Consider the following 55,740-nt stretch of genomic DNA (forward strand, 5'->3'; position numbering starts at 1 on the left):
ATCGGCGGGAACAAGCTGGTCGAGTGTGACCATCTCAAGCGCTGTCTGATCCGGACCGGGTTTCTTCAACATCAAAACAGTGAATCAAAAACCCCCGGCTAACGCCAGGGGTTTGTCAGCAGTCTGAAGCCCCCACCAGGGGGCTTTTTGCGTTTTTGGGATCTATTCCGGGATCAGAGATTGGTCGCCAGAAGAATCTCCATCCTGATTTTTCCCGTGAAATCAATGTGCTGCGTTGATCGGTCATGGCTTTGAGCTTGCGGATGGCGCTTCGTGCCAGGTGACCGGGATCCTGCGTGATCAGCGCATCCAGCTGTCCGCTTTTCAACGAAGCCTCTGTGTAGGGCGTCCGCTCGTGGGCGATGGTCACGATAGGCTGCGGCAGCCGGATCTCGTTCAGGACCGTGAGCGGGACCCGTGCCTCAGAGGAGAGGATATAGGCCGCGACGATGTCCGGGCGCTTGAGGGCTTCGGACATGATCGTCCGGGCGCGATCCGGATCGCCGTAGGTCTCCAGCGACGGCAGCGCGTGGAGATGAGGAAACCGGGAATTGATGATCCGGTCGAACCCGAGCCGGCGTTCCAGGCTGTCTCGCGACTGCATGGTTTCCGAGACGATCAGGATGCTTCCCGTTTCCGCCCGGACGAAATCCGGCGACGGGGATACCGGGTCGACCCTGGCGAATGCGTCCCGTGCGCTGATCGGATCGATGGACAGCCTGCCGCTGGCCGATTTCACGCAGCTGTTCCGGGCGATTGGGCAGGAACTGAGCCAGACCATGGGCGGGTCCTCCGGCGTGCTCCTGGCGATCTTCTTTGCCGCGGCCGGCGATGCCTCCTCCTCCGGTCTGCAGATGCGGGACGCCCTGAAGGCGGGCCTGGAGCGGATGCAGCAGATCGGCGGCGCCAAGCCGGGCGACCGGACCATGATCGATGCCCTGCAGCCGGCACTCGAGGCCCTCGGTGACGGGTTCGGTGCAGCGGCGGCTGCCGCCCGCAAGGGCGCCGACCACACCGCTACGCTTTCCAAGGCGAACGCGGGGCGGGCGTCTTACCTGAATGCGGAGCAGCTGATGGGGCATAACGATCCGGGCGCCGAAGCCGTCGCGCTCCTGTTCGAACACCTCGCCCGGCTCTAGAAAAGCCCGAAAAGCCGCGCCTGCACTGATCCGCAGGTCCCCCGGATCCGTAAAAAAGACGGATCTCGAAATGTCCCGCGCGGGCTCGCCGCCCCGCGGGGAAAAGGGGGACTTGAATGGAGGATCGTCAAAAGCGGGCCTGGGTCGTCGGTGCAAGTTCGGGCATCGGCGCGGCGGTGGCGCTGAAACTCGCCGATGCCGGTTATCTTGTCGCGGCCAGCGCCCGGAACGAAAAGGCGCTGGATCTGCTCGCGACTGAGGCCGGTGGACCGGTTCAAGCGTTTCCGGTCGATATCCTTGACCGTGACGCGGTTGAACGGACGTTTGGCGAAATCGAAGAGACCATGGGGCCCGTTGATCTCGCCGTCTTTGCCGCGGGTATCTACCTCCGCGACGAACCGGGCCGGTTCGATGCGGAACTCGTCTCAAAGACGTTCGGCGTCAATCTGATGGGGACAAGCCATTGCCTTGAAGCCGTTCTGGCTAAGATGGTGCCGCGCCGCAGCGGGCACGTCGCCATCATCGCGTCGGTGTCCGGCTATGCGGGCCTTCCGGGCGGAGGCGTCTACGGGGCGAGCAAATCGGCGCTGATCACGCTTGCGGAAGCGATCTATCCGGAATTGAAGGAAAAGGGTATCGCCGTCAGCGTGATCAATCCGGGCTTCGTGCGCACGCCGCTGACCGCCCGGAACGACTTTCCCATGCCCTTCATGATTTCGGCGGAAGATGCGGCAGAGCGGATCGTGCGGGGACTGCAGTCCATGCGGTTCGAGATCGCCTTCCCGAAACGCATGGTCTTCCTGCTCAAGCTTCTTCGGCTGTTGCCTTATCCGCTGTTCTTCGCCGTCACGAAAAAGATGCTGCGCGCGGACCGCGGTTAAGGCTGACGGGCAAGCGTGAACTGGACGACGTCCAACCGTCCGGAACGGAAACCGGCGGCGCAATAGTGAAGATAATAGCGCCACATCCGGTAGAAGCGGTCGTCGAAACCGAGGGTGCGGATTTTCGACCAGTTGTCGGTGAAGGACCGGTCCCAGGCAAGCAGCGTACGCCCGTAGTCGGCGCCGAAGCGCAGGCTGCCGGTTACCTCAAGCCCGCCTTTCGCGGCACTTTCCTCAAATGCTGTCACCGACGGCAGAAAGCCGCCGGGAAAGACATAGGTCTGGATGAAATCCGCACGGCGCCGATAGTCCCGGAACCGGCTTTCATCGATGGTGATGACCTGGATCGAGGCCTTGCCGCCGTCCGCCAGCAGATCGCGAACCCGGTCAAAATAAACGGGCCAGTTTTCTTCGCCGACGGCTTCGAACATCTCGATCGACACGATCTTGCTGAAACGTCCCTCCACATCCCGGTAATCCTGCAGGCGGATGTCGGCCTGTGCAGACAGTCCCGCCAGCGCCAGGCGCCGGCGGGCGTAATCCGCCTGTTCCTTCGACAGGGTCAGGCCGGTCACCCGGCAACCGGTTTTTTTAATGGCATGTTCGGCGAAGCCGCCCCAGCCGCAACCGATCTCCAGCACATGGTCGTCGGGGCCGATATCGAGGGCTGCGATGATGCGATCGTATTTTGCAGCCTGTGCCTCTTCCAGCGACAGGTCCTCCCACTGGTAGAGCGCGGAGGAATAGGTCATCGTCCTGTCCAGCCACAGGCGATAGAACCCGTTGCCAAGATCGTAGTGGAAGGCGATGTTACGCCTGCTGCCGGCCCGCGTGTTGCTGTTCAGCAAATGGCGCAGGCGCGCGGTCCACCGGCCGAACGCCGAGGCGCGCATCGGGCCCTGAAGCCGGTCTTCGTTGGCAAGTGCCAGTTCCAGGAACGCCAGCATGTCCGGGCTGTCGATGTCGCCGTCCATATGGGCGCGGGCGAAACCGAGGCTGCCGTTGCCGACGACCTTCCAGAAGGCGCCCGCATTATTGAGTTTCAGCATGGCCGACGGCCCGGGTTCAGACCCCTCGACGTGAAACTCCCGTCCGTCCGCGAACACGAGGGTCAGCCGTCCGCGGGAAATCCGCTGCGCCCAGCGGCAGATCATGCGTTGCCACAGGGGAGGCCTTTGCTCGGCGATCAGGGCCGCGGACTGTTCAATCTCACTCATGTCAGTTTTCTCCGAGGCGGGGGTCGGCGACGATGGTGCTGTCGATGGGGTTTACTGCCGCCCGGTGACGGTGGACGGCGATCCCCTTGAGCCATAGCAGCAAGGCTTCGAAATGAATCGCGCCCATGATTTTCAGGGTCATGAGCGGATAGGCCGCGAGCGCCTTGAGGAGCGTACGGTCGCTCAAAGGTCGCCGGCGGCCTGCAAAGGATGCATGGAGGAGCGGGCCATCGGTGTCGGTTTCGTTGATCGCAATCAGGACTCGGTCCGACGGCGGCGCGATGCGGAACCGGTAGCGGCAGTCCATCGGAATGAAGGGGGAGACATACATCTCCTTGGCGCATTCGTGCCGGAACTGGCCGTCCTTTCCGGTGCCGGCGGGGATCACGTAGGTGTGTCGTTCCCTGAAGGTATTGCTGACTTCGTAGAGAACGGCGCGCAGCTCGCCCTCGGCCGTGCGGCAGAAATAGACGGTCAGCGGATTGAAGACGTAGCCGAAGACGCGCGGATAGCAGAGCACGGCAATACGCATTCCAGGGCTCCACAGCCCGGCGTTTTCCAGCTGCCCCTTCACCCAGTCCTTCAGGCCGTTCCGTTCTCCGGATCCGTGGTCGCGGTCATGAAAGCTGAAAACGGCCCGCCGGTTATGAGCAAACAGCCTCAGGTTCCCGTCGAGCAAGTCGAGCTCATCGAGATCGAGAAGCAGGGAAAAGACGCGGTAGCGCAGCTTGTGCGGCTTTGGACGGAGGCGGCTGTGGATCACCTCTCCGGCAAAAAGGGCGGAGGAAAAGGTCATTCTGCGGCCATCCTCGGTTCCGGCACGACGATGCGGTCCGACGGGTTGTCAAGGAACCAGGGTCGCTTCATGCCGCCAAGCTCTTCCGCGACGGCGAGGCCGGACTGCAAGCCATCCTCATGAAAGCCGCTGCCGAAATAGGCGCCGCAGAACCATGTCCGCCGGCGTCCCTGCAATTGCCATAGGTTCGACTGTGCCGCCAGGGCATTCCCGTCGAACAGCGGGTGGGTGTAGTGGAAGGTCCGATGGATGTTTCGGGTGTCGCGTTCCTGGCCCGGATTCAGCGTCACGAACACGGGCATGTCGGTCTTCAGGTTCTGGAGCCGGTTCATCCAGTAGGTCACGCAAAGCTGCTCTTTGCCGTCGCCGCGCTTTCCGCCGATGTAGTTCCAGCTCGCCCATGCGGCCCTGCGCTTCGGCATCAGTCGGGGATCGGAATGCAGAACGGCGGTGTTCTCCGTGTAGCCGAAGCTGCCCAACAGGTTTTGTTCCTCAGGGTCCGGGTCGGCAAGCAGGCGGAGCGCCTGGTCCGCATGGGTGGCGATCACGACATGGGCAAACCGGTCCGATTGTCCGTTGGCGCAGGTGATCGTGACGCCGAGATCGTCGCGGCGGATTTCGACAACGGGCGAGCCGAAACGCAAGGCTCCGTTAAATGCGCCGAGGAGGCGTTTGACGTAAGTGCGGCTCCCGCCCGTGACGGTGCGCCATTTCGGCCGGTCCTTGATGAGCAGAAGTCCGTGATTGGAGAAGAACCTTACAAATGCCTTGAGTGGATAGGCGCGCATCTCGCTTGCGGTGGTCGACCAGATGGCCGCCCCCATCGGCAACAGATGATCCTCGATGAAGGTGCGGCTGTAGCCCTCCCGTTCCAGAAATGCGCCGAGCGAAAGGTTTGCGACATCGGGGCGTTCCAGCGCCTCCGGTGCTTCGCGGTAGAACCGGAGGATACCGGTGAGCATCGACCAGAACCGCGGGCTGATCACGTTGGTTCGCTGGCTCAGCAGGCCTGCGAGGCCGGAGCCTGAATATTCGAACCGGCCACCGTCCAGAGAGGCGGAGAAGGACATGTCGGAAACTTCCGTCGGTACGCCGAGATGGGAAAACAGGGCAACGAGGTTGGGGTAGTTCCGGTCGTTGTAAACGATGAAGCCGGTGTCGACCGGGGTCTTGCCGGTAATGGTTTCGACATCGACCGTGTTGGAATGGCCGCCCGCGCGGGCCTCGGCCTCGAAGAGCGTGACGTCCCTGGTCTGCGAAAGAAGCCACGCGGCCGAAAGACCGGAGATGCCGGAGCCGATGACGGCGATCCGCGCATTGCCTTCGTTAAAACCTGTATTGCCCTGAATGCTCATCGCAAACCGACCGATCCTGTTGTTGGTTTGATGGAACTACGCGACAGGGCTGCCATCGGATCGGTGCAACAGATTTTTTTATGCGCGATGATCCGCCCTCCGGCACGGCGCGTATTAGCGGCATGACAATAACAGTTTCGCAGGCGGCCGAGCGATGCCACAATGGTTTTGCGCAAGCCACATGGTCCGCACGTCCGGTGCGGAAACCACGCGGCGTTGCGATCACCAAAGTGCGCGGAACCTCGATGACTGAAGACCCTGAAGACATGTCACGGCTGATCGGAGCTGTGGCGCGGGTGCAGGATGTTGCCGCCTTCGAGACGCTGTTCCGCCATTTCGGTCCGCGCGTGAAGGCGTACATGATGCGCCACACCCGGAACCTTCAGACAGCCGAAGAACTGATGCAGGAAACGATGATGCTGGTGTGGAACAAGGCCACACTGTTCGATCCCGAAAAAGGAAATGCCTCGACGTGGATCTTCACGATCGCGCGCAACACGTTCATTTCCGCGTATCGCAAGCAGAACCGGCCGGAATTCGATCCGAACGATCCGGCATTCGTCCCCGATGACGTCGAGCCCGCCGATGTCGAGTTCCAGAACAGACAGGAAGCGGAAATGGTTCGCACGGCCCTGCAGGACCTGCCCGCCGAGCAGCGCGAACTGGTGCAGCGTTCGTTCTTCGGCGACGTGTCGCACTCGGATCTCGCCGCGGAATACGGATTGCCGCTCGGAACGGTGAAGTCGCGCATCCGGATGGCGATCGACAAGCTTCGAAAAAGCCTGGGAGAGCGCCGATGAGCCCGCGCCACCACATCCGGGATGAACTGCTCGCGGCCTATGCGACGGGAGACCTGGCGGAAGGCTGGAGCCTGGCCGTCGCCACCCATCTTGCGCTGTGCCCCGGGTGCCGGGGGCGGCTTGCCAAATTCGAGGCGGCGGCCGGAGACATGCTTGAGAAGATCGAGCCGTCGGAACAGTCCGTGGACGCTTCGTGGCAGGACATCCGGCAACGGCTCTCCGGGCAGATATCCTCTGACCGGAAACCCTCTGGCTCCGTGCCGTCATTGAAGGCCGACAAGCCGCGGCACGACTATGTGTTGCCCGCACCGCTCAGGAATTATGTCGGTGCCGATGCGGATCAGTTGAAATGGAAATCGCTCGGACGGGGCGCGTACCAGGTTCTGGTGCCGACAGGGGACGAGGAGACCAGCGTGCGCCTGCTGCGCATCCCCGCCGGCAAGCCCGTGCCCGAGCACGGCCACGGCGGACGGGAACTCACCCTCGTTCTGTCGGGAAGTTTCAGCGACGTCACCGGGCGGTTTTCCCGGGGCGACCTGGAAGATGCCGACGAAACCCTGGAGCATAAGCCGGTCGCCGGTGACGAGGAAGACTGCATCTGTCTTGCCGTTACGGATGCGCCGCTTCGCTTCAAAAGCCGCCTGTTGAGGCTGGTCCAGCCGATGCTCGGCATCTGAGGAGAGACCAATGCGCGTGATTGTGCTCAGCTATGTGTCCGCGGCAGTGGTGTTTTTCGGTCTCGACTATCTGTGGCTCAGCCGGGTGGCGATCGGCTTTTACCGTTCCCATATCGGTCACCTTCTGCGAGACCGTCCCGACATGGGGGCGGCCGGGCTGTTCTATCTCGCCTATATCGCCGGTATCGTCTATTTCGCCGTCCTGCCCGGCCTGCAGAAAGAGAGTGTGGCCGTCGCGATCGTCAACGGCGCCGTACTCGGCCTGATCGCCTATGGCACCTACGACATGACCAACCTGGCAACGGTGAAGGGCTGGTCGTTGACCGTCAGCGTGGTCGACATGGTCTGGGGGGCCGTGCTGACCGCATCGGCGTCTGCTGCCGCCTTTGCCGTGGCCGGTTTGCTGAAAGCCTGATGACGGCAAAAATCAGGAACCTTGTCCTCGTCCTCGGGGATCAGCTCACCCTGTCGATGTCCAGCCTGCAGGATGCCGACCCGGGTCGGGATCGGGTGCTGATGTGCGAAGTCGCCGAAGAGGCGACCTATGTCCGCCATCACAAGAAGAAGATCACCCTGATCTTTTCCGCCATGCGGCATTTCGCGGACGAGCTCCGGGACCGGGGATTCGGGGTTCGCTACGTGAAACTGGACGACGACGGCAACAGCAACTCGTTTACGGGCGAAGTGAAACGGGCCATCGATGAGCTGAAGCCCCAAGCGGTCGTGGTCACCGAGCCCGGCGAATGGCGGGTGAGGCAGGCGATGGACCGCTGGTCTGACGACTTCGACATTCCGGTCGAGATTCGCGACGATACCCGCTTCCTGTGTTCCCGCGATGATTTCCGCAAATGGGCGGGCGACCGCCGCGCACTGACGATGGAGTTCTTTTACCGGGAGATGCGCCGGCGGACGGGCTTGCTGATGGACGGCGACAAGCCCTGCGGCGGGCGCTGGAATTTCGACGCCGAAAACCGCAAGCCCGCCGCCCCCGACCTTTTTCGTCCCGCGCATCCGACGTTTCCTCCGGATGCCATGACCCGGTCCGTCATGGACCTCGTCGAAGCCCGGTTTCCGGATCACATGGGCTCGGCGGACGGATTTACCTTTGCGGTGAGGCGGGAGGATTGCGAGCGGGCGGCGGACGATTTCATCGCGAACTTCCTGCCGGGCTTCGGCGAGACGCAGGATGCGATGCTCAAGGACGACCCGTTCCTCAATCATTCGCTGTTGTCGTTCTACCTGAACCTCGGTCTTCTCGATGCGATGGCGCTTTGCAGGGCGGCGGAACGGGCCTACCTGGAGGGTCATGCGCCGCTCAACGCGGTGGAAGGATTCATCCGTCAGATCATCGGCTGGCGGGAATACGTGCGCGGCGTCTACTGGCTGTTCATGCCCGACTACGTCGACAGCAATTTCTTCGAGGCCGAACGGCCGTTGCCGGCTTTCTTCTGGACGGGAAAGACGGATATGGCCTGTCTGGCGCAGGTGATCGGCGAGACGATCGAAAACGCCTATGCGCACCACATCCAGCGCCTGATGATAACGGGGAATTTCGCCCTTCTGGCCGGGCTCGATCCGCATGCGCTGCATGAATGGTATCTGGAAGTTTATGCCGATGCGTTCGAATGGGTGGAACTGCCGAACGTCATCGGCATGAGCCAGTTCGCCGACGGCGGGCTGCTCGGCACCAAACCCTATGCCGCGAGCGGCGCCTATATCTCGCGCATGTCGGATTACTGCAAAGGCTGCCGCTACGATGTCCGCGCCAAGACCGGAGAGGGAGCGTGTCCGTTCAATGCGCTCTACTGGGATTTTCTCGACCGGAACGCGGACAAGCTCTCGGCCAATCGGCGGCTGGCCCAGCCCTACGCCACTTGGCGGCGGATGGGGGAGGAGAAAAAGGAAACCTATCGGCAAAGCGCCCGGGCGTTTCTTGAAAGACTGGACGCCGGGCTTCCGGTTTAGGTTCTGGCCTCACTCAAAACGTCGGCGGCGTGCAGGCGCTGACGACGACGCAGCGTTTGTTTCTGAGCGCCTTGAACCGGTGCGGGGTCGTGCTCTTGAACATGTAGGCGTCGCCCGGCCCCAGCACCTTGCGCTGGTCGCCGACCGTGATCTCGATATGGCCTTCCATAACGATGCCGGCTTCCTCGCCCTCATGGCTGAGCATGACCCGGCCGGTATCGGCGCCCGGTTCATAGACCTCGTAGAGCATCTGCAGGTCGTGGCCGAAGAGGTTGTTGCCGACCTGTCTGTAAGAAATCTTTCCCTTGCCGATTTCCGTCAGCTCATCCGCCGCATAAAACACCTTGCCCTGGCGCTCGGGCTCGTAGGCGAAGAATTCCGACAGGCCGATCGGGATGCCGTCCAGCACCCGCTTCAGGGCGCTCAGCGACGTGTTGATCTTCGCCGCCTCGAGCTGGGAGATGAAACCGTTGGTGACGCCGGCCCGCTTGGCCAGTTCCCGCTGGGAATAGCCGTGCGCTTCGCGGATTGCGCGTAGCCGCAGGCCGACGTCTTTGGAGAAGTCATCGGTGTTTAGTGTGTTTACCATCATAAACACATACACATGAAAACCGATGAAAACCAGTCACTTGCCGGATTGAAGAAACAGACTTTTCTCCCGACTGAAATCGATGCTTTCTAACCGTGGTTGCTAAGGAGAAGTGCCATGGATGCCGTCGTCGATAGAAAAGAGCCCGGTTCCAACCAGGTCCTGGATGCCTACTGGATGCCGTTCACCGCGAACCGGCAGTTCAAGCAGAACCCGCGGATGCTGGTCTCCGCCAAAGGTATGCATTACCAGTCCGATGACGGCCGCACGATCCTCGACGGAACGGCCGGTCTGTGGTGCTGCAATGCCGGCCACGGCAACTCCGAGATCACCGATGCGGTCGCCCGGCAGCTTTCCAACCTGGACTACGCGCCGTCCTTCCAGATGGGCCATCCGATCGCGTTCGAATTCGCCGAGCGGCTGAAGCAGATCGCGCCTGACGGGTTCGATCATGTCTTCTTCACCGGCTCCGGATCGGAGTCGGTCGATACGGCGCTGAAGATCGCGCTGGCCTATCACCGCGCCCGCGGCGATGCGGGCCGGACCCGCCTGATCGGCCGGGAACGCGGCTATCACGGGGTCGGCTTCGGCGGCATTTCGGTCGGCGGCATCGTCAACAACCGGCGCCATTTCGGCACGCTTCTGACCGGCGTCGATCATCTGCAGCATACCCACGCTCCGGAGCACAACGCTAATTCCAAGGGCCAGCCGGAGTGGGGCGCGCATCTTGCCGACGATCTCGAGCGGATCGTCGCCCTGCACGGGGCGGAAACGATTGCAGCGGTGATCGTCGAGCCGGTCGCCGGATCGACCGGCGTGCTGGTGCCGCCCAAGGGCTACCTGGAACGTCTGCGCGCCATCTGCGACCGGCACGGCATCCTGTTGATCTTCGACGAGGTGATCACCGGTTTCGGCCGCCTGGGCACGCCCTTTGCCGTCGATTATTTCGGCGTCAAGCCGGACCTGTTCACGACGGCGAAGGCGCTGACCAACGGCGTGGTCCCCATGGGGGCGGTGTTCGCGCAGAATCATGTGCACGAAGCCTTCATGAACGGGCCGGAAGCGAGCATCGAGCTCTTCCACGGCTACACCTATTCCGGCCATCCGGTCGCCTGCGCGGCGGGACTCGCCACGCTGGACATCTACGAAAAGCACGGACTTCTGACCCGCGGCGCCGACATTGCCGGCCACTGGGAAGACACCGTCCACTCGCTGAAAGATGCGCGCCACGTCAAGGACGTGCGCAACCTCGGCATCATCGCGGGCATCGAACTAGCGTCCCGCGACGGGGCCGTCGGCCAGCGCGCCTACGAGGTGTTCGTCAAGTGCTTCGAGGCCGGTGTCCTGATCCGGGTGACGGGCGACATCATCGCGCTGTCGCCGCCGCTGATCGTCGAGGACGCCCAGGTTTCGGAAATGGTCGACACCCTGCGCGACATCCTTGCCGCGACCGAGTAACCGGGCGCTTCGGCCCACGCTCTGCCGTCATCCCGGAAAAGCCGTCAGGCTTTATCCGGGACCGGAGAGTCACGGTCTTTGTCACTTCAACCCTGCTGAATTCGTGAGGTTTCTGCCTCTCCGGCCCCGGGTCTCACTGCGTTCGCCCGGGGTGACGGCCGAGGGGCGGAGCGTTGCCTGCGGCCCGGTCCGCTTGTTCACGTATCATTGACACCTGACGGGTTTCGACTTATGTGTGACGAAATTCGAAAATCGTCACACGTCAGAGGCTGGCATGCAGGACGCCGATACGGTCGAGACCGATACACAAGTCGATACACAGGCCGATACAGCCAAACGCATCCTGGATGCGGGCGAAGCGCTGTTCCGGCACTACGGTTATTCCAAGACGACGGTTGCCGACATTGCCAAGGATCTCGGCATGTCGACGGCGAATATCTACCGCTTCTTCTCCTCCAAGATCGAAATCCACCAGGCCATCTGCAGCCGCATGCTGGGTGCGACCTACCAGAATGCCCTGAACATCGCGGCGCTTCCCCTGAGCGCGGAAGAGCGCCTGCGGCGCTACGCCCATGGGAATTACCAGTTCACCGTCGACACCATGCTCGATCAGGAAAAGGTCCACGAGATGGTGATTGTCGCCATCGAGCGTGACTGGCATGTCATCGAAAAACACATCGATCGGCTGAACGGTATCGTCGAGGGCATCATCATCCAGGGGATCGAAGCCGGCGAGTTCAAACCCCAGGACACGGCCAGTGCTGCGCGTTGTTTCGGCGCGAGCCTGGTTTCCCTTCACCATCCGCAGCTCGTTTCCCAGTGCATGGCCAAGGAGAACCGGGCATGCGCCGATGAGCTGATCGATTTCGCCATTCGCGCGCTCAAGGGTTGAGCCGCCTTTATACGACTGAAAAATTTTCAATTTCAGGCGCCGGAGCGCCTTCGCAAGGAAAGCCGAAGGTATGATCAGGAAGACCGTTTTCCCGCTGTTGCTTGTTGCCGTTCTGTCCGCCTGCCAGGAGAAAAAGGCGGAGGTCCAGAAAGACGAAGTGCGCCCCGTCAAGGTGGTTGAGGTCGCACCGGCCACCTCCGTCCGCAAGCTTGAATATTCCGGCACCGTGCGTGCCCGCAGCGAAACCGCTGCCGGCTTTCGGGTTTCGGGCAAGATCGTCGAGCGCAAGGTCGACGTCGGCGACCACGTGAAGGCCGGAGACCTTATGGCTCGCATCGATGCGACCGATTACGAACTCTTCGTCAAGAGTGCGGAGGCCGAACTCGGCGCCGCGGAGCGGCAGGTGGAGACTGCGGACTTCGCCCTGAAGCGGGCGCAGCAGCTCTACGACAAGAAGTGGGTCGCAAAGGCCGGCCTGGAACAGGCGCAGCTTTCCTATAACCAGGCGGTCGCCAACCGCGACGCCTCCAGGGCGCAGCTCGACCAGGCGAAGAACCAGGTCGGCTACAGCGAGCTTCGCGCCGACCTGCCCGGCATCATCTCGGCGGTCCATGCGGAAGCCGGACAGGTGGTCTCCGCGGGCAGCCCGGTTGTGACCATCGCCGCCGACGGCGAAAAGGAAGTGGCGATCGCCGTTCCGGAAACCGACGTCCTGTCCTTCAAGCCCGGCAAGCGGGTCGAGGTGGGCCTGTGGTCGAACAAGGATCTCAAGTTCAACGGCCGCGTGCGGGAAGTTTCCGGCAGCGCGGATCCGGTTTCGCGCACCTTCGCGGTCAGGATTTCCCTGCCGGCAGATGACCGGGTGCTGCTCGGTATGACCGCCTTCGTCAATACGTCGGAGAAGGCCGGAGAGGATTTTTATGCCGTGCCGCTGGCAGCGCTTGCCCGCGGGGACAAGGACAAGAGCATCGTCTGGACCGTCAATCCGATTGATGAAACGGTCCACGCCCGCGCGGTTACGGTCAGCGAGTTTTCCGGCGACGGCGTCAGGGTTTCCGACGGTCTGAAGACCGGCGATCTGGTGATCTCGGCCGGAACCCAGTTCATGACCGAAAACCTCAAGGTCAAGCTGCCGGACGGTGTCGCGAAACACACCGCCCTGGCGGCCGGGGACACTGCGCCCTCCAGCCTTACCCGCTGATCTTTAAAGCGAGTTGCGTATGTCCTCGTCCAACGAAAACGGTTCCTTCAACCTGTCCCGCTGGGCGATCGGCCATCCCAGCATCGCGCGGTTCCTGTTCGGGCTGATCATCATCGCCGGCGCGCTGGGCCTGATGCGCATGGGCCAGAAGGAGGATCCCGATTTCACCTTCCGCGTGATGGTGATTCAGGCCGCCTGGCCGGGCGCATCGATCACCGACATGCAGGACCAGGTCGTCAACAAGATCGAGCGCAAGCTGCAGGAAACGCCGCATCTCGATTTCGTGCGGTCCTATACCCGCGCGGGCAGCGCCATCATTACCCTGCAGGTGAAGGGGGATACGACGTCTGAAGAAGTGGCGGACGCCTTCTACCAGGTGCGCAAGAAGGTCGGCGATATCGCCAGCGAACTTCCGGACGGCCTCTACGGTCCCTATTTCAACGATGAATTCGGCGACACCTTCATCACCCTGCATTCGCTGTCCGGTGACGGTTACAGCTATCCGGAACTGAAGACCTTCGCCATTCAGGCGCGCGACATGCTGCTGTCGACGCCGGGGGTGGAAAAGGCGGTCATCATCGGCGACCAGCCGCAGAAGATCTATATCGACGTGTCCTCGCACGCCCTGTCGGAACGCGGCCTGACCTACACCGATCTGCGCGATGCCCTGGCCGGGCAGAACGCGGTCGATCCGGCCGGCAGCATCGATGCCGGCGGCCGGTCCGTGCGGATTTCCGTCGGCGGCGGGATCCGTTCCGTTGAAGACATCCGCGAGCTGCGCCTGAAGGCCGGCGGACAGGTCACGCGGCTCGGGGACATCGCCAGCGTCACGGCGGGCCTGGAAGATCCCTATCAGCGCAAGTACCGGTTCAACGGCCACGACAGCGTCCAGATCGGCGTCGTCATGGCCAAGGGCTTCAACGTGACCGAGGTCGGGACGGCGGTCGAAGACACCTACCGGCGGTTCGAGACGGGGCTGCCCCACGGGGTGCATGTCGACCAGATCTCCGACCAGCCGGAAGTGGTGCGCGAGGCGATCGGCGAGTTCATGCGTGCGCTGGGCGAGGCGCTCGCGATCGTGCTGGTCGTGTCGTTTCTGTCCATCGGCTGGCGCTCCGGCCTGGTGATCGCTATCGCCATTCCGCTGGTGCTCGCAGCCACCTTTGCCCTGATGTACGAACTCGGCATCGACCTGCAGCGGATCTCGCTCGGGGCGCTGATCATCGCACTCGGCCTTCTGGTCGACGATGCCATGATCGTCGTCGAACTCATGGAGCGGAAGCTGGAGGAGGGGCTGGTCAAACTGGACGCGGCCGGGTTCGCCTATACTTCCACCGCCTTTCCGATGCTGACGGGAACGCTGATCACCACGGCCGGTTTCATTCCCGTCGGTTTTGCCGAATCGACCGCCGGTGAATATGTGCGCACGCTCTTCTACGTGGTCGGGATCGCGCTGGTGGTGTCCTGGTTCGTGGCCGTCTATTTCACGCCGTGGCTTGGGCATATGATCCTGAAGGAACGCCAGCACGCGGGAAGCCACAAGGATGTCTTCGACACCGGCTTTTACCGCCGGCTCCGTGCCTCGGTCGCCTGGGTGGTGCGTCACCGGATACTCGTGCTGATCCTGACCTTTGCCACCTTCGGCACCAGCCTGTGGGCGTTCCAGTTCATTCCGCAGAACTTCTTCCCGCAGTCCTCGCGGCCAGAAATCCTGGTCGATATGTGGCTGCCGGAGGGCACCAGCATCCGCCAGGTGGAAACCCGGGCCAAGGCGCTGGAATCCCGCATCATGGACGATCCGGACAAGCGGTTCGTCGCGACCTATATCGGCGAGGGTGCGCCGCGGTTCTTCCTGCCGCTCGACCAGCAGCTTCGCAATCCCAATTTCGCCCAGCTTCTGGTGATGGCCAATGACGAACCGTCCCGCGAACGGCTGATCGTCAAGTTGCGCGAGATGCTGGCGGCCGACTTCCCCGATGTACGGTTCAAGGTTGACCGGCTGTTTCTCGGCCCGCCGACAGGCTGGCCGGTGCAGATGCGCGTCATGGGCCCCGACCGGGCGGAAGTCCGGCGCATTGCCAACGAGGTCAAGGCCGCCTACCGCGAAAACCCGATCCTGGGCGCAATCCATGACGACTGGCTTGAGCCGGTTCCGGCGATGAAACTGGTGGTCGACCAGGACCGGGCCCGGGCGCTCGGCGTGAGTTCGCAGCGGCTGCGGCAGATGCTCCAGGCGACCATGAGCGGTGCGCCGCTGTCCGACATGCGCGCCGGCGAGGAGACCATCTCCATCGTCGCGCGGGAACCAGAGCAGAACCGCCATCTCCTCGACGCGGTGAACTCGATCGATATTCCCACAGACCTCGGCACCTATGTTCCCCTGTCCCAGATCGCACGGGTCGTGCCTGTCCTCGAACAGGGGATCGAGTGGCGCCGTGACCGCCTGCCGACGATCACGGTGCGGGCGACCGTGCCGGACGGCGTGCAGTCGAACGAGGTGGTGAAGACGCTCTATGACGAGCTGAAGCCGCTGCGCGACAGCCTCGCCCCCGGCTACAAGATCCAGATCCAGGGCGGGGCCGAGGACAGCGCCGAGAGCCAGGCGTCGATCGCAGCCAAGGCGCCGGTCATGCTGCTTGTGATCGTCGTGTTGCTGATGGTCCAGCTGCAGCATTTCGGCAAGGCCATGCTGGTGCTCGCCACGGGACCGCTGGGCATCATTGGGGCCGCGGCGGCCCTGCTGATCAGCGGCGCACCCTTCGGCTTCGTGGCCATTCTGGGCGTCATTGCACTGCTCGGGATCATCATCCGGAATTCGATCATCCTGGTCGACCAGATCGATCAGGATATCGCTGCGGGCATGCCGCGGCCGGAAGCCATCGTCGGTGCCGCCGTGCGCCGGTTCCGGCCGATCATGCTGACGGCGCTGGTCGCCGTTCTGGCGCTGATCCCGATCTCCCGCGGCGTGTTCTGGGGACCGCTTGCCTACGCCATGATGGGCGGCATCCTGGTGGCGACCGTTCTCACGATCTTCGTGCTGCCGGCGGCCTATGCGCTGTTCTTCGGCCGCGAGCCGAAGGCGAAACAAAAGGCAATTGGTCACGCCAAGGAAGGAACCGTCGCCGGGCAGGACGAGCTTGCCCCGCCCGTAACGGTATCCTGAGAGCCGGTATCAGTAGCTGTCGGAAACGGCGACCCTGACGTCGAGAACGGCCTGACGTCTTTCCCTGCGGATCGCGGTGATCGCCGCTTCCAGGGCGGCGCGCAGGTCCGAACCGCGGGTCATCCGGGCGGTGAAGGCGCGGCTGGCGGCGGCGACCTGCAGGTAATCGGGCGCGGGTTCCAGCGACGTCAGCGGCATGGTGTTCGCCTTGGCAGCGGCCCCGTCCTTATAGGCGTTGACGACCGAGCGGCGGACCGCGTTCCACATGCCGTTGTTCTTGATGATCACCAGAACCGGCAGGTTCAGGGCCTCGGAAATCTGGTGGCAGGCGACCGGGTTGGAAAAGATGTAGGAGCCGTCGCCCATGCAGGCGACGCAAAGCCGGTCCCGGTCTGCCAGTTGCGCGCCGAGCGCCGCCGGAAAGGCCCAGCCGAGACCGCCGGCATGGACGTTCATGAACATCCGGTTGGGACCCTTCAGCTCCATGGCGCCGGCGACAACGCCAAGCTCGCAAAAGACGGCGGCATCGTCGCCCATCACGTCTGAAAGCGTGCGGCTCAAAAACTCCGCTCCGATGGGATCATCCGCTCCCTTCGCAATCAGCTCGGACATCTTCTCCCGCCGCGGCGCGATTTCCGCAGCAAGGCGGGTCTTGCGCCTTTGGACGCGGTCTTCATCCGTTTTCAGGGCGGCGGACAGGGCCTCGATGGCGCGCACCGGATCGGAGCCGATGGCCAGGTCCGTCTTGTAGTTGCGCACCGGCATGCGGGCGAAATGCGGGTCGGACCCGATATGGACGATCCTGACCTCCTCGGAGGGGGCATGGAACCGTTCGATCCAGGGAATATCGGTATCGAGCACGACGATCAGATCGGCGCCTGCAATGGCGGCTGCCGGGTCGTAGCCGAGAAACATCGGGTGATCGCTTGGCATGACGTTGCGCACAACGAAGGGCTCGGCAACGCCGATGCCGTGGGTCTCCGCAAGACCGGCCAATGCGGTCGACAGGCGGCCTTCGGTGTCACCGCGCTGGCACAGGATGACCGGCTGTTCCGCTTCTCCGAGCCAGGCCGCCAGCTGGCCGATTGCGTCCGGGTCCGGGCTTGCCGGCGTGGCGGCGGGTCTTTGGCGGGCCGGTTGTTTCGCGCTTTCGGGAATGTCCGCGCCGAGCGGTTCGCGCGGCAGGCTGATATAGGCCGGTCCCTCCGGGGCGCTGGTTGCCAGCGACAGCGCGCGGCTTACCAGGGCGTCACCCTGTTCGGGATAGCGCATTTCGTAGTTGAACTTGGTGACGTCGCGGATCAGGGAGGCCTGATCGTATTGTTCCTGGCCGTACTGGATCGGGGTCGCCCGGCTGCCCATGCGGCCGGTTTCGGTGATCGGGGTGCGTCCGGACATGACCAGGACCGGGATGTTGTCGCTCGCGGCGTTGATCACGCCCATGGCCGCATTGGCGAGCCCGACGTTGACATGAACCATGACCGCCTGGGCCTTGCCGGTCACCAGATAGTAGCCGTGGGCCATGGCGACCGACGCGGTTTCGTGGGGAACCGTCACTGGCTCGGGGATTTCGTCGGCTGGCAATGCGGCAAGCGCTTCGATGATCGGCGGAAAATCGGTTCCCGCATTTGCAAACAGGTAATCCACCCCGGCCCGCTTCAGGCCGAGCAGCACCGATTCGGCGCCGTTTTTCGGTTCGCGCGGATGCTTTGACGTCATTCGTTCCCTCCGGTGTCCGTCGATCTCCGTCGCCGAACTGCGACAAAATGGACTTGTCAAAGCTGCGAATGCAAGTAATAAATGAGCGGAAATCTCAATTATTGGGATTTTTGTCGCCTTTTGGAGAGAGGTGACGATCAAAGGGAGGAACCACATGACAAGATTTTTCAAGGCAGCGGCCTTTGCCGCGGCAACTGTCGCCATGGTCGCGGCAGGGTCTGCCCAGGCACAGAATGTCGGGATCGCCACGTCGAACCCCGGCTCGCTGTTCCACAACATCGGGACGGCGGTGGCCAATGCGGCCAATGAGGCCGGGCTCAATACCACCATTCAGCCGGCAACCAGCCCGAACCAGTTCATCCCGTTCGTGAATTCCGGCGGGATCGAGTTCGGCGTCGCCAATCTGCAGGAAGTGAACTACGCGGTTTCGGGCGAGGCCTGGTGGAACGGGGTGAAGAACCCGAACATCCGTGTGGTCGGCATGCTGATGCCGTTGAAAGAAGCGATCTTCGTGCGTGCCGACAGCGACATCAAGACGCTTGCAGACCTCAAGGGCAAGCGGATGACGGACGGCTATACCGCCCAGAACACCATCCTGCCCCAGCTCGACGCGGTCTATGCCACCGCCGACATGACCCGGGCCGACATGACCCCGGTCAACGTGACTTCTGTGGTCGCAGGCGCCCAGGCGTTCATGGCCAATGACGCTGACGGCTTCATCTTTGCCCACGGTGCCGGCAAGGTCCGTGAGGCGGACGCTTCGGTCGGCGGTCTGCGCGCCCTGCCGGTTGCCGATGACAGCGATGAAGCCCTGGCCAAGGCCCGCAAGCACTGGCCGACGGCCTTTTTCGTCAAGATGAAAGCGGGCTCGTCGCCCGGCGTTCTCGAAGACGCGACCTATATCGCCTTCCCGCAGGTGATTTTCACTCATGCCGGTGTGCCGGACGATGTCGTCTATCAGATGGCAAAGGCCATGTATGAGGGCAAGGACGTGATGGCCAAGACCTTCAAGCCTTTCAACGCGTTCAACCCGAAGGACATGAAGGGCGATCCCGGCGTTGCCGAATTCCATCCGGGCGCTTTGAAATTCTTCAAAGAAGTCGGTCTGGACTGAGGACGCACCGTGCAAGACGAAACGGAAGAGAGGGGCCCGATGGGCCTCTCTCCAGCAATCCGGCGCCCGATCGCTGATGTGCTGGCTGCCCTCTTGACCCTGATGGCGATCTGCTGGGCCCTGTCCGTGCCCCGCTATCTGGGCCTCGGCTTTTATCCGCAGCAGTTCTTTGCCGCGATACTCGCCCTGGTCCTGCCGATCGCCTTCCTGGAGCTGCCGGCACGCCGGTTTTCGCACCGTACCGTCGTGCCTTGGTACGACGTTGCCCTGGCCCTGATCGCCTTTGCTTCCGTTTCCTGGATCGCCGTCGGCTATCCGCAATTCGTGCTCCAGATCTTCGCGAAGCCCGCCGAAGTCTGGATCCCGGGCATCATCATCACCCTGTTGACGCTCGAATGTCTCAGGCGCGCGACCGGCTGGACGCTGGTTCTGATCATATGCGCCTTTCTTCTCTACGCGCTTTTCGGCGACCTGCTGCCGGGCCGCCTTCAGGGCCGGGCGCAGAACTGGCAGTTGCTTGCCGGCTACATGGCGCTTGATTCCAACGGCATTCTCGGCCTGCCCATATCGGTGGCCGGGACCGTCGTCGTCGCCTTCATCCTGTTCGGCACCCTGCTGGGTATTACCGGAGGGTCGAATTTCTTCACAGACGCCGCCATGCTCGGCATGGGGCGGTTCCGCGGCGGGTCGATGAAAATCGCCGTGCTGGCGTCCGGCCTGTTCGGATCGATTTCCGGATCCGCCGTCGCCAATGTGGTCGGCACCGGGGTCGTGACGATCCCCATGATCAAGCGGGACGGCTATCCCGGCCACAAGGCCGCGGCCATCGAGGCGGTCGCCTCGACCGGCGGTCAGCTCATGCCGCCGGTGATGGGGGCCTCCGCCTTTCTCATGGCCGAGTTCCTGGCCATTCCCTATTCCGATATCGTCGCGGCCGCGCTGGTCCCGGCAATCCTCTATTATGTCGCCCTGTTCATCCAGGCCGACCTGGATGCGGCGCGCATGGGTATCCGTCCGGTGCCGAAGTCTGAGATCCCGGCCAGGCGGACGGTCGCGCGCGGTCTGCATTTCATTCTCGCCTTTGCCGTCCTGATCTGGCTGTTGTTCTGGAAGGGCTATCAGCCGGAGCGCGCGGCGCTCTGGTCGGCTGTGGTCCTGATCGCAACCTCGTTTGCCATCGGCTACCGGGGCAGCCGGCCGGCGCTGCGCGCCATCTTCGGCAGCCTGTCCCGATGCGGCCATTCCGTGGTCGAGATCATCCTGATTTCGGCGGCGTCCGGTCTCGTGATCGGCGTCTTGAACGTGACCGGCCTGTCGTTCAATCTGACCTATCTTCTGGTTCAGATCGGCGGCAACAACGCCTTTATCCTGCTGACCCTTTCGGCCATCGTCTGCATCATTCTGGGCATGGGCCTGCCGACCCTCGGCGTCTATGTGCTGCTGGCGGCCCTCGTCGCGCCGGCCCTGATCAAGGTGGGCATCGACCCGATCGCGGCCCATCTCTACGTGCTTTATTTCGGCATGATGTCGATGATCACGCCACCGATCGCCATTGCAGCCTTTGCCGCCGCATCGCTTGCGAAAGCTCCGGCGATGGCGACCGGATGGGCGGCGATGAAGTTCGGCTGGGTCGCCTATATCATTCCGCTCTTGTTCGTGTTCTCACCGACCCTTCTGCTGCATGGGGCCCCCTGGGAAATCGCGCTGGCGGTCACGACCGCCGTCGTCGGGGTCTGGCTGGTTTCCATCGGACTTGCCGGTTACTTTGCCGGTCTTCTGACCCCAGGGGTCCGGGTCCTGTTCGGCCTTGCCGGATTGCTTGCCCTCATACCTTCGGGGGCGTTTCCCCAGGCCGTCGTCACGGATGTGATCGGCGTCGCCTGCGGTTTTGCGCTGATGGTGTGGCGGCTGATGAGCCGGAAGCCCGCGACAGCAAAGGACACGGTCGAGTCATGAGCGTATCTTCCGGAAGCGGCGAGCGGTTGTTCGCGATCCTGGACCTGTTCACCGAGGACAGGCTCGAGTGGACGCCACAGGAAATCATGACGGAACTCGGTTACACGCGCCCGACCCTCTACCGCTATCTGCGCACGCTGAAGGACGCCGGTTTCCTCACCTCCCTGCCGGGGCGGGGCTTTACGCTCGGGCCGCGCGTGGTGGAGCTGGACTTTCTGGTCCGCCGCTCCGATCCGGTCGTGGAGATCGGGCGCGATCAGGTCGAGGCGCTGGCAAGCCGCTATCCCTGTTCGTCGCTGCTGGTGCGCTATTACGGCAAGAAGCTTCTGTGCGTGCATTCGGCCTGCTCGATCCCCGACCCCAGATCCAGCTATCCGCGTGGTCGGCCGATGCCCCTGGCGCGCGGTGCGATCTCGCGCGCCATCCTGGCCAACCTGCCGCGCCGCCAGCAGAAGCCGATCATCACGGGCGCGCTGGAGGATTTCGCCGAAATCGGGATCGGCTCCAGCGTCGAGGACGTCCTCGATTCGCTCAGGGCCATCCGGCGCCGCGGCTATTCCATTGCCCATGGCGAAGTCACGCCCGGCGTCGTCGGCATTGCCGCGCCGGTGTTCGATTCCGGCCGCCTGCCCATTGCAGCGCTTTGCGTCACAATCGAGGAAACCGCTTTGAAGGCGCAGGGTCTGAGCGAGGCGGAAGTCGCCGAGAACGTGCGGGAAGCAGCCGTGGAAATCAGTTTCGAACTTGCCGAACTGCAGCACGATCCAACCGAATTCAATGATCGGATTCCGGCCGACGACCGGAAAAACAGCTTGATTGCTCAGGGAGAAAACACGTGAGAAAACTCGATATCTTCAATCATATCTGGCCGAAACCCTTCTTCGATGCCCTGATCGATCACATCGGTGAAATGACCGACATCACCCGCCGCTCCGGCGACGTGCCGATGATGACCGACCTGGACCGGCGGTTCGAGGTCATGGACATGTTCGGGCCCGACTACCAGCAGGTACTGTCGCTGGCGTCGCCGCCGCTGGAAAAGCTCTGCAATCCGGACAAGGCGCTCGAACTCAGCCGGATCGGTTCCGATTCCCTGGCAGACCTCTGTCAGAAGTATCCCGAGCGCTTTCCCGCCTTCATCGGTACCGCGCCGATGAGCAATCCGGACGCTGTCGTCGAAGAAAGCCGGCGTGCCATCGAGGATCTCGGCGCCTCGGGGATGCAGATCTTCACCAACGTGTCGGGCAAGCCGCTCGACCTGCCCGAATTCGATCCGTTCTTCGACTACATGGCAAAGTCCGGCAAGCCGGTGTGGCTGCATCCGGCCCGCGGCGCGAATTTCACCGATTACCTCACGGAAAAGGAATCCGAATACGAGATCTGGTGGACCTTCGGCTGGCCCTATGAAACCTCCGCCGCCATGGCGCGCCTGGTCTTCTCCGGTGTCTTCGACCGGCATCCGGGCCTGAACGTCATCACCCACCACGCGGGCGGCATGGTGCCCTATTTCGAAGGCCGGGTCGGCCCGGGATGGGACCAGATGGGCGCACGCACGTCGAACAAGGACCTGGCGGCCGTGCGCAAGGCGCTGAAGCGCCCGCATCTGGAGTATTTCAAGGACTTCTACGCCGATACGGCGACCTTCGGATCGCGCAAGGCGATCGAGCATGCCATCGAGTTCTTCGGCGAGGACCATGTGGTCTTTGCCTCCGATGCGCCGTTCGATCCGGAAGCCGGGCCGATGTATATCCGCGAGACGATCAGGATCCTTGAGGAGCTGGACGTCTCGGAGGCAACCCGGGCCAAGCTCTTCCACGGCAACACCGAACGTCTGCTCGGCCTGAAGGGGTAACCATGCCGGACGGTTTTACCCACGATGTGATCATCATCGGCGGCGGCCCCGTCGGGGTCGGGCTTTCAATCGAGCTCGGCCTCAGGGGCATCACCTCCGCCGTGGTGGAAAAATACGAGACCATTCAGCCGATCCCGAAGGGGCAGAACCTCACCCAGCGCACGATGGAGCATTTCCACTTCTGGGGCTGCGAGGAAGAATTGCGCAATGCCCGCACCGTGCCGCGCGGCGCCGGCATCGGCGGGTTGACCAACTACGGAACGCTTCTCAGCGACTACAGCTACGACTGGCTGAACCGGGCCGCGGTCAAGGATTACTACTACAGCGCCAACGAGCGCCTGCCGCAATATGCGATGGAAGCAGTGCTGCGGACCCGCGCGGCGGAAATCGATGCGATCGATCTTCTCTACGGCTTTGACGGCACGGGTATCGCGCAGGACGCGGAGGGCGTCACGGTCACTATGACCGAGCACGGCGGCACCGGACAACGCACCTTGCACGGACGGTATGCGGTCGGATGCGACGGCAGCCATTCCTTTACCCGGCAGGCGGCGGGCATCACCCAGACCCTTGCCGATCACGACCGAAAAATGGTGCTCCTGGTCTTCACCTCCACCGAGCTGCACGACCTTCTGGAACGGTATCCGGGCAAGGCCTTCTTCAACGTGCTCCATCCGGATTATGACGGCTACTGGCTGTTCTTCGGCCGGGTCGACCTCGGCACGTCCTGGTTCTTCCACGCGCCGGTCCCGGCGGATGCCACGGAAGACAATTTCGACTTCAAGGGGTTCGTCCAAAAGGCGGTGGGCCAGGAGATCGAGCTTGATCTCGATTATATCGGTTTCTGGGACCTGCGCTTCGCGCTGGCCGATACCTACCGGAAAGGCCGGGTGCTGATTGCCGGCGACGCCGCGCACAGCCATCCGCCCTATGGCGGTTACGGGGTGAACTCCGGACTTGAGGATGCCCGCAACCTCGGCTGGAAACTGGCAGCAACCCTGAAGGGCTGGGCCGGGCCCGGCCTGCTGGACAGCTACGACGCCGAACGGCGGCCGGTGTTTGCCTCGACGGCGTCCGATTTCATCGGCAATTACATCGAGCAGGACCGTGAATTCCTCAATCGCTACAATCCGGACAAGGATCTCGATGAATTCCGGACCGCCTGGAGCAAACGCAGCGAGGACACGGCGGACGTGAATTCCTTCGAGCCGAATTACGAAGGCTCGCCCATTGTCACCGGCAGTCCCGCCGGTGCCGCGCCAAGCGCCAAGGGCACCCACGGGTTCAAGGCGCGCCCCGGTCATCACCTCGCCCCGAAGGCCCTGCCGGACGGACGCAATATCTTCGAGGTTCTCGGCGAGGGGTTCACGCTGGTCTCGTTGAACGGGACGACCCCTCTGTCGGGTGCGTTCGAACAATCCGCCCGCTCACGAGACGTGCCGCTGAAGATCGTGGAAACGGATGCGCCGGACCTGATCGAAGCCTACGGCAGTGCGCTGATCCTGATCCGGCCGGATCAGTTCGTCGCCTGGGTAGGCAATGACGGCAGTCCGGACAGCATTCTCGCCAGGGCCATCGGGGCGAACTGACAGGCCGGAAGGCGTTAGTCGTCTTCCGGCGCCTTGTCCGCCCGTGAAAGAGACGCCGCGGTTTCGCCTGTCATGTCGGCCCTGATCAGGGCCGTCAGCAGGTCCGGGAAGGTCTCGGGTTCGACCAGGGCGGATAGGTAGGTGATATCTTCCGGCAGGCCGAGGGAACGGGCGGCCGCGTAGGTGCGATCGTCGGCGAAGGGATAAAGTTCCTTCCAGGCGACCTGGACCTCGCGGCAGAAGATATCCGCGCCGACATCGCCGATCCCCTTGAACTCCTTCAGGAGCTTGCGTTCCGTCAGCGGGTCCCGGTGGGCCGTTTCACGCAGGCCCCGCAGGTCGCCGCCGTAGTCTTCCAGGATCTTCTCGGCCAGGTCGCCGAGCAATGTGGAGGTCTTTTCGTCGAACCGCGCATAGCCGGCTGCGTTCAAGACGCTTGTCCGGTCCCGCCATTTGCTGAGGGCGAGCTTGGACGGCGTCGTCCAGCCCTTGTCCGACAGCGCCCGTGCCGCACGCATGGCAAGGCGTGAGGAAATGGGGGCGCTCATGAGCAGGCTGGCGCACAGCCAGCGGAACAGATCCGAGGGAACGTTGCCGGCCAGATCCAGTCCCAGTTCGCTGGAATAGGTTTCCCCGTATCGGCGCAACAAAGCCGATATCAGGCTGTCCTGCGGCATGTTTCGGTCCTCTGCTAACCGTTAATCTGTCACTGCAGCCTAGCGCTTTTTCCGGATTGCCTCGAACCCGGCGACCACTTCAAGCAGTTCGTGCGTAATCGTTTCCTGCCGTTTTTTCCGGTATTCGGCAAGCAGGTTTTCCCGGCGTTCGTCGATGTTGCGTTCGGCATTCTGCATGGCGGCAAGCCGGGACGCGTGCTCGCTTGCCAGGGATTCCGCAAGGGCGGCGTAAAGGACGAGGGTCAGGTGTTGCCGGATCAGCCAGGAAAACAGTTCGCCTTCGTCCATCCGGTACATGGGAAGCCGGTTCGACGGCCAGGGGGCGGCCGCGAGCCGGTCCAGATAGTCTTGCGAGATCGGAAGCAGCTCCCTGTGCGTCGCCTCTGCAAGCGCGTGGTCGGTCTTGCGGTTATAGACCAGCGCGACCGGCCCGACGCCTTCCTCGCGGACCCACCGGTCAATTTCAACAACGATCGCCTGAACGGAATCAATCAGGCCGTCGACCGATCCCGGCAGGGTGAACAGCCGGTCCGCGGGCAGCTCCAGGGCCTCAAGACGGGCAGCGGCGCGGACGCCGACGACGCAGATGAAGGGCGGTCTCTCGTCAGGCGTTTTTGCTTCCGCTTCCAGCCGTTCTGATGCGAATTCCGCAATCCGGTCGTTGAAGCGGCCGCACAGGCCCCTGTCGGAGCCGACGACGATAAGGGCGCGGCGGTGTCCGGTCTTCCGGTCCGGGCCGGTCAGGTCCAGCGGTTCCGCCTTGTTCCTGCGGTTGTGCAGGACCACCTGCAGCCCCAGGGTAATGGCGCGCTCGTAATCGGCGATCGCGGTGACGGCGTGTTCGTATTGGCGGATGTTGACGGAAGACAACGCCTTCATCGTGCGGACGATGGACTGGATTTCCTCGGTGGTGTGCAGGCGTTCCGACAGCGCCTCAAGGGTTTCCATGGTTACCGATCTCCGCCGGCGTCGGGCAGCAGGACCTGCAATGCCTGTTTCATCGTTTCGATCAGGCCGTCGCGGTCGTCGTGGCGAAGTTCCTCGCCGACTTCAATGCGGGTACAGATCTCGGGGCAATGTCGGCTTGCTGCCTCGCAGACGCGTTTTTCCGCCTCCGCGATCCGGTCCGGCGGGATCGTGTCGAACAGGCCGCTGGTTGCGGCCAGCAGCGCGACGATCTGATCGACGACGGACAGATGCACGTGTTCGTTCTGCTTGAGGATTTCGCGCACCCTTAAGCCCCGGTCGATTTTCATCCGGGTTTCCGGGTCGATCTGGGTGCCGAAGCGCGCGAAACTCTCCAGTTCCTCGAACTGGGCATAGAACAGGCGCAGGTCTCCTGCGACCGAGCGATAGGCGGGAAGCTGGGTCTTGCCGCCGACGCGGCTGACGGAATCGCCGATGTCGATGGCCGGAAGCTGACCTTTTTCGAACAGGCCCGGCGACAGGTAGATCTGTCCGTCGGTGATCGAGATCAGGTTTGTCGGCACGTAAGCCGAGATGTTCTGCGCCTGGGTTTCGATGATGGGCAGCGCAGTGACGGAGCCGCCGCCGAATTCGTCCCTGCGGCGGGCGGAGCGTTCCAGGAGCCTGGAATGGATATAGAAGATGTCGCCCGGGTAGGCCTCACGTCCCGGAGGGCGCCGCAGGAGCAGCGACAGTTCCCGGTAGGCGCGGGCGTGGCGGGTCAGATCGTCGTAGACGACCAGCACATCCCGGCCTTTTTCCATGAAATGCTCGGCCATGGACGTTGCCACATAGGGCGCGACAAACTGGAGCCCGGGCGCCTCATCCGCACTGGCGACGACAACGATGGTCCGCTCCAGCGCCTTGCCTTCCCGGAGGGCCTGGATCACCCGGGCGACCGCGGAGGCCCGCTGTCCGATGGCGCAGTAGATCGAAACGACACCGCTGTCGTGCTGGTTCAGGATGGTGTCGACCGCGATCGCGGTCTTGCCCGTCTGCCGGTCTCCCAGGATCAGTTCCCGCTGACCACGCCCGATCGGAATGGCCGCGTCGATGGCCTTGATCCCGGTCTGGAGCGGGACGATGACCGGCGCGCGATGCATGATCGGCAGGGCAGGACGCTCGATCGGCAGCCGGGCTTCCGCCTGGATGACCTTGCCGCCGTCCAGCGGCTGCCCCAGCGGATCGACCACCCGGCCGAGCAGGCCATCTCCAACCGGCACATCCACGACCCTGCGGGTGCGCATCACCGTGTCGCCGGGGCGGATGTGGTCCGTCGGGCCAAGCACGATCACGCCGGTCCGTTCCTCGCCGAGACTGGAGGCGATGCCCATTTCGCCGTGGGGAAAGGAGACCAGTTCATCGGCATAAAGGTCGGTGAAGCCGGCGATTTCGGCGATGCCGTTGCCCACGCTGAGGACGCGTGCGATATCCGCGACTTCCAGTCTGGCCTCGGTCTTGTCCAGAACCTCGTCCATCTGGTCGAACAACTTGTCGGTCAGATTTTCAGGCGTGTGCTCAGGCATGTCATCTCGCTTCAGGTCGTGGCCGTCAGGTCGCTTCGGCCTGCTGCGTCAAGGGTGTCGCGGACGAGGTCGTCAAGCTTGTCCAGGTAGCTGCCGGCCGACCACTCGACGATTTCCTCGCCCAGGGTCAGGCGGATCCCGAGCACCACGTCTTCATCGGTCCGGTAGTCGGGTTCGATGTCGGCACCCAGGTTGTCATGGATTGCGCGGGTGATGCGGCTGCGGGCAGCCGACGGCAGGTCGATGCCGCTTTCCACCACCGCCGTGCTGCCGGGTCTGGCCGCCGCATCGCTGAGACGGGTCTTGTTTTCCGCATCCAGCGCTTCCAGACGCCGGGCGAATTCATTGGCAACCTGGGCGGCCAGATCCGTGTCGGCGAAGTCGGACAAGGTGCGCCGGACGACCTTGACCACCTGATCGGCCATGCGTTTGCGCAGCTGGCGAACCAGTTCGGCCTTTTCTTCCTCCAGCTGTTCCTGCCAGTTGCTGCGCTTTTCGTCGAATTCCTTGCGGACGTCCTGTTCCAGCCGGTCCTTCAGCGCTTCCGCCTCGCGGCGGGCGTCGGCCAGCACTTTTTCAGCGCGCGCATCGAGTTCCTGCTGCCGTTCTCGCAGGGTTCGGGCTTCCTGTTCCGCTTCTTGCCTGTGCTTGCGTGCATCGGCGAGGCGTTCTTCGATCCGGGCTTCGCGTTTCGCCATGGCACGCGTGATCGGCGTGTACAGGAAACGCTGCAGCAGCCAGATCAAGACCAGGAAATTCGCTATCTGTGCGGCGATCGTCAGCCAGTCGAGCTGCAAGGGGTTATCCTCCGGCGACAGTCGTGGCTTGCGTGACGTAAGGATTGGCGAACAGCAGGATCATGGACACGACGAAGCAGTAGATGGCCGTCGATTCAATCATGGCCAGGCTGACGAAAAGCGTCCGGGTGATCGTGCTGGAGGCGTCCGGCTGCTGGGCGATGGCGAGCAGCGCCTGGGAGGCCGCCCGTCCCTCGGCGAGTGCCGGCCCGATGGCGCCGAACATGGTCGTCATGCCGGCCGTGAAAATGGACACGATTTCGATCCATCCGATTTGTTCCATGGTCATTCTCCCGGATTCTGGATTTCGTCTGAGGGGCCGGCGGCTTCCGCTTCTTTCGATCCGTGCCGATGGGTCTTCGAGGCGGAGGCGATATAAACCATCGCCAGAACCGCGAAGATGTAGGCCTGGACCAGGCCGGTGAGCAGGCCGAGAAGCTGCATGATGATGGGAAAGAAGAAGGGGGCGATACTGATCAGGATGCCGACGATGATCGAGCCGCTCATGATGTTGCCGTAGAGACGGACGGCAAGAGCCAGCGTGCGCGACAGCTCGCCGATGATGTTGAACGGCAGCATCATAAAGGTCGGTTCGGCGTAGCTGCGCAGATACGCCAGCAGCCCCCGTTTCGTGATGGAGAACAGGGGGACCGCGATCAGGACGCAGATGGCAAGGGCCGCCGTTGTCGACAGGGATCCTGTCGGCGGTTCGTACCAGGGCAGAACGGTGAGGATGTTCGAGGTCGCGATGAACAGGAACAGGGTTCCGATGAACGGGAGATACCGCAAGGGGTCTCCGGCGCCGATGTCGGCGATCTGATCGCGAATGCCGCTGACGATCACCTCCAGCAGCACCTGCCAGCGGGACACGGTTTCCCCTTCGGACAGGCGCGCCGTGATCGACCAGGACCCGAGCACCAGGATGGCCATGACAAACCATGTGAACACGATCGTCGCGTTCAGCCTGAGGCCGTGCCATTCGTAAATGATCCACTGGTCCGGACTGATTTCCATTACCGGGAGCCTTCAAGGTTCTTTTGCTTGGCGATGCGCGTTGCCGAAAACCGGACGATCACGAAACCCGCAACCGCGGCGGCCAGTTCGTAAAGTCCGAACTTGCCGAGGACGAACCACGCCATCGCTCCGCCGACAAGCGCGAGCCGTCCGAGGGTGCTGGCGGCAAAGATCCACCCCGGCCCGCCGCCGGTGAAGTTTCGGACAGAAAACCACAACATCACGAAATAGGCGGCGCCCAGGGCCGCGCCGACGGAAAATGCGATGACAAGATGCAAGGGGGACATGTCAGACATGGCCCTCCGTCCGCGTGCTCACGCCATCATTCGGTGACTTAGTCTTCATCATCGTCATCACTCTGACTTTCCCGCTGCACCCAGTACCAGGCATTCATGCAGCCGATGGTGACACCGGCCAGAAGCATGGCGAGCGTCCAGGAAAACTTTGGATTGGAAATCATCCGGTCGTCCATCCACATGCCCAGGGCGGTGCCGAGCACAGTCGGTATGGCGACCGCCCAGCCCACCAGGCCGAACATGCCAAGGCCATAGAGTTCGCTCTTTTCCTCGCGCGAGCGGGCTTGCCTTTTGCGCTTCGCCTTGCGGGCGATCTCGTCGGCCTGTTTGCCGGCGCTTTCATCGTAGCTGTGCCTGTCCTTGCGGGTCATGCGGACTGTTCCAGATCAAGGAAGCGGCGGACCATCTGCGCCTCCAGCCGGGCCAACGCCGAGCGGGCCGCCCGTTCATTCTCGTCGAGATCCCGGAAGACCTCCTTCACGCGGTCCTGAAGGCTTTCAAGATCATGTCCGAGGATTGCGTTGCTTGTCGAGACCAGGACCTCTTCGGCACATTTCACCAGGGTGCCGGCGCGGATACCTGCGTAACACTCGGTCCCGTCGATGGTTTCATAGGTCAGGATGCCGGGAACCAGTTGCGAGACGAAGTCGATGTGGTTGGGCAGCATGCCGAACGCGCCGTCGGGTCCTTCGGCCACGATCCGGCTGACTTCCATGTCCATCAGGATTTTCCGGGGCGTGACGATCTTAAGCTGCATCAGTCTTGGTCCCCGTCCCGGCCTGATCGCGTTCCAGATCATCCACGGTGCCGATCATGTAGAAATCGCTTTCCGGGCGGTCGGCGAATTCATCGGCCAGGATGCGTTCGCAGGAGGTGAGCGTGTCCTCCAGGCGGACGAAGGTTCCAGGATTCCCGGTCATCTTTTCGGTCGAGAAGAACGGCTGAGTCAGGAACCGTTCCAGCCGCCGCGCCCGTTTGACCACGGCCCTGTCCTTTTCCGACAGTTCCTCCAGGCCGAGCATGGCGATGATGTCTTTCAGCTCCTCGTATTCGGCCAGCGTGTTGCGGACTGCGCGGGCGACAGTGTAGTGCCGGTCGCTTACGGTGCCCGGCGTCAGCATCTTGGAGAACGAGGTCAGAGGGTCGATGGCTGGATAGATGCCTTCCGAGGCCTTCTTGCGCGACAGCACGATCGAGGCCGAAAGGTGCGAGAAGGTGTGGGTTGCGGCCGGATCGGTGAAGTCGTCGGCGGGGACGTAAACCGCCTGGATCGATGTCATCGTGCCCTTGTCCGTGGAACAGATCCGCTCTTCCAGATCGGCCAGTTCCGTGCCCAGCGTCGGCTGGTAGCCGACCCGCGACGGCATCCGCCCGAGAAGCCCGGAGACTTCGGATCCGGCCTGCACGAAGCGGAAGATGTTGTCGACCAGGACGAGGACGTTGCGGCGCAGGTCGTCGCGGAAAAATTCCGCCATGGTCAGGGCCGCATGGCCGACGCGGAAGCGGATGCCCGGGCTTTCGTGCATCTGTCCGAAGACCATGATGGTGCGATCCAGGACCTTGGCCGCCTCCATCTCGCGGTAGAGTTCTTCCGCCTCGCGGCACCGTTCGCCGATGCCGCAAAACAGGCAGATCCCCTCATATTCGGCGACCGTGTTGTGGATCATCTCGGTAATCAGCACGGTCTTGCCGACCCCGGCGCCGCCGAAAAGACCGGCCTTGCCGCCCTTTTCCAGCGGGCTCAGCAGGTCGATCGCCTTGATGCCGGTCTCGAAGATCTCGCTTTCGACCCTGCGTTTCGCCAGGGGAACCACGCCGCCGTGGATCGACCGCCGGGGCAGGTTGGCGAGCGGTTCCTTGTTGTCGATCGTGTCGCCGAACAGGTTGAGCATGCGGCCGAGAAGGCCTTCGCCCACCGGCACGGTCAGCGGCCGGCCGGTGTCGTGCACCGCAAGGCCGAGACGCAGTTCGGGAGAGGGATTGAGAACAAGACCGCGCGCGGTATCGGCGCTTGGAAGGGTTGCAACCTCTATGTCGATTTCGGGATCGGACAGGGCGACAAGGTGATTGCCGATTTCCGGCAGCGGACCCGGAAAGCGGACATCGGCAACGCCGCCTTCAAGAGCAACGATATGTCCAATATTCCGTCCGTCCGCCATTAAAGGGTCCCTGCCTGTGACTGAATTCCGGAGCGCTGCTCATCAAAGGATAGGTGATTTTCGTTTTCTTTAAAACGTTTAGTGCGGTGCGAGATGAAGTACATTGACCGCGATCAATGGCGGGTCGGCGGGCGCCCGTTATGACAATGTCCAGGGTCATACCGAAGGCTACGTTTCGTGAATCCTTTCCGGAAGGTATTCTGAAAACTGCCAATATGGTCCAACCAGGGCCCATTAACTTTTAAATTGCATATTTACATGGCAGCATGAGGGTGCCAAACCGTGCCATGCCGGTACAGCGGATCGGGGCTGCGACGAATGGCCCTAAGAAATTTCGACTGAAAGGCTGGCTTTGCGATAGCGCAATGATACATTGCTTTTTTGGCATGTAATATTGCCCCATTAGAAAATGCACCACCCGGACGCAGGTGCTTGAGTTATGGGAGAGGTTACTGATGGATTATGACGCGCTGTTCCAGGATCAGCTCGACCAGCTGAAGGAAGAAGGCAACTATCGCCTCTTCGCCGATCTTGAACGCCGTTGCGGCTCCTTCCCGAAAGCGGACAATCACGTCGGCGACGAACAGCGTGAAGTCACCATCTGGTGCTCCAACGACTATCTCGGCATGGGTCAGCACCCGAAGGTGATCGCGGCCATGCACGAGGCGCTGGATCATTGCGGCGCAGGCGCAGGCGGTACGCGGAACATCTCCGGCACCAACCACTACCATGTGAAGCTGGAAAACGAGCTGGCCGACCTGCACGGCAAGGAAGCCGCTCTGCTGTTCACCTCCGGATACGTGTCCAACTGGGCGGCCCTCTCCACGCTCGGCTCGCGTCTCAAGGATTGCGTGATCCTGTCCGATTCCATGAACCATGCGTCCATGATCGAGGGCATCCGCCATTCGCGCGCGGACAAGGTGATCTGGAACCACAACGATGTGGCCGATCTGGAGCGCAAGCTCGCCGCGATCGAGCCGCACCGTCCGAAGATCGTCGCCTTCGAGAGCGTCTATTCCATGGACGGCGATATCGCGCCGATCGAAGCCATCTGCGACGTCGCCGACAAATACGGCGCCATGACCTATCTCGACGAGGTGCATGCGGTCGGTCTTTACGGCCCGCGCGGCGGCGGCATTTCCGAACGTGACGGCGTTGCCGACCGGGTGACCCTGATCGAAGGTACGCTCGGCAAGGCCTTCGGTGTGGTCGGCGGTTACATCACCGGTTCGGCTGCCCTGGTTGATTTCGTGCGCAGCTTCGCCAGCGGCTTTATCTTTACGACGGCCCTGCCGCCGGCGGTTGCCGCGGGTGCCACGGCCTCGATCCGTCACCTGAAGGAAAGCGAATTCGAACGGGCACGGCATCGTTCGGCGGTCGCCAAGCTGCGGGCGCGTCTCGATGCAGCCGGCATTCCGCACCTGGACAATCCGAGCCACATCGTGCCGGTGATGATCAAGGATCCGGTCAAGTGCCGCATGATCAGCGACATCCTGCTGGACAGTTATGGCATCTACATCCAGCCGATCAATTATCCGACGGTTGCCAAGGGCACGGAACGTCTGCGGATCACGCCGTCGCCGATGCACACCGACGCGGATCTCGATCATCTGGTGCATGCGCTCAACGACCTGTGGTCGCAATGCGCTCTTGCCCGCGCGGTCGCCTGATACCGAAACTCGATTTCGTTATCCCGGCTCTCCGCTTCGCTACGGTCGGGATGAGGTTGTAGTAGGGAAGATCGTGCCGCACACTCCCGTCTCCCCCCTTGAGGGGGAGATGTCACCTACGGTGACAGAGGGGGGTAACGACGGTGGCGTCACACTTCAGTGCTGCGATTCCCGAGAGGCTGACACCCCCCTCTGTCCGCTGACGCGGACATCTCCCCCTCAAGGGGGGAGATGGGGACAAGCGGCGTAGCCGTCACAGTTTCAGCGTTCGGACCGGCGGGGGGCTTTCTTTGTTTTTTTAAGGTGCCGAAGTCGTTCAGGACCCCGGGGTCCACAGCCGGTTGATGTCGAAGGCGTGGATGTCCTTCATGAGGTCGACGAAAGCCTCCGCCGCCCTGTCCAGCGACTTCTTGCCCTTTTCGGCACTGGCGTTCGCCGCATTGCCGACGGCGCCTTTCGGGTTGAGGTCCTGGGATTTCCAGCCGAACTGCTGCGGGCCGTGCCCGCGCAGATACTTGAATTCCTTGATGAATTCCTGCTGGGAAGACTTGAAGTCCTCCGCCTCGTCCATGCGCACCAGTTCCGGGTGGAGGTGCAGCATGATGGAGGTTTCCACGTCGCCGCCATGAATGCCGTAGACGAATTCCCCATCCGGGAAGACGCCTTCGGGCTGTCCGAACCGGGACCAGGCGGTCGCGGTCACCAGCATGTCGTGCTTCACCCTGAGTTCCCGAGCGACGATGTCGATGATCGGCACGTTGCCGCCGTGGGAGTTTATCAGGACCAGCTTGCGGATGCCGGCGCGTGCGACGCTGTCGCCGATTTCCAGCCAGGCCTTGGTCAGCGTGTCCCAGGAGAGCGTCAGGGTGCCGGGTGAGGAAATGTGCTCGTTCGACTTGCCGATGGCCTGGGTCGGCAGGAAGGTGACCGGAAGATCTTCCGGCAACAGCTCCAGGACCCGGGCGATCTGACCTTCGGCAATGGCGGTATCCGTATAGACCGGCAGATGCGGCCCGTGCTGCTCGATGGCTGCGACCGGCAGGACGGCGATCCAGTCCCTGGTGGACGGATCCCTGAAATCCATCGTTGTCATTTCGTGCCAATAACGTCTTGGAAGCATTCTACTCATCCTTAGCGGAGATCCTGTTGCGGCAGACCATACCGCGCTGCAACGTATCCGTCAGGTGGGGACGGTGTCTATTTTTCAAATGGCCGTTTTTTAAGCCACTCACGCAAATCTGATGGCAAGCGTTAAGGCACGTTAAGATTTCGCTAGGCGGTTCATTGGAAAATGCACCGCATGATCGGCGCCCTGTTGTCCAGTTCCGCCGCACGCAGCCTTGCGGCAAGCAGGTATGCGGGGTTCGGCTCGAACGATACCGAAGAGAAACTGCCTCTTCGGGGGAGCGACTGCGAGTGCGAGGCCGACAAAAAGAAACAGGAAAGGCAAGCGGCGACCCAGCCCCCGACCGTTCCTCCCCTGAGCCCCAATGCGATCCTGGCCCTGCAGGGGGTCGATGCGGAAGAGCTTGCCGCCGCCAAGGAAGATCCGAACGGCAAGGACGGGCAGGCGCTGGCACAAGGCCAGACCGACGGTCAGGATCCGGCGAATGGCAGTGAGGACGCTTCGGGCTCCGGCGTCGCGGGAGATGGCGGTCAGGGTGCGGGCAATCCGGCTGCCGCTGGCCAGTCGGGAGAAGACGACGGCGCCAACAAGTCGGACGGTCTGTCTGAGGCGGAAGAAAAGCAGGTCGAGAAGCTGAAGCAGCGCGACAGCGAAGTGCGCGCCCACGAACATGCCCATGCCCGCACCGGCGGCGCCTATGCGGGTGCGCCGAGTTATTCCTATCAGCAGGGACCTGACGGAAAACGCTATGCCATCGGCGGCGAGGTTTCCATCGACACGTCCGGCGAGCGAACGGCGGAGGCGACCATTCGCAAGATGCAGGTCGTCATCCGGGCCGCGACCGCGCCTGCCGATCCCTCGTCCCAGGACCTGAAGGTCGCCCAGCAGGCGCGCGCGCAATTGCAGGAAGCCCAGACCCAGCTTCGCCAGGAACGCGCCGCCGAACAATCCGGCGGTGACGAAGCGGCCAACGGCCAGGAGACAAGTGGACCTGCCTCTGCCGGCAACGGCATCTCCGGGTCGGAGGGGAGTTCAAACCAGAACGGCGCGAACCAGAACGGTTCCAACGGGGGCGGTGACAATAGAGGTGGTATCGCCGGAGCCAATTCCGGCTCGGGTTCAGGGCGCGGTGAAGGCAGTTCCTCTTCCGCGACCAGGGCCTATTCCGACGCCCTGCAACTGGTTCAGCAAGCGAACGAAGACCGGGCCGCGTCGCGCCTGAACGGACTTTATTAAAGACCGGTCCTTGCGGGGATGCGCAGGGCTTGCCCGGCCGGTGATTTTCGACTTACTGTCGCCGCCGATATCTTCCGTGCGGGCCAAGATCCGCATAACTCTCCAAATTCGGTAACCGATGCAGGCTGTGAAGGCGCGACGCGCCGTTGCGACGATCTTTTTTCTTCTTGGAACGCTGATCGGGATCTGGGCGTCGCGGATTCCCGATATCAAGGCCGTTCTGGGTTTGGACGAAGCCGGATTCGGGCTTGTGCTCCTGACCATGGCCTTCGGCGCCTTCGTCGCATTTCCGATCATTGGCCGGCAGATCGACAGGGTCGGTGCCGCCCGCATAACCCGTTGGCTTGCCGTGCTCACGCTCATCCTGTTTGTCGGCCTGGCGGCGGGCACGAGTGTCCCGGTCATGGTGCCGCTTGTCTTTGCCGTCGGGTTCTGCATCGGGGCGCTGGATATCGCCATGAACGCCTGGGGCGCGGAAGTGGAGCAGGCGCTGCACAAGCCGGTGATGTCGTCCTATCACGGGCTCTACAGCCTGGGCGCGGGCGTTGGGGCGGCGGTTGGCGCCGGTGCGATCCGGCTGGGTCTGAGTGTCCCCCAGCACTTCGTCCTCTGGGGTCTGTTGATGGCGATCATGCTCGCCTTCGTTCTGCATATTCCCTGGACCTCGGAACCACAGGCGCCGGAAAAGAGAAAGGGACCGCTGCTGGCCATTCCGAAAGGCGCCCTGTTTTTCGTCGGCATCATGGCGCTGATCGCCGCGCTGGGCGAAGGGGCCGTAACCGACTGGGCTGCGGTTTACCAGATCGAGGAGCTCGGCTTCGGCAGCTCACAGGCGGCGATCGGCTTTGCGCTGTTCTCCGGCGCCATGGTCGTCATGCGTCTGGCAGGAGACCAGCTTATTGCGCGGTTCGGCCCGGTGCCGGTTGCCCGCCTCAGCGGACTGGCGGCGGCGATTGGAGCGGTGATGCTGGTGATCGGAACCGATATCTGGCTGATCTGGGCAGGATGCGTGATCATGGGTCTCGGCAATGCGGTCATCTTCCCGCTTGCCATGTCGCGGGCGGCGGCCGATCCGGTCATGTCGAAGGGCGCCGCTCTTGCCGCTGTCGCGACACTCGGTTACGGCGCGTTCCTGTTCGGGCCGCCGGTGCTCGGTTTCATCGGCACGGCGGTATCGCTCCGCGCAGCCTTCGGACTGGTCGCGGTGCTCGCCCTCCTTATCTTTCTGCTGGCCGGAGCCTTGAAGGTCGAAGGGCGGCGATGATGCGGGTTCGGACGGTGCCGGCGGTTCGCCGGCACCGCGCGATTCACGCCGGGATCAGGACGTGATCTCCAGCAGCGTCCACATGCCGGCGGCATAGTGGCCGGGGACATTGCAGAAGAGGATGTATTCGCCGGGCTTGAGGTTCAGCCTCAACGCCCCGCCCTTGCCGGGATCGAGCTCGGAAACCTCACCAAGACTACCGGCGGCTTCCTCGTCGACCTCTTCCAGGTTCTTGTCATAGGGCAGAGGCGTATCGACGCTGGCCACCGGCGCGACGATCATTTCGTGAACCGTATCCTTCGAGTCGTTTGTCACTTCGAAGGTCACGTCACCGGCCTTTGCCGAACTGACGTCGATCTTGATCCCCATCTTCTCCATTTTCGGATCGGGGTCTTTCATGCCCATCATATGCACAAGGCCGTCCATTCCCATGGAATCGGCGCCCTTGTCCCAAAGAGAAACATGAATGGTAGTACCACCTGCCCAAGCAGGCACAGATACCGACATGAAGCCGGCGATGAGCGTGCTGAACAGAACTTTCCTGTTGCGAACTTTCATTGTTCGAACTCCGGACTGGTTGCTTCAGTCACCCCCAATGGCTGAAGACTAACACCCCGCCGAAGTCGCGTCCTATTCAAACAGTCAATGAATCAAGGGGCTATAGATAGCCGTTGGTTCTCAAACGATCCTGTTGCCAGGTTCAATGTGATGACCAAAAGCCCGGTCCGACGGGGAGAAGGGCGTCAGCCCTTCTCCCTGAAATTCCCTCGATCCGAAATCAGAGGCTTTCCAGAAACCGCTTGGCTGCCTGGCCGTGTTCGTAGCGCAGTTCGGCAATGTCGATGCCGGTCGGAACGCCGTCGGCAACCTTCCATTCGCCGCCGATCATGACCCGGTCGGCGGCGTGGGCGCCGCACAGCACCAAGGCCGCCAGCGGATCGCCGGCACCGGAAAAGCGCAGCTCGTCGAGGGTGTAGAAGGCCATGTCGGCCATCTTGCCGACCTTGATCGCGCCGATGTCGTCGCGGCCAAGGCAACGCGCCGAGCCTTCGGTCGCCCAGCGGAACGCGTCGTAATGGGTGACCGAGGCGGCGTCATAGGTCAGCCGGTTGATCATCAGCGCGTGACGGACGCCCTCGATCAGGTTGGAATTGTCGTTGGAGGCGGAACCGTCCACGCCGAGCCCGACCGGGCTGCCGGCGGCTTCCAGTTCCTTGGTCCGGCATTGGCCGGAGGCGAGCACCATGTTGGAGGTCGGGCAGTGGCAGACGCCGACGCAGGCATGGCCGAGACGCTTGACCTCATCGTCGGTGAAGTGAATGCCGTGGGCGAGCCAGACCCGCTCGTTCAGCCAGCCGCACTCCTCCAGGTAGTCGACCGGGCGGCAGTTGAATTTCTCCAGGCAGTAATTGTCCTCGTCGATGGTCTCGCCCAGATGGGTGTGCAGGCGGCAATCGTATTTTTCCGCCAGCGCCACACTGTCCTGCATCAGGCGCTTTGTCACCGTGAACGGCGCGCAGGGGGCAAGCGCGACCTGGAGTTTCGAGCCTTTCGAGGTGTCGTGATACTTCGACAGCACCCGCTCGCAGTCAGCGAGGATCGTGTCCTCGTCCTGCACCACCGTGTCCGGCGGCAGGCCGCCGTCCTTCTGGCTGAGGTTCATGGAGCCGCGGGTGATGGTCATGCGCACGCCGACCCGTTCGGCCTCCTCCGCCTGGATGTCCATGGCCTCTTCCAGGCCTGCGGGGAACAGGTAGTGGTGGTCGGAGGCGGCGGTGCAGCCCGACATCATCAGCTCGGTCAGCGCCAGGCGCGATCCGAGACGGAAATTGTCGGGTTTCACGTTCCTGGCCCAGATCGGATAAAGCGTCTGCAGCCAGGGAAACAGTTCCTTGTTGATCGCCTGCGGATGGGCGCGGGTGAGCGTCTGGAAGAAGTGGTGATGGGTGTTGACGAGGCCCGGCGTGATCACGTGCCGGGAGGCGTCGAAGGTCTGGTCGACCGGCAGCATCGGTTCCTTGCCGGAGGCGACGAGTTCCACGATGACACCGTCTTCCACGACGACGCCACGCTCCGCGCCCTCGGCGAGAACGGCAATGGGGTCCTTGATCCACAAACGCATTGAAATGGTCCTTTTTCACGGACCTGCAGGCTTAGATAACAGCCCCGGATTTTCGGGCTGTCCGAGTTCCGCGCAGGGAAATTAAGTCTGGTAAGGCGCGCCTTTCGCGAAACCGCACCGGCCTGTCGGCCGAGGGTCATTCTTTATGCGGTTTCGTGAGAAGCGCAAGTGTTCCTATAGCCTTTTCTAATCCGCCTTCGCCGCGATCACCTCGACTTCGACGACGAATTCCTCGCGGGCAAAGCCGGAGACGATCATCAGGGTCGATGCCGGTGGCGGGTCGGCGGTGAATTCGTCCCGGGTCTTCATGTAGCCGGGCAGGTGCTCCCGGCCGGTGACATAGGCATTGATGCGCACGATGTCCTGAAACCACATGCCGGCTTCCTTCAGGATCGCGCCGATGTTTTCAAAGCAGAGACGGGTCTGTCCCTCCACGTCGGCGGGGATGACACCGTCTTCGGTAATCCCGAGCTGGCCGGAGGCGAACACGAGCCTGTGGCCCGCGGGAACCTCCACGCCATGGCTGTAGCGGGCAAAGGGGGGACGGATGGTGGATGGGGTAATGGCTCGCACCATGGAACCTGTCGCCTTTCTGTTACGAAGATGTGATTGCAGAATCTTAGCGGGCGCGGACGGCCGCGCAAGCAATGCTTCTGCCGAAGCTTGTGGCATTTATCCGGCAAAGCTGCATAATAAATAGGCAAGCTTTTGACCCGGCAGAATCCGATTCTTGTTCGGCGGCGCAAAAACGGAAGCGGGGGAGTGGGGGAATCTTCCCGGTTTTCGGATTGAGGGCGGGTTTGGCATAGGGTTTGCTATTTCATTCCCTGCATGATTGCCTGACCCGCTCCCAGGGCCTGTGGAGGCACAGCGGCAGAGCACGTATCGGGACCTCCGGTGAGCGGTCACGGTACTTTTGAGCGTATAGGAGACGGTAGACAACATGCATATCCTCAAGACACTCGGCGTCGCTGCAGCGGCCCTTTCTTTCACCACCAGCGCCTTTGCGCTCGATGAAGTGAAGTTCGGCACCAACTGGCTGGCCCAGGCCGAGCATGGCGGCTACTACCAGGCGGTCGCAGACGGCACTTATGAAAAATACGGCCTCAAGGTCACCATCGTTCCGGGTGGTCCGCAGGCGGCCAACCGCGCGCTGCTCCTGGCCGGCAAGATCGATTTCTACATGGCCGGCAACATGCTTCAGCCGCTGAACGCGCTGGCGGAAGACATTCCGCTGGTCGAAGTGGCCGCGATTTTCCAGAAGGACCCGCAGGTCCTGATCGCGCATCCGGATGCCGGTATCGAAAAGTTCGAGGATCTGGCCAAGCTGCCGACCATCTTCATGGGCAAGGACGGCTTTGCCTCCTACTTCCAGTGGATGAAGTCGGCCTACAAGGGCTTCAGCGACGCGCAGTACAAGCCCTACACATTCAACCCGGGTCCGTTCCTGGCAGACAAGCAGTCGGCGCAGCAGGGCTACATCACGTCCGAGCCCTATGCGATCGAGACGGAAGGCGGCATCAAGCCGAAGCTGTTCCTGCTGGCCGATGCCGGGTTCACGACCTATTCGACCCTGATCGAGGGCCGAAAGGACTTCGTGGAAGCCAACAAGGATCTGACCCAGCGCTTCGTCGATGCCACCATCGAGGGCTGGTATAATTATCTTTATGGCGACAACGCCGCCGCCAACGAACTGATCAAGAAAGACAATCCGGAAATGTCCGACGGTCAGATCGCCTTCTCCATCAAGACGATGAAGGATTTCGGCCTGGTCGAATCCGGTGCTGCGCTTGAAAAAGGCATCGGCTGCATGACCGACGAGCAGCAGGCGGACTTCTACGACGCCATGGTCAAGGCAGGCGTGGTCAAGGGCGGCATCGACATCAAGACGATCTACACGACTGAGTTCGTGTGCAAGGGCGTCGGCATGGATCTGAAGAAGTAATTCTTCCCGGATCTGTCTCACTTTTCCAAATCCATCTGTTAGCATGAGTCTGTGTGGCGGGGCCCCGCCACACAGACATCGGAGCTTTTTCTTGACGATCGATACGGCGAAAGCCGACCTCTCTTCACCGGCGGCAACGTCAGCCGTTGCATCGAAGCCCCTGATCGCCCTCAAAGGCGTTTCCAAGGTGTTTTCCAACGGCACGACCGCCTTGCAGAACATGACGATGGATGTCCATCAGGGGGAGTTCATCAGCCTGCTCGGACCGTCGGGCTGCGGCAAGTCTACGGTGCTGCGCATCATCGCCGGGCTTGGCGACGTGTCGTCCGGGGCGATCGAATGGCCGACCTCCGGTCACGATGCGACGGGCAAGGCGACGCCGGAAATCAGTTTCGTGTTCCAGGAACCGACACTGATGCCCTGGGCGACGGTATTCAACAACGTCTGGCTTCCGCTCAGGCTGAAGGGCGTTTCGAAAACGGCGGCCCGCGAGGATGTGCTTGGCGCTCTTGAAATGGTCGGCCTGGAAAAATTCGCCGACGCCTATCCGCGTGAACTGTCCGGCGGCATGAAGATGCGCGTCTCCATCGCACGGGCGCTGGTGACCCGTCCGAAGCTGCTGCTCATGGACGAGCCTTTTGCTGCCCTGGACGAGATTACCCGCTTCAAGCTGAACAACGACCTCCTGCATCTTTGGGAGAAATTCGGCTGGACCGTGATCTTCGTGACCCATTCGGTATTCGAGAGCGTCTATCTCTCCAACCGGATCGTGGTGATGGCCGCCCGTCCGGGCCGTGTCGTCAACGATATGCCTGTCGACGCCGCCTACCCGCGGGAAGAAGAATTCCGCACATCCACCGTCTACAACGATTATTGCCGGAAGGCGTCCAATGCGTTGCATCAGGCAATGGGGGCGAACGACCACCTATGAGCGCGATTGAAACCGACAAGACCGTCGACATTGCACCGGCCGAACTCGACGAACCGGCGCCGGTCGCAGCGCCCTCCGACAGCCTGGGCGAACGTATTCTGAAAATCGTCATTCCGATTGCCATGCTGGCGCTGCTGGTCGGCCTGTGGGCCTGGTATGTGAAGGCCTATAACGTGCCCCACTATATCCTGCCGAGCCCCTGGCTTGTGGCGCAGACCCTGGTCCAGGACTGGGGCATCCTGTCGGCGGCGCTGCTCGTGACCCTGAAGATCACGTTTTCCGCGCTGGCGATCGCGCTTGTGGGCGGCGTCGGGCTTGCCGTCGTGATGACCCAGTCGCGCTGGATCGAGATCGCCATCTATCCTTACGCGGTGATCCTGCAGGTGACGCCGATCGTCGCCATCGCGCCGCTGATCCTGATCTATGCGCCGACCACCCAGTCGGCGATCCTGATCTGCGCCTGGATCGTCGCCTTCTTCCCGGTCTTGTCCAATACCGCGCAAGGCTTGAAGTCGACCGACCACAATCTGCTCAACCTGTTCGAGCTTTACGGCGCCAGCCGCTGGCAGACCCTGTTCCTTCTGAAGATGCCGAATGCCCTGCCTTATTTCCTGGCGGGCCTGAGGATCGCCGGCGGCCTGGCCCTGATCGCGGCCGTCGTCGCCGAATTCGCCGCCGGTTCCGCCGGCGCCGGGTCTGGCCTCGCCTTCCGTCTTCAGGAGGCGGGCTTCCGCCTCAAGATCCCGCGTCTGTTCTCGGCGCTCCTCCTGCTGTCGGCGACCGGCGTCGTGATCTTCTTCTGCACCAGCATGATTTCGCACCTGCTCCTGCGCCGCTGGCACGAGAGCGCCTTGAAGCGGGAGAATTGAGATGGGTGTTCTGGGACGAAATCTTACCGGCGACATGCGCCTGCTCAACGGAACGGCTCCCGCCTGCCTGCTGCCGGAAACGGTGGCCGGCGCGGCCTCCGGCGATCTTGTCCGCGTCGACATCGAGATCGCAGGCGGGCGGATTGCGAGCATCGCACCCGCCGCCGGAACACCGGCAGACGGGGCAGCCTCGATCGACCTGGACGGTGGCATGATCCTGCCGACCCTGGTCGACATGCACACCCACCTCGACAAGGGCCACATCTGGCCGCGCAAATCCAATCCGGATGGCACCTTCGCGAGCGCGCTCCAGGCCGTCGGCGAGGACCGGATGGCGAACTGGTCGGCGGAGGATGTGCGGGCCCGCATGGAGTTCGCGCTGAAATGCGCCTATGTGCACGGGACCGGTGTTCTCAGAACCCACATCGACAGCCTGCCGCCGCAGGATGAAATCACCTGGCCGGTCTTCAAGGAACTTCGGGATGCCTGGAAAGGCAGGATCGATCTGCAGGGCTCCTGCCTCTTCGGGATCGACCGGCTCGACCTCGACGACGGTTTTCTGGAGCGGATTGCCGAACGGGTCGACGATGCGGGCGGCATCCTCGGCTCGGTCACCTACATGGTCCCGCGTCTCGACGAACATCTCGACGCCATGTTCAGGCTTGCGGCCGACAAGGGGCTCGATCTCGATTTCCACGTGGACGAGACGGCCGATCCGGCGGCGCGCACGCTGCACCACATCGCAAAGGCGGCGATCCGGAACCGCTTCGAAGGCAAGATTGTCTGCGGGCACTGCTGTTCGATCGCGCGCCAGGATCCCGTCGAGGTCGATGAAACGCTCGACCTGGTGGCGGAAGCCGGTATCGGCGTTGTTTCGCTGCCCATGTGCAACATGTATCTTCAGGACAGGCACACGGCACGCACGCCCCGCTGGCGGGGCGTGACCCTGGTGCATGAAATGGTCGAGCGGGGCATCCCGGTGGCGGTCGCCTCGGACAACACCCGCGATCCTTTTTATGCCTATGGCGACCTGGATTTGATCGAAGTCTATGCGCAGGCGACGCGTATCCTGCATTTTGATCATCCGATCGCCGACTGGATCAGAACCGTGTCGACGTCGGCAGCGGACATGCTGAGATCCGATGCGGGCAGGCTCGCGGTCGGCGCAGCAGCAGACATGATACTCTTCAGGGCCAGGAACTGGAGCGAACTCCTGTCCCGGCCCCAGGGACCCAGGGATGTCCTCCGGCAAGGGAAAACCGTCACGGAAGAACTGCCCGATTATCGAATGCTCGACGGTTTGATGCAGGGAAGGGAAGCGGCAGAATGAGCGCAATCGAACAGCTCAAGAAGGATCTGGACGGGCTCAAGATCGAAGACAACCCGCAGATCGTGAAGCAGAAGAGCCGGGATTTCTTCTGGTATTCCCCGGTTCTCAAACATCAGCTCGACCATGTGACCGGCGATCTGATCGTCAGCCCGCGAAACGAGGCGGAAGTCATCCAGGTTCTCAAAGCCTGTTTCGCCCTCGACGTTCCGGTGACCGTGCGCGGCGCCGGGACCGGCAACTACGGCCAGGCGATGCCGCTGTCGGGCGGCGTGGTGCTGAACCTGGCGGAGATGAACGCCGTCAAGGAAATCCGCCAGGGCGTGATCGTCGCCGAGCCGGGCGCCATCATCTACGACATGGATCAGCAGGCGAGAGCCCATTCCGGTCAGGAACTGCGGCTGCATCCGTCGACCTACCGCACCGCGACCATCGGCGGTTTCATCGCCGGCGGATCCGGCGGGGTCGGCTCGATCAACTGGGGCGGCCTGCGCGATCTCGGCAACGTCATCCGCCTCAGGGTTCTGACCATGGAAGCCGAGCCCCGGGTACTCGATCTCACGGGCGAGGACCTGCACAAGGTGATGCATGCCTACGGCACGAACGGGGTGATCACCGAAATCGAAATGCCGCTGACGGCCGCCTATGACTGGGTGGACGTCCTTGTCGGGTTCGACACCTTCATGGACGGGGTGCATTTCGCCGACGAACTCGGAAACCAGGACGGGATCCTGGTGAAGGAACTGGCGCCGATCGCGGCGCCCGTGCCGCACGACTATTTCCTGCGGCACCAGAAATATATCCGCAAGGACCAGTCGGTGGTGGTGTGCATGGTCGCGCCGTTTGCAATGGACGCCTTTGCCGCCTTCGTTTCCCGCAACGCCAAGGCCTCCATTCTGTACCGGTCCGATGCGGCGAGCGAATCCGACAAGCAGGGTCTGCCGCCGGCCTATGAACTGGCGTGGAACCACACGACCCTGCGCGGCCTTCGGGTCGATCCCACGATCACCTATCTGCAGGTCCTTTATCCGTTCCCCAACCATGTGGAACGGGTGAGAACCATGACCGAGCTCCTGGGCGACGAAGTTCCGGGGCACCTGGAATTCGTCCGCTTCGACGGCAGGATCACCTGCTTCGGTCTGCCGATCGTCCGCTATACCAGCGAAGACCGCCTCAACGAGATCATGCGTCTTCATGAGGAAAACGGCTGTCCGATCTTCAATCCGCACCGCTATACGCTGGAAGAGGGCGGGATGAAGCAGACGGACGAGGTCCAGCTGGCATTCAAGCGCGAGGCCGATCCGAAGGGGCTGCTCAATCCGGGCAAGATGATTGCCTGGGAAGATCCGTCCTACGATTATTCCAGCGACAAGGTGTTCCTGTTCCCGGGCCTGCAGCGGTCGTAGGAACGCGAATTTTTAAAACCTATAGGACAGGCGAGGCCGCCCGGCTGGCATAAAAAATCAGCGGGCCGTCCCTTCCGCATGTCCGGAATTTGAAAGGCGTCAAATGCGGGTCCTGGTTCTTTTTTCCCATCCCGTCGAAACCAGCTTCGGGGCCGCCCTGCACGAACGGGTTCTCGGCGCCCTGCGCACGGCCGGGCACGAGGTCGATGACTGCGATCTCTACGCGGAAGGGTTCGACCCGCGCCTCACCCGCGAAGAACGGCTCGGCTATCATGACCTGGAAACCAACCAGACGAACGTGAAGGATTATGTCGATCGGCTTCTGGCGGCGGACGCGCTGGTGATCGTCACGCCGGTGTGGAACTTCGGCCATCCGGCTATCTTGAAGGGGTTTTTCGACCGGGTGTTCCTGCCCGGTGTTTCCTTCAAGATGAAGAACGGCAAGGTGGCGCCGAGCCTGCACAACATCCGCAAGCTTGCTGTCGTCACCACCTACGGCGGAACGCGCCTGCGGGCGTTTCTTGTCGGCGATCCGCCACGCAAGATCGCGACGCGTGTCCTTCGCGCGGTCATCAAGCCGGCCGCGCCGGTCCGTTACCATGCGCTTTACGACATGAACCGGGTGACCGAAGACCAGCGCAAGGCGTTTCTGGAAAAGGTCGGTACGTCGCTTGAGGCCTTCTGATGCGCGTTCTGGTCGTCTACTGCCACCCTTGCGCGGAGAGCTTCAATGCGGCGATCCGGGATACTGTCCTGTCCACGCTTGAAGGCGCCGGGCACGACATCCGGCTGATCGACCTCTATGCACAAGGGTTCGATCCGGCGATGTCGGCGGAAGAGCGGCGCGGCTATCACGAGCCGGACAGCAACGTGCAACCGGTCGCGGAGCATGTGGACGCGATCAACTGGTGCGAGATGATCGTTTTCGTCTATCCGACCTGGTGGTTCGGACTTCCGGCCATGCTCAAGGGCTGGTTCGACCGGGTCTGGGTGCCGCATGTGACCTTCGAGATGCCGACCGAAGGTGCGGGCATGAAGCCGAAGATGCAGCATATCAGGAAGATCGCCGTGGTCACGACCTGCGGGGCGACGTGGCTTGTTTCCAAGCTGATGGGCGAGCCGGGGCGCAAGACGATCCTGCGCGGCATGCGGGCGCTCTGCGCGCCGAATTGCCGGACGCTCTACCTGGCGCATTATAAAATGGACACGTCGACAACGGAGAGCCGGGACCGTTATCTGGCTAAGATTCGCCATCGCCTTGGAAAATTCTGAGAATCGGCCAAAGTGGCCCAATTGTCATTTGACGGTTAAATAACGCCATTACCTTTCGCCCGGATTAGATCCGGGCCGGAACGATTCGGGTCGATTGTTCAGGTAGGGATTTCGACAATGGCATTCAATTACAAGAAGAGCGTGACGTTCCGTCTCGTTCAGGCCGCGAAGGCGCAACGCGCGCGTTCCGGCGGGCACTTGATGCGGATTGGCCTGCATCCCGGTCAGGAACTGGTTCTGAAGGTGCTCGCGGACACGGACGGACGCACCATGAGCCAACTGGCCCTGGCGCTCGGCGTCCAGCCGCCGACGGTGACCAAGATGGTCACCCGGCTGTCCGCGCAAGGGTACGTCCGGCGTCAGGTGTCCGACACGGATGGACGTCTGGCGCGGGTGCATCTGACGGAGGCCGGCCGCGACCTGGTCGCTTCCGTCGACAAGGCCTGGAAGCGGCTGGAACGGGAGGCCATGGCCGGTCTCGACGACAAGGACCGCAAGAAGCTGCGCAAGCTTCTGCGCCAGGTGGAAAAGAATCTGTCCATTACCTTCGACCAGGATCCGGAGCACGAAAGCGATCTGGAGCCGGACCAGGACGGCGCACTCGAAACGGCATAAGGGCAGCCGGCGCCGGACTCAACGCGCTCTAGCCGAGGAAAAAATGGCCGGCGAGCCCGAGAAGGGCAGTTGCGGAAATCACCGTGACGACCCCTCGACGGGCGCCGAACACCAATCCGGCTGCAACAAGGGCGATCATTACTTTGACCACGTCGAGGCTGGCAGGATCGGGGATGGCCAGTGTCAGCGGTCCGACTGTTCTTTCGGAAACGGTTGCGAAAAAAACATTCAGGGCAAACCAGACGGCCAGATTGAGAATGGTGCCCGCCACGGCCGCGGTAATGCCGGAAAGAGCCGCGGCGAGCTTCCGGTTGCCCCGAAGGCGTTCCATCCACGGAGCGCCGACCAGAACGAGCAGGAAGCTCGGTGCAAAGGTCGTCCAGGTCGTCATCGCTGCGGCAAGCAGTCCGCCGGTTAGCGGCGTAAAGGGTGCCGGCTCCCGGTAGCCGGCCAAAAACCCGACGAACTGGGTGACGAGGATCAGCGGTCCGGGTGTTGTTTCTGCAAGACCGAGGCCGTCCAGCATTTCCCCGGCTGACAGCCAATCCTTGGTCTCGACAGCCACCTGGGCCATGTAGCTCAACAGCGCGTAGGCGCCGCCGAAACTGACCGCGGCAAGGGTTGCGAAAAAGCGGGCGACATCAACCAGGATATGATCCGGTGCGAGCAGGAAGAAGGCGGCAATGGGCGGAAGGGCCCACAAAAAAACGCCTGCCCCTAGCATCTTGAAAGACGTGGCGATTGAAGCCGGTGCGGGCCGATGGCCGCCCGAAGCTTCGGGGAGCGGATACGCGCCGGACCAAACCCCGATCAGGCCGGCTGCGAGGATGACAAGCGGAAACGGCACCGCAAAGAAGAACAGGGCACAGAAGGAGGCCAGCGCCAGAGCCCAGGAAAGCCGGCTCTTCAAGGCTTTTCGCCCGATCTTCAGCAAGGCCTGAATGACGATGGCAAGCACGCCCGCCTTGACGCCGTAAAATACGGCTTCGATGGCGGGTATCTTGCCGTAGCGGGCGTAGATGAAGCTGACGAGCGCCATGGCAAAGGCGCCAGGCAGGATGAAGAGCAGTCCCGCGATCAGGCCGCCCCTGGTTTTTCCCGCGATCCAGCCGCAGTAAGTCGCAAGCTGCTGGGCTTCCGGTCCGGGCAGCAGCATGCAGTAGTTCAGCGCATGCAGGTACCGGTCTTCGGTGAGCCATTTTCGCTTTTCGACAAACTCCTGATGCATCATTGCGATCTGGGCGGCCGGGCCGCCGAAGGAGAAGATACCGACCTTGAAGGCGACCCGGCAAATGTCGGTAAGGCTGGGCGGCTCGGTCCTGTCCATCAAGATATCTTCTGCACCATTTTCTCGCGCAAATCGGTCCCGTCCGGGGATGAAATTCCGGGACAGGGCGTTTGGGCTCAGGCCGTCATGCTGGCCCGAATTTGAAACCTTCGGTTCAAACTCTTATTTCAGGTTCGGGGAAAAAGGGACAGCGATCCTTTTCGATACCGGACCGATGACGAAACCGAGACTGAACGAAGAGCGCGGTGCGCGCCGTGCCGCGGCCTTGAAAGCCCGCTTCCGAAAAGTGTCCGACCGCTCGTTCGGACGCACAGGACTGTTCCGGACAAGTGAAAAATCAACGGCCAAAAATCCAGCGGCCGGAACAAGCCCCGGCGGAAACGCCGGTTCTTTCGGCAAGAGCATCCTGATCTGGTTTGCCATCGGCGTGGCCGCCTATGTTCTCGGTACGATTCTGACCTGACCCGTTTTCAAGCGAACGCCTGTCCCTCAGAGCAGGAACGGGTAACCGCCTTCCAGTTTCAGGAGTGCGATTTTCGTATCCAGGCCGCCGGCGCCGGAATAGCCGCCAAGGCCCGTCGCCGACAGGATGCGGTGGCAGGGAATGATGACCGGGATCGGATTTGCGCCGCAGGCCTGCCCGATCGGCTGGCCGTAGGTCCCCAGGTCCTTCGCAACATCGCCGTAGGTGCGTGTCTGGCCGTAGGGTATGTCCAGCATGGCCTTGAAGACGGCCTGATGCAGTTCGTTTCCCTTCGGCGCGAGCGGCAGGTCGAAGGTTTTCAGGCGGCCGTCGAAATAGGCCTCGAGCTGGGACAGGGCCTCTTCCAGAAGGGCGCAGGCTTCGCCCTGCGTGCCGCTATCCCATGCAAGCCGGGTCACGGCGTCCCCTTCGACGGTCACGGCGAGCGGGCCGACAGGGGTTGGAAGAGAGGCGACGGGCATGCGCAAGCCTTTCGAGCGTGTCTATCCGTGAGTATATGCCGTACCGTTCCCGTGCAAACCGGCCTTTTGATTTTTTCGTTTCAGGGATAAGAAACGGAAATGTCCGCCGCCGGACTTCGGCGCGGCCGACCAGGATAATCCCATGAACACCGGAAATACGGACGCCCTTTCAAAGGGTGATCAAGGGTCGTCGAGAGCCGTTCTGATCGGCATAGGACTGATCGTTCTTGCCTGTCTCTGCTTTGCGATCCTCGATGCGACGGCCAAGTATCTGGGCCAGACCATGCCGGCATTGCAGATCGTGTGGGTGCGGTTCGCGTCCCATGTGGTCATCGCCCTTTTCATGTTCCGCATCTGGAGAAATCCGGGCTTTCTGAGAACCGGACGTCCGGTCCTGCAGATCGTGCGTGCCCTTTGTCTGCTTTCCACGACCATCTGCAATTTCATGGCGGTGCGGTATCTTCAACTCGCCGAAACGATCTCCATTCTGTTCGCGGCGCCCTTCCTCGTGACGGCGATTGCCGGACCGCTGCTGGGCGAATGGGCCGGCGCGCGGCGCTGGGCGGCAATCATCGTGGGCTTTATCGGCGTTCTGATCGTGACCCAGCCGGGATTCGGCGGCATGCATTGGGCCGCCATCTATTCGGTCGGGGCGATGTTCTTCTATGCATTATACGCCCTGATGACCCGCATGCTGGCAGTGACGGACTCGCCGGCCGGAATGCTGATTATTTCCGGACTGGTCGCGGCTATCGCCATGACGCCGTCCGGACTGTCGGTGTGGACGCCGCCGGTGGATCTGTTGCACTGGGTCCTGTTGCTGACCACCGGATTCTGGGGCGGGCTCGGGCACTGGTTTTTCATTCTGGCCCACCGGACCGCGCCGGCCCCCATGCTCGCACCGTTCATCTACACCCAGATCGTCTGGATGATCGCGCTTGGTTATCTGATCTTCGGGGACATTCCGACGGTGAGCACCTTTGTGGGCGCTTCGGTCGTCGTCGCATCCGGTCTTTACATCCTTTACCGCGAGCAGATCAGGAAGGTGCCGCCGGTAACAGTTGACGCACGGTAGCTATTGCGGGCTTAATGACAGCGGGTCTTATGAGTTGAGCAAGGACATTCCCGGTCGGCAAGGTCGGATTTTTGGAAGATGCCGGCGGATCGGGAAGTGGAGGTGTGTGATGTCCGTATCGCGCCGGGACTTTCTGACTGGCAGCGCCGCACTCGGCGGAGCGCTTCTGCTTCGTTCACCGTCTTATGCGAATGCAGCAGCGGACGCCTATTTCAGAGGATATGCGGAAGACAACGGCTTCCGCTATCGCCTGACCAACTTCAAGAAGATCGACCCCGTCTGGCAGCGTCAGGTGGTGAAATATTTCAGTACCGAGTCTCCGGGAACCGTGGTCGTCGATTCGACCAATCATTTCCTCTATGTCGTCTACGAGAACAACACCGCGCTCCGCTACGGTGTCGGTGTCGGCAAGGAAGGGTTCCAGTGGTTCGGCAGGGCGCGGATCGACCGCAAGGCCATCTGGCCCCAATGGGTGCCGCCTCCCGAGATGCTGCAGCGCCGGCCGGACCTGCCGCGCAGGGTCGAAGGTGGAGCAGCGAACAATCCGCTCGGTCCGCGCGCCATGTATCTCTACCGGGACGGGGCCGATCTCGGCTACCGGCTGCATGGAACGCTTGAACCGTGGAGCATCGGCCGTGATGTTTCCAGCGGATGCATCCGCATGTTCCCGGAAGATGTGATCGACCTTTACCAGCGTTGCCCGAAGGGGACGCGCGTGCTGGTGCTTGAGCACCTCGGCGAAAAGAATGCCGGCTGAGGAATGCCTGGCGTTGTGATGATGCGGGCGGCTCCAGGGCCGCCCTGCTTTTATGGGGGGAAGACGTGACAACGAACGGGTATTTCCGAAGGATCGGATCGGCGGGGTTTCTGCTTTCCTGTCTTGTTCTGGCCGGATGCAACACTGCTGATCTGACCACGCCTGACGTGACGAATGCCAGGGCCACCGGTTTTGTCGATATCAAACCGGGGTCCGAGGAAGAGTTCATTTTGAACGTCGGACGCCGGATCTACTTCGAACAGGGCTCGGCCGTCATCACCGACGAAGCCAGGATGACCATCGTCCGTCAGGCCGACTGGCTCAAGAAGAACAAGGGGTGGCTGATCAAGGTCCAGGGTCATGCCGACGATCCGGGCGGCGAAAGCGCCAACAAGGCCCTGTCGACAAAACGGGCCGAAGCCGTGCTGAACGCCCTTGCCGAACAGGGCGTCTCCCGCAAGCGCATGTGGGCGAAAGGCTACGGAATCGAACGCCCGGTGACCGACTGCGATGAAATCACGTGTCAGTCCCAGAACCGCCGTGTCGTCGTGAACCTGCGCGAGGAATTCGACGCTTCGGCGCCGGGCCGGTAAGAAAAGGCTTTGAGCGGGGATAGCCCGGGCCTATGTCTTTGGGGGCAATCGGGATCCAGATCCGGTTGCCCTTTCATGCCTCCCTCCTGACGGCGGGGCTCGGATTAGGTTGCGGCCCAGAAGATGAAGAAGAAATCAGGTTCGAACAAATCCCCGTCCGGCACTTCCGGCTCCGACAGGCCGACCGGCGAAACGGACGGGAGCGTTAATCCGGCTTTGCCGGCAAATCCGGGAAGGCGTCTTACCCTCGGACATATTGCGGATCAGCTCGGAATTTCGACCGCGACGGTGTCGCTCGCCCTGCGCGACAGCCCGCTGGTCGCGGAAGAAACGCGCGCCAAGGTCAAGCGGACGGCCGAAGAGATCGGCTATATCTACAATCGCTCCGCGGCGTCGCTCCGGACTGCGCGCAGCCAGATCGTCGGCGTTGCCGTTCACGACATTCAAAACCCCTACTTCGCGGAAATCTTTTCCTCGCTCGAGGATGTGCTGGAAGAACAGGGGCAGATGATCTTCATCTGCAATCACCGGGATGACGTGAAGCGGCAGCGGGCTTTCGTCAACACGCTGCTTCAGCATCGGGCGGACGGGCTGATCATCTGCCCGTCGGTCGGCACTACGGCCGAGGAAATCAACCGTCTGGTCGACCAGGGAATTCCGGTCACCCTGGTGTGCCGGGAGGTGGCCGGTGCCTGGGCGCCGTGTGTTCGTGGCGACGATGTTGCCGGCGGATATGCAGCGACACGCCACCTGGTGGATCAGGGGCACAGGTCCATCGCCATGATCGGCGGCCGCCGGGCCAGCTCGACCGGCCGGGACCGGCATGCCGGTTGGAAAAAGGCGCTTGAGGAAAACAGGATCGATCCGTCGGCGCAGCTCGATCTGCCGGAGCTGATGACCCAGGCCGACGGCCGGGACGCCGTCGCCCGGGTTCTGGATGCGCCGCAACGGCCGACGGCGGTCATGTGCTTCAACGACCTGATAGCGTTCGGCATGATGCCCATGCTGCGCCGGGCCGGTGTGGAGCCCGGACGGGACATCGCCCTGACCGGCTATGACGATATCGACGGGTCTGCAAATCTGTTGCCCGCCCTGACGACGGTGTGCAATCACGCAGACAAGATCGGGCGCCTGGCGGCCCTGACGCTGTTGCGCCAGATCGCGGGCGAGCGGGTGCCGAATACGCCCATCCTCATCGAGCCGGAGCTGCGGATCCGCGAGAGCTCGACGAGGTTCGCGGGAAAACCAGGCGGCTGAGGCGCAACCGATATTCCCGAAAAAGAAGTGCCTTTCAATCGGCCGTTTCGGGCGCGAAGTCTTCGGCCTTGAAGAACAGGCACCGATTTCGTCCGGCTTCCTTGGCCCTGTAAAGCGCCTGGTCGGCGTGTTGCATCAGGGTTGAGAATTCCACATCCGCTTTGGCAACGGTCGCAAGCCCCATGCTGCAGGTGATGTCCCAGGTAATCGGTTCCACTTGGCATTGTTCGACCACCTGCTGGCGAATGCGTTCGCAGACCATCAGCGCGTCGTCACCCTCCGTGCTGTCGAGAATAATGCAGAATTCTTCGCCGCCGACCCGGCCGAAAACGTCCACGGCGCGAAGGGCATCGGAAATAATCCCGGCGAATTTCTTCAGAACGTCGTCGCCTGCGGAATGGCCGAAGGTATCGTTGATCGACTTGAAGTGATCGATGTCGATCATCACGGCGGTGAATTTCCGGCCGGTCCGGCGGAACCGGGCGATTTCCGTAGCCGCCCTTTCCATGAAGGCGCGCCGGTTCAGGACGCCGGTAAGATCATCGATGCTGGCGATCCGTTCCAGGCGGACCTGCGCTTCCATCAGGGCGATGTGGTCCTGCTCGCGGGCGATTTCGTTACCGATCCAGTCGGCGAATTGCCGGATAAGCTCCTGCTCTGTTTGCGAAAACGGACGTTCGCGCGGCTCGCTCGCCGTGAAGTTGATCGTGCCGTATCTTTCGCCGTCTACGAGAAGGGGGGCGCCGATATAGGCCTCCAACCTGAATTTTTCGTAGCAGGGATGATGGGCGAGAGCCGAAGTTTTGGTGTGGGCGATGGCGACCGGTTTGTCCGCCTTGAGCGTGTGAGCGCAATAGGTTTCGCCGAGGTCGAACGAGGCGCCGACCTCGATCTCGCCATTCGGGGATTCCGCGTAGATGACCGAATAACGGTCTTCGATGATCCGGCTGATAATCCCGAACGGCAGTCCGAAATGCTCGCAGCCCAGTTTCAGGATCTGATTGATCTTCTGATCGGTTGTCAGCTCCCGTGTAGACGTGATCGAGTAGAGTTTGGCGAGCGTGCGTTCCGTCTGTTTTCTTTCGGTGATGTCGGTCGAATAGATGATGATGCCGACGTGTTCGCCCGACGCGTTCAGCTTGGGTGTGTATTCGATGCTGACTTCGCGCTCGATGCCGGTCGGATAGCGAATCCTGTCTTCGAAATAGATGTGCTCGCCCTTCAGGGCGCGCTGGAAATACGGCTCCGACTTGTTCCTGCTTTCGGCGGCCAGCGTGTCTCGGACCTTAGTTCCAAGCAATTCCTCGCGGGGCTTGCCGATCCAGTCCGCAAACACCGTGTTGATGAAAACGCAGTTGCCTTCGAGATCCATTTCGATGATGGCGCAGGACAGGTTGTCCGTCATGTCCGTCAGGTCGCGGTGTGCCTTTTCAGTCTGAGCCTGTGCGGTTTTCAGGTCGGTCACATCCGTGACGTAGAGGATGACCCCGATGCGATCGCCATTCGCATTCGATTTCGGTGTGTATTCGACGTGAATGTTGCGGTCGCCACGGTCCGGGAAACTGTAAACCGTTTCGAAGGCGGCGTTTTCTCCCTTGAGAGCCCTTTTATAATAGGGAAGGGCTTCCTTCAGGAACTCGGGATTGAGGACCTGGACCATGGAGGAGCCGACCTGGTCCTTGCCTCCCAGCCACCGGTTGTTGGTCTCATTGCTGAAAACGCAAATGCCGTTGAGGTCTATTTCCGCGATGGCGCATGACAGGTTGTCTGCAAGATCGGACAGGTCCCGGTGTGCCTGTTCGGTCTGTGCCTGGGCCGTCATCAGGTCGGAAATATCGTTGACGTAAACAATGACGCCGACCTGATTGCCTGCGGCATCTCTCTTCGGGGTAAATTCGACCTGTACGTTTCTGGTTATGCCATCTGGATAGGCGTAAGTTGTTTCGAATGTCGCAGGTTCTCCATTGAATGCGCGCTGAAGGTATCGTTCCGATTGCTTCATGTAGTCCGAGTCGAGCTTGGTCCGGGCCGGAATCCCCAGAAGACTCTCCTTGCCGCAATCATGCCACTGCGCCATTGTCTCGTTGACGAAGACGCAATTGGCGTCGAGATCGTATTCCAGGATGGCGCAGGACAGATTGTTCGTCAGATCGGAGAGATCGCGATGGGCCTTTTCCGCCTGCGCCTGGGCCTGCTTGATGTCCGTGATATCGGTCGCCAGGACGACGAGGCTGGAGAATTCGC

Annotated in this window: 53 protein-coding genes and 1 pseudogene (1 of these 54 only partly in view); 31 read left to right on the forward strand and 23 right to left on the reverse strand. The window is 62.2% G+C overall.

Annotation, left to right across the window (positions count from 1 at the left end; genetic code table 11):
• Positions 1-115: 115 nt before the first annotated feature.
• Positions 116-604, reverse strand: coding sequence for a substrate-binding domain-containing protein (locus HK439_RS18825; RefSeq protein ID WP_190293023.1), 489 nt, complete (start codon positions 602-604; stop codon positions 116-118).
• A 43-nt stretch (positions 605-647) separates the two neighbouring features.
• Here HK439_RS18825 and HK439_RS18830 point away from each other — a divergent pair.
• Positions 648-1,139, forward strand: a pseudogene (locus HK439_RS18830) (dihydroxyacetone kinase subunit L); the annotation flags it as partial.
• Positions 1,140-1,255: 116 nt separating this feature from the next.
• Positions 1,256-2,020: an SDR family NAD(P)-dependent oxidoreductase gene (locus HK439_RS18835; RefSeq protein WP_190293024.1), complete on the forward strand. Its 765-nt coding sequence runs from the start codon at positions 1,256-1,258 to the stop codon at positions 2,018-2,020.
• Here the strand turns inward: HK439_RS18835 and HK439_RS18840 are convergent.
• Genes HK439_RS18840 through HK439_RS18850 form a run of 3 tightly spaced genes read right to left on the reverse strand, consistent with a single transcriptional unit; the run spans position 2,017 to position 5,388 of the window.
• Complete coding sequence (locus HK439_RS18840; RefSeq protein ID WP_190293025.1) at positions 2,017-3,237, reverse strand: SAM-dependent methyltransferase; 1,221 nt, start codon at positions 3,235-3,237, stop codon at positions 2,017-2,019. The two genes, HK439_RS18835 and HK439_RS18840, sit on opposite strands and share 4 nt — an antisense overlap.
• A gap of 1 nt (position 3,238) precedes the next feature.
• On the reverse strand, positions 3,239-4,033 hold the full coding sequence (locus tag HK439_RS18845) for a DUF1365 domain-containing protein (RefSeq protein ID WP_190293026.1): 795 nt from the start codon (positions 4,031-4,033) through the stop codon (positions 3,239-3,241).
• A complete protein-coding gene (locus tag HK439_RS18850; protein ID WP_190293027.1) occupies positions 4,030-5,388 on the reverse strand; it encodes an NAD(P)/FAD-dependent oxidoreductase in 1,359 nt (452 codons plus the stop codon). Before HK439_RS18850 ends, HK439_RS18845 begins: the two co-directional genes overlap by 4 nt.
• Positions 5,389-5,468: 80 nt before the next feature.
• Between HK439_RS18850 and HK439_RS18855 the strand changes: the two genes are divergently transcribed.
• Genes HK439_RS18855 through HK439_RS18870 form a run of 4 tightly spaced genes read left to right on the forward strand, consistent with a single transcriptional unit; the run spans position 5,469 to position 8,830 of the window.
• Positions 5,469-6,188 (forward strand): sigma-70 family RNA polymerase sigma factor, encoded by a 720-nt coding sequence (locus tag HK439_RS18855; protein WP_328804194.1) that lies wholly within the window; start codon positions 5,469-5,471, stop codon positions 6,186-6,188.
• A complete protein-coding gene (locus HK439_RS18860; RefSeq protein ID WP_190293028.1) occupies positions 6,185-6,865 on the forward strand; it encodes a ChrR family anti-sigma-E factor in 681 nt (226 codons plus the stop codon). Before HK439_RS18855 ends, HK439_RS18860 begins: the two co-directional genes overlap by 4 nt.
• A 10-nt stretch (positions 6,866-6,875) precedes the next feature.
• Positions 6,876-7,280, forward strand: a complete 405-nt coding sequence (locus HK439_RS18865; protein ID WP_190293029.1) for a DUF2177 family protein — start codon at positions 6,876-6,878, stop codon at positions 7,278-7,280.
• Positions 7,280-8,830 carry a cryptochrome/photolyase family protein gene (locus HK439_RS18870; protein WP_190293030.1) on the forward strand — a complete coding sequence of 517 codons (1,551 nt, stop codon included), beginning with the start codon at positions 7,280-7,282 and terminating at the stop codon, positions 8,828-8,830. The genes HK439_RS18865 and HK439_RS18870 overlap by 1 nt, the downstream gene beginning before the upstream one ends.
• 13 nt (positions 8,831-8,843) lie before the next feature.
• On the opposite strand, the gene HK439_RS18875 is transcribed toward HK439_RS18870, so the two are convergent.
• Complete coding sequence (locus tag HK439_RS18875; RefSeq protein ID WP_190293031.1) at positions 8,844-9,419, reverse strand: cupin domain-containing protein; 576 nt, start codon at positions 9,417-9,419, stop codon at positions 8,844-8,846.
• Between the two features lie 117 nt (positions 9,420-9,536).
• Here HK439_RS18875 and HK439_RS18880 point away from each other — a divergent pair, with 117 nt between their 5' ends.
• From HK439_RS18880 to HK439_RS18895, 4 genes are all read left to right on the forward strand, one after another.
• Positions 9,537-10,877 (forward strand): aspartate aminotransferase family protein, encoded by a 1,341-nt coding sequence (locus tag HK439_RS18880; protein WP_190293032.1) that lies wholly within the window; start codon positions 9,537-9,539, stop codon positions 10,875-10,877.
• Between the two features lie 274 nt (positions 10,878-11,151).
• Entirely contained in the window at positions 11,152-11,769 is a 618-nt protein-coding gene (locus HK439_RS18885; RefSeq protein ID WP_190293033.1) for a TetR family transcriptional regulator, read from the forward strand.
• Between the two features lie 70 nt (positions 11,770-11,839).
• On the forward strand, positions 11,840-12,970 hold the full coding sequence (locus HK439_RS18890) for an efflux RND transporter periplasmic adaptor subunit (protein WP_190293034.1): 1,131 nt from the start codon (positions 11,840-11,842) through the stop codon (positions 12,968-12,970).
• A gap of 19 nt (positions 12,971-12,989) precedes the next feature.
• Complete coding sequence (locus tag HK439_RS18895) at positions 12,990-16,133, forward strand: efflux RND transporter permease subunit (RefSeq protein ID WP_190293035.1); 3,144 nt, start codon at positions 12,990-12,992, stop codon at positions 16,131-16,133.
• 9 nt (positions 16,134-16,142) lie between these two features.
• Here HK439_RS18895 and HK439_RS18900 read toward each other — a convergent pair whose 3' ends face one another.
• Positions 16,143-17,852, reverse strand: a complete 1,710-nt coding sequence (locus HK439_RS18900; RefSeq protein ID WP_190293036.1) for a thiamine pyrophosphate-requiring protein — start codon at positions 17,850-17,852, stop codon at positions 16,143-16,145.
• Between the two features lie 154 nt (positions 17,853-18,006).
• On the opposite strand from HK439_RS18900, the gene HK439_RS18905 reads away from it, so the two are divergent.
• Genes HK439_RS18905 through HK439_RS18925 form a run of 5 tightly spaced genes read left to right on the forward strand, consistent with a single transcriptional unit; the run spans position 18,007 to position 24,363 of the window.
• Positions 18,007-18,966: a TAXI family TRAP transporter solute-binding subunit gene (locus HK439_RS18905; protein ID WP_190293037.1), complete on the forward strand. Its 960-nt coding sequence runs from the start codon at positions 18,007-18,009 to the stop codon at positions 18,964-18,966.
• A gap of 39 nt (positions 18,967-19,005) precedes the next feature.
• Positions 19,006-20,922 (forward strand): TRAP transporter permease, encoded by a 1,917-nt coding sequence (locus tag HK439_RS18910; RefSeq protein ID WP_190293038.1) that lies wholly within the window; start codon positions 19,006-19,008, stop codon positions 20,920-20,922.
• On the forward strand, positions 20,919-21,761 hold the full coding sequence (locus HK439_RS18915) for an IclR family transcriptional regulator (RefSeq protein ID WP_190293039.1): 843 nt from the start codon (positions 20,919-20,921) through the stop codon (positions 21,759-21,761). Before HK439_RS18910 ends, HK439_RS18915 begins: the two co-directional genes overlap by 4 nt.
• Positions 21,758-22,774 (forward strand): amidohydrolase family protein, encoded by a 1,017-nt coding sequence (locus HK439_RS18920; RefSeq protein WP_190293040.1) that lies wholly within the window; start codon positions 21,758-21,760, stop codon positions 22,772-22,774. Before HK439_RS18915 ends, HK439_RS18920 begins: the two co-directional genes overlap by 4 nt.
• Positions 22,775-22,776: 2 nt before the next feature.
• Positions 22,777-24,363 (forward strand): FAD-dependent monooxygenase, encoded by a 1,587-nt coding sequence (locus HK439_RS18925; protein ID WP_190293041.1) that lies wholly within the window; start codon positions 22,777-22,779, stop codon positions 24,361-24,363.
• A 14-nt stretch (positions 24,364-24,377) separates the two neighbouring features.
• On the opposite strand, the gene HK439_RS18930 is transcribed toward HK439_RS18925, so the two are convergent.
• Genes HK439_RS18930 through atpD form a run of 10 tightly spaced genes read right to left on the reverse strand, consistent with a single transcriptional unit; the run spans position 24,378 to position 31,798 of the window.
• Positions 24,378-25,040 carry a hypothetical protein gene (locus tag HK439_RS18930; protein ID WP_190293042.1) on the reverse strand — a complete coding sequence of 221 codons (663 nt, stop codon included), beginning with the start codon at positions 25,038-25,040 and terminating at the stop codon, positions 24,378-24,380.
• A 39-nt stretch (positions 25,041-25,079) separates the two neighbouring features.
• The gene (locus HK439_RS18935) at positions 25,080-25,988 is read right to left on the reverse strand and encodes a F0F1 ATP synthase subunit gamma (RefSeq protein WP_190293043.1); all 909 of its coding nucleotides are present in this window, start codon (positions 25,986-25,988) and stop codon (positions 25,080-25,082) included.
• 2 nt (positions 25,989-25,990) lie between these two features.
• Positions 25,991-27,532, reverse strand: a complete 1,542-nt coding sequence (locus HK439_RS18940; protein WP_190293044.1) for an alternate F1F0 ATPase, F1 subunit alpha — start codon at positions 27,530-27,532, stop codon at positions 25,991-25,993.
• An 11-nt stretch (positions 27,533-27,543) separates the two neighbouring features.
• Positions 27,544-28,329, reverse strand: coding sequence for a hypothetical protein (locus HK439_RS18945; RefSeq protein WP_190293045.1), 786 nt, complete (start codon positions 28,327-28,329; stop codon positions 27,544-27,546).
• 4 nt (positions 28,330-28,333) lie between these two features.
• On the reverse strand, positions 28,334-28,612 hold the full coding sequence (locus tag HK439_RS18950; protein WP_190293046.1) for a F0F1 ATP synthase subunit C: 279 nt from the start codon (positions 28,610-28,612) through the stop codon (positions 28,334-28,336).
• 2 nt (positions 28,613-28,614) lie between these two features.
• Positions 28,615-29,343: a F0F1 ATP synthase subunit A gene (locus tag HK439_RS18955; protein ID WP_190293047.1), complete on the reverse strand. Its 729-nt coding sequence runs from the start codon at positions 29,341-29,343 to the stop codon at positions 28,615-28,617.
• Positions 29,343-29,639: an ATP synthase subunit I gene (locus HK439_RS18960; RefSeq protein ID WP_190293048.1), complete on the reverse strand. Its 297-nt coding sequence runs from the start codon at positions 29,637-29,639 to the stop codon at positions 29,343-29,345. Before HK439_RS18960 ends, HK439_RS18955 begins: the two co-directional genes overlap by 1 nt.
• A 38-nt stretch (positions 29,640-29,677) precedes the next feature.
• A complete protein-coding gene (locus tag HK439_RS18965) occupies positions 29,678-30,010 on the reverse strand; it encodes an AtpZ/AtpI family protein (protein WP_190293049.1) in 333 nt (110 codons plus the stop codon).
• A complete protein-coding gene (locus HK439_RS18970; RefSeq protein ID WP_190293050.1) occupies positions 30,007-30,396 on the reverse strand; it encodes a F0F1 ATP synthase subunit epsilon in 390 nt (129 codons plus the stop codon). Before HK439_RS18970 ends, HK439_RS18965 begins: the two co-directional genes overlap by 4 nt.
• A complete protein-coding gene (gene atpD / locus HK439_RS18975; protein ID WP_190293051.1) occupies positions 30,386-31,798 on the reverse strand; it encodes a F0F1 ATP synthase subunit beta in 1,413 nt (470 codons plus the stop codon). The genes HK439_RS18970 and atpD overlap by 11 nt, the downstream gene beginning before the upstream one ends.
• A gap of 455 nt (positions 31,799-32,253) precedes the next feature.
• Here atpD and hemA point away from each other — a divergent pair, with 455 nt between their 5' ends.
• Positions 32,254-33,468 carry a 5-aminolevulinate synthase gene (hemA, locus tag HK439_RS18980; RefSeq protein WP_190293052.1) on the forward strand — a complete coding sequence of 405 codons (1,215 nt, stop codon included), beginning with the start codon at positions 32,254-32,256 and terminating at the stop codon, positions 33,466-33,468.
• Positions 33,469-33,784: 316 nt separating this feature from the next.
• Here the strand turns inward: hemA and HK439_RS18985 are convergent, their stop codons facing one another.
• Entirely contained in the window at positions 33,785-34,588 is an 804-nt protein-coding gene (locus HK439_RS18985; protein ID WP_190293053.1) for a creatininase family protein, read from the reverse strand.
• 180 nt (positions 34,589-34,768) lie between these two features.
• On the opposite strand from HK439_RS18985, the gene HK439_RS18990 reads away from it, so the two are divergent.
• Both HK439_RS18990 and HK439_RS18995 read left to right on the forward strand, forming a co-directional pair.
• The gene (locus HK439_RS18990) at positions 34,769-35,830 is read left to right on the forward strand and encodes a putative metalloprotease CJM1_0395 family protein (RefSeq protein WP_190293054.1); all 1,062 of its coding nucleotides are present in this window, start codon (positions 34,769-34,771) and stop codon (positions 35,828-35,830) included.
• Positions 35,831-35,948: 118 nt separating this feature from the next.
• Positions 35,949-37,094 carry an MFS transporter gene (locus HK439_RS18995; protein WP_190293055.1) on the forward strand — a complete coding sequence of 382 codons (1,146 nt, stop codon included), beginning with the start codon at positions 35,949-35,951 and terminating at the stop codon, positions 37,092-37,094.
• Positions 37,095-37,148: 54 nt separating this feature from the next.
• On the opposite strand, the gene HK439_RS19000 is transcribed toward HK439_RS18995, so the two are convergent.
• From HK439_RS19000 to HK439_RS19010, 3 genes are all read right to left on the reverse strand, one after another.
• Complete coding sequence (locus HK439_RS19000) at positions 37,149-37,652, reverse strand: hypothetical protein (RefSeq protein ID WP_235988012.1); 504 nt, start codon at positions 37,650-37,652, stop codon at positions 37,149-37,151.
• A 220-nt stretch (positions 37,653-37,872) separates the two neighbouring features.
• Positions 37,873-39,216 carry an 8-oxoguanine deaminase gene (locus tag HK439_RS19005; RefSeq protein WP_190293056.1) on the reverse strand — a complete coding sequence of 448 codons (1,344 nt, stop codon included), beginning with the start codon at positions 39,214-39,216 and terminating at the stop codon, positions 37,873-37,875.
• Between the two features lie 186 nt (positions 39,217-39,402).
• Positions 39,403-39,792, reverse strand: coding sequence for a RidA family protein (locus HK439_RS19010; protein ID WP_190293057.1), 390 nt, complete (start codon positions 39,790-39,792; stop codon positions 39,403-39,405).
• Between the two features lie 367 nt (positions 39,793-40,159).
• Here HK439_RS19010 and HK439_RS19015 point away from each other — a divergent pair, with 367 nt between their 5' ends.
• From HK439_RS19015 to HK439_RS19050, 8 genes are all read left to right on the forward strand, one after another.
• The gene (locus HK439_RS19015; protein ID WP_190293058.1) at positions 40,160-41,161 is read left to right on the forward strand and encodes an ABC transporter substrate-binding protein; all 1,002 of its coding nucleotides are present in this window, start codon (positions 40,160-40,162) and stop codon (positions 41,159-41,161) included.
• Between the two features lie 97 nt (positions 41,162-41,258).
• A complete protein-coding gene (locus HK439_RS19020) occupies positions 41,259-42,092 on the forward strand; it encodes an ABC transporter ATP-binding protein (protein WP_328804199.1) in 834 nt (277 codons plus the stop codon).
• Positions 42,089-42,961 carry an ABC transporter permease gene (locus HK439_RS19025; RefSeq protein WP_190293060.1) on the forward strand — a complete coding sequence of 291 codons (873 nt, stop codon included), beginning with the start codon at positions 42,089-42,091 and terminating at the stop codon, positions 42,959-42,961. The genes HK439_RS19020 and HK439_RS19025 overlap by 4 nt, the downstream gene beginning before the upstream one ends.
• Position 42,962: 1 nt before the next feature.
• Positions 42,963-44,291, forward strand: a complete 1,329-nt coding sequence (locus HK439_RS19030) for a cytosine deaminase (protein ID WP_190293061.1) — start codon at positions 42,963-42,965, stop codon at positions 44,289-44,291.
• On the forward strand, positions 44,288-45,694 hold the full coding sequence (locus tag HK439_RS19035) for an FAD-binding oxidoreductase (RefSeq protein WP_190293062.1): 1,407 nt from the start codon (positions 44,288-44,290) through the stop codon (positions 45,692-45,694). Before HK439_RS19030 ends, HK439_RS19035 begins: the two co-directional genes overlap by 4 nt.
• A 103-nt stretch (positions 45,695-45,797) precedes the next feature.
• Complete coding sequence (locus HK439_RS19040) at positions 45,798-46,379, forward strand: NAD(P)H-dependent oxidoreductase (RefSeq protein WP_190293063.1); 582 nt, start codon at positions 45,798-45,800, stop codon at positions 46,377-46,379.
• Complete coding sequence (locus tag HK439_RS19045; RefSeq protein WP_190293064.1) at positions 46,379-46,966, forward strand: NAD(P)H-dependent oxidoreductase; 588 nt, start codon at positions 46,379-46,381, stop codon at positions 46,964-46,966. The genes HK439_RS19040 and HK439_RS19045 overlap by 1 nt, the downstream gene beginning before the upstream one ends.
• A 117-nt stretch (positions 46,967-47,083) precedes the next feature.
• Entirely contained in the window at positions 47,084-47,581 is a 498-nt protein-coding gene (locus HK439_RS19050) for a MarR family winged helix-turn-helix transcriptional regulator (protein WP_190293065.1), read from the forward strand.
• 28 nt (positions 47,582-47,609) lie between these two features.
• Here the strand turns inward: HK439_RS19050 and chrA are convergent, their stop codons facing one another.
• A complete protein-coding gene (gene chrA, locus HK439_RS19055) occupies positions 47,610-48,908 on the reverse strand; it encodes a chromate efflux transporter (RefSeq protein WP_190293066.1) in 1,299 nt (432 codons plus the stop codon).
• Between chrA and HK439_RS19060 the strand changes: the two genes are divergently transcribed.
• On the forward strand, positions 48,856-49,332 hold the full coding sequence (locus HK439_RS19060; RefSeq protein WP_190293067.1) for a hypothetical protein: 477 nt from the start codon (positions 48,856-48,858) through the stop codon (positions 49,330-49,332). The genes chrA and HK439_RS19060 overlap by 53 nt on opposite strands.
• 26 nt (positions 49,333-49,358) lie before the next feature.
• Here the strand turns inward: HK439_RS19060 and HK439_RS19065 are convergent, their stop codons facing one another.
• Positions 49,359-49,814, reverse strand: coding sequence for a methylated-DNA--[protein]-cysteine S-methyltransferase (locus HK439_RS19065; RefSeq protein WP_190293068.1), 456 nt, complete (start codon positions 49,812-49,814; stop codon positions 49,359-49,361).
• A 142-nt stretch (positions 49,815-49,956) separates the two neighbouring features.
• Between HK439_RS19065 and HK439_RS19070 the strand changes: the two genes are divergently transcribed.
• From HK439_RS19070 to HK439_RS19085, 4 genes are all read left to right on the forward strand, one after another.
• Positions 49,957-50,889: a DMT family transporter gene (locus HK439_RS19070; protein ID WP_190293069.1), complete on the forward strand. Its 933-nt coding sequence runs from the start codon at positions 49,957-49,959 to the stop codon at positions 50,887-50,889.
• Between the two features lie 109 nt (positions 50,890-50,998).
• The gene (locus tag HK439_RS19075) at positions 50,999-51,646 is read left to right on the forward strand and encodes a L,D-transpeptidase family protein (RefSeq protein WP_190293070.1); all 648 of its coding nucleotides are present in this window, start codon (positions 50,999-51,001) and stop codon (positions 51,644-51,646) included.
• A 65-nt stretch (positions 51,647-51,711) separates the two neighbouring features.
• Positions 51,712-52,239 (forward strand): OmpA family protein, encoded by a 528-nt coding sequence (locus tag HK439_RS19080; protein ID WP_190293071.1) that lies wholly within the window; start codon positions 51,712-51,714, stop codon positions 52,237-52,239.
• A gap of 123 nt (positions 52,240-52,362) precedes the next feature.
• Entirely contained in the window at positions 52,363-53,496 is a 1,134-nt protein-coding gene (locus tag HK439_RS19085; RefSeq protein ID WP_190293072.1) for a LacI family DNA-binding transcriptional regulator, read from the forward strand.
• Positions 53,497-53,530: 34 nt separating this feature from the next.
• On the opposite strand, the gene HK439_RS19090 is transcribed toward HK439_RS19085, so the two are convergent.
• Positions 53,531-55,740, reverse strand: partial view of a PAS domain S-box protein gene (locus tag HK439_RS19090; protein WP_190293073.1) — the 3' portion only. It continues 1,096 nt past the right edge of the window; 2,210 of the gene's 3,306 nt are visible here — the last part of the coding sequence; its start codon lies beyond the right edge, outside the window; the stop codon is at positions 53,531-53,533.

Origin of the sequence: Roseibium aggregatum, assembly GCF_014692675.1 — a bacterium.
Lineage (GTDB): Bacteria > Pseudomonadota > Alphaproteobacteria > Rhizobiales > Stappiaceae > Roseibium > Roseibium aggregatum_C.

What these genes read in the sequence shown, in the direction of transcription:
- HK439_RS19040 (WP_190293063.1), top strand. Translation starts at nt 45,798, where the DNA reads ATGCGGGTCCTGGTTCTTTTTTCCCATCCCGTCGAAACCAGCTTCGGG.
- HK439_RS18840 (WP_190293025.1), bottom strand. Translation starts at nt 3,237, where the DNA reads ATGAGTGAGATTGAACAGTCCGCGGCCCTGATCGCCGAGCAAAGGCCT.
- HK439_RS18985 (WP_190293053.1), bottom strand. Translation starts at nt 34,588, where the DNA reads ATGCTTCCAAGACGTTATTGGCACGAAATGACAACGATGGATTTCAGG.
- HK439_RS19085 (WP_190293072.1), top strand. Translation starts at nt 52,363, where the DNA reads ATGAAGAAGAAATCAGGTTCGAACAAATCCCCGTCCGGCACTTCCGGC.
- HK439_RS18890 (WP_190293034.1), top strand. Translation starts at nt 11,840, where the DNA reads ATGATCAGGAAGACCGTTTTCCCGCTGTTGCTTGTTGCCGTTCTGTCC.
- HK439_RS18940 (WP_190293044.1), bottom strand. Translation starts at nt 27,532, where the DNA reads ATGCCTGAGCACACGCCTGAAAATCTGACCGACAAGTTGTTCGACCAG.
- HK439_RS18915 (WP_190293039.1), top strand. Translation starts at nt 20,919, where the DNA reads ATGAGCGTATCTTCCGGAAGCGGCGAGCGGTTGTTCGCGATCCTGGAC.
- HK439_RS18850 (WP_190293027.1), bottom strand. Translation starts at nt 5,388, where the DNA reads ATGAGCATTCAGGGCAATACAGGTTTTAACGAAGGCAATGCGCGGATC.
- HK439_RS19065 (WP_190293068.1), bottom strand. Translation starts at nt 49,814, where the DNA reads ATGCCCGTCGCCTCTCTTCCAACCCCTGTCGGCCCGCTCGCCGTGACC.
- HK439_RS18950 (WP_190293046.1), bottom strand. Translation starts at nt 28,612, where the DNA reads ATGGAACAAATCGGATGGATCGAAATCGTGTCCATTTTCACGGCCGGC.
- HK439_RS18970 (WP_190293050.1), bottom strand. Translation starts at nt 30,396, where the DNA reads ATGCAGCTTAAGATCGTCACGCCCCGGAAAATCCTGATGGACATGGAA.
- chrA (WP_190293066.1), bottom strand. Translation starts at nt 48,908, where the DNA reads ATGGACAGGACCGAGCCGCCCAGCCTTACCGACATTTGCCGGGTCGCC.
- HK439_RS19075 (WP_190293070.1), top strand. Translation starts at nt 50,999, where the DNA reads ATGTCCGTATCGCGCCGGGACTTTCTGACTGGCAGCGCCGCACTCGGC.
- HK439_RS19045 (WP_190293064.1), top strand. Translation starts at nt 46,379, where the DNA reads ATGCGCGTTCTGGTCGTCTACTGCCACCCTTGCGCGGAGAGCTTCAAT.
- HK439_RS19030 (WP_190293061.1), top strand. Translation starts at nt 42,963, where the DNA reads ATGGGTGTTCTGGGACGAAATCTTACCGGCGACATGCGCCTGCTCAAC.
- HK439_RS18935 (WP_190293043.1), bottom strand. Translation starts at nt 25,988, where the DNA reads ATGGAAACCCTTGAGGCGCTGTCGGAACGCCTGCACACCACCGAGGAA.
- HK439_RS18885 (WP_190293033.1), top strand. Translation starts at nt 11,152, where the DNA reads ATGCAGGACGCCGATACGGTCGAGACCGATACACAAGTCGATACACAG.
- HK439_RS18955 (WP_190293047.1), bottom strand. Translation starts at nt 29,343, where the DNA reads ATGGAAATCAGTCCGGACCAGTGGATCATTTACGAATGGCACGGCCTC.
- HK439_RS18825 (WP_190293023.1), bottom strand. Translation starts at nt 604, where the DNA reads ATGCAGTCGCGAGACAGCCTGGAACGCCGGCTCGGGTTCGACCGGATC.
- HK439_RS19050 (WP_190293065.1), top strand. Translation starts at nt 47,084, where the DNA reads ATGGCATTCAATTACAAGAAGAGCGTGACGTTCCGTCTCGTTCAGGCC.
- HK439_RS18895 (WP_190293035.1), top strand. Translation starts at nt 12,990, where the DNA reads ATGTCCTCGTCCAACGAAAACGGTTCCTTCAACCTGTCCCGCTGGGCG.
- HK439_RS18905 (WP_190293037.1), top strand. Translation starts at nt 18,007, where the DNA reads ATGACAAGATTTTTCAAGGCAGCGGCCTTTGCCGCGGCAACTGTCGCC.
- atpD (WP_190293051.1), bottom strand. Translation starts at nt 31,798, where the DNA reads ATGGCGGACGGACGGAATATTGGACATATCGTTGCTCTTGAAGGCGGC.
- HK439_RS19025 (WP_190293060.1), top strand. Translation starts at nt 42,089, where the DNA reads ATGAGCGCGATTGAAACCGACAAGACCGTCGACATTGCACCGGCCGAA.
- HK439_RS18930 (WP_190293042.1), bottom strand. Translation starts at nt 25,040, where the DNA reads ATGCCGCAGGACAGCCTGATATCGGCTTTGTTGCGCCGATACGGGGAA.
- HK439_RS19005 (WP_190293056.1), bottom strand. Translation starts at nt 39,216, where the DNA reads ATGCGTTTGTGGATCAAGGACCCCATTGCCGTTCTCGCCGAGGGCGCG.
- HK439_RS18845 (WP_190293026.1), bottom strand. Translation starts at nt 4,033, where the DNA reads ATGACCTTTTCCTCCGCCCTTTTTGCCGGAGAGGTGATCCACAGCCGC.
- HK439_RS18875 (WP_190293031.1), bottom strand. Translation starts at nt 9,419, where the DNA reads ATGGTAAACACACTAAACACCGATGACTTCTCCAAAGACGTCGGCCTG.
- HK439_RS18855 (WP_328804194.1), top strand. Translation starts at nt 5,469, where the DNA reads ATGCGCGATGATCCGCCCTCCGGCACGGCGCGTATTAGCGGCATGACA.
- HK439_RS18900 (WP_190293036.1), bottom strand. Translation starts at nt 17,852, where the DNA reads ATGACGTCAAAGCATCCGCGCGAACCGAAAAACGGCGCCGAATCGGTG.
- HK439_RS18925 (WP_190293041.1), top strand. Translation starts at nt 22,777, where the DNA reads ATGCCGGACGGTTTTACCCACGATGTGATCATCATCGGCGGCGGCCCC.
- HK439_RS18995 (WP_190293055.1), top strand. Translation starts at nt 35,949, where the DNA reads ATGCAGGCTGTGAAGGCGCGACGCGCCGTTGCGACGATCTTTTTTCTT.
- HK439_RS18860 (WP_190293028.1), top strand. Translation starts at nt 6,185, where the DNA reads ATGAGCCCGCGCCACCACATCCGGGATGAACTGCTCGCGGCCTATGCG.
- HK439_RS19035 (WP_190293062.1), top strand. Translation starts at nt 44,288, where the DNA reads ATGAGCGCAATCGAACAGCTCAAGAAGGATCTGGACGGGCTCAAGATC.
- HK439_RS18870 (WP_190293030.1), top strand. Translation starts at nt 7,280, where the DNA reads ATGACGGCAAAAATCAGGAACCTTGTCCTCGTCCTCGGGGATCAGCTC.
- HK439_RS18965 (WP_190293049.1), bottom strand. Translation starts at nt 30,010, where the DNA reads ATGACCCGCAAGGACAGGCACAGCTACGATGAAAGCGCCGGCAAACAG.
- HK439_RS18910 (WP_190293038.1), top strand. Translation starts at nt 19,006, where the DNA reads ATGGGCCTCTCTCCAGCAATCCGGCGCCCGATCGCTGATGTGCTGGCT.
- HK439_RS19010 (WP_190293057.1), bottom strand. Translation starts at nt 39,792, where the DNA reads ATGGTGCGAGCCATTACCCCATCCACCATCCGTCCCCCCTTTGCCCGC.
- HK439_RS19070 (WP_190293069.1), top strand. Translation starts at nt 49,957, where the DNA reads ATGAACACCGGAAATACGGACGCCCTTTCAAAGGGTGATCAAGGGTCG.
- HK439_RS18880 (WP_190293032.1), top strand. Translation starts at nt 9,537, where the DNA reads ATGGATGCCGTCGTCGATAGAAAAGAGCCCGGTTCCAACCAGGTCCTG.
- HK439_RS19015 (WP_190293058.1), top strand. Translation starts at nt 40,160, where the DNA reads ATGCATATCCTCAAGACACTCGGCGTCGCTGCAGCGGCCCTTTCTTTC.
- HK439_RS18960 (WP_190293048.1), bottom strand. Translation starts at nt 29,639, where the DNA reads ATGTCTGACATGTCCCCCTTGCATCTTGTCATCGCATTTTCCGTCGGC.
- HK439_RS18835 (WP_190293024.1), top strand. Translation starts at nt 1,256, where the DNA reads ATGGAGGATCGTCAAAAGCGGGCCTGGGTCGTCGGTGCAAGTTCGGGC.
- HK439_RS19000 (WP_235988012.1), bottom strand. Translation starts at nt 37,652, where the DNA reads ATGAAAGTTCGCAACAGGAAAGTTCTGTTCAGCACGCTCATCGCCGGC.
- HK439_RS18990 (WP_190293054.1), top strand. Translation starts at nt 34,769, where the DNA reads ATGATCGGCGCCCTGTTGTCCAGTTCCGCCGCACGCAGCCTTGCGGCA.
- HK439_RS18865 (WP_190293029.1), top strand. Translation starts at nt 6,876, where the DNA reads ATGCGCGTGATTGTGCTCAGCTATGTGTCCGCGGCAGTGGTGTTTTTC.
- hemA (WP_190293052.1), top strand. Translation starts at nt 32,254, where the DNA reads ATGGATTATGACGCGCTGTTCCAGGATCAGCTCGACCAGCTGAAGGAA.